The organism is Arthrobacter rhizosphaerae (genome assembly GCF_023062595.1).
GTDB classification, from domain to species: domain Bacteria; phylum Actinomycetota; class Actinomycetes; order Actinomycetales; family Micrococcaceae; genus Arthrobacter; species Arthrobacter rhizosphaerae.
This window is the reverse complement of sequence record NZ_JALLAN010000016.1, coordinates 57,672-113,795: the sequence shown is the minus strand read 5'-3', so window position 1 is coordinate 113,795 and position 56,124 is coordinate 57,672. Positions and strand designations below refer to the sequence as shown.

Below are 56,124 nucleotides of genomic sequence, written 5' to 3'. Positions count from 1 at the left end.
TGCGCGTCGGGGAAGAGCGCATCGAGGGACGCCTTGGTAAAGCGCTTCTCCGCGACGCCGTCAATGGCATCCATGTCGAGGGGTTTGCTGTCGATCAGGTAAAACCGGCCAACGCTGGACTCGGTTCCGTTTTTTGGCAGATCAAAGAGGGCCGAGATGGTTACCCGGCTGCCTGCGGCGTTATCGAACGTCAAAGCGACAGCGGACCACATGGCACCCGGGCGCTGGAAGGCACTGGCGGAGCCCTCCCCCACGGCCTTGTCGCCAACTTTCCCACGCATGTACGTGAAGGTGGTCCGCTTGTCTTCCACAGCTCCGCCGACGCGTTGGGCCGCAGCCTCATTGGAACGGGGACGGGCGTCGAAGACCCTGGACATTGCATCGAACAACGTGGACTTGCCCACTCCCGAGTTCCCGGTGAGCAGGGTGCCGTTGCGGTCCACATGGATGGAGTGGGCCCCGTGGAATGTACCCCAGTTGACCACCTGCACGAGGGCCAGGCGCATCTGGCCCGGATTCGTCAGCTCGCCCATCGGGAGCATGGTTGCGATGCTCACTTGGCTTCCTCCGCTTCGTCCGTGTGGTCGCCTATCGCATCGCCAGCGGAAGTATCGTCGAGCTCTAGGAACGGTTCGGTTCCTGCGGGGTCTGCCGCTACCGCTACCAGGGCCTCTATCTGGGCCGGGATGTCGCCTATGTTTTCGAAGGGCAGGGCCAGCGGCAGGGCGTTGGAGATGGTGTAGACATCGTCCAGGCCGGTGGGGAGGAGGAGCTGGCGGGCCAGGAGTTTGCTGACAGCCCTGTTGACGACGTCGGAGTCCCGCAGAGCGTCCTGCTGGCCGGATGGCTGGTAATGCGCCACCAGCTCGGCAATTTCCTCCCGTGTGATGGTGGGGTCCGTCTGGGCCGTGATGTGGCGGTCGAGCAGGAGGCGCAGGCGTAGCAACACAATGGTTTCCACCCGGCTAAGGGCACGCTGCTGGCGGAGGATGCTGGACCGCGAACTGCCTCCGATGGCCTCCGGGTCAACGGGACGGACCACGGCGATTTTTCGCTCATGGTCAAGCTGCAGGGTCAGGAACAGCTCGGACAGCCGGCTGCGCAGGATGAGCTGGTTATCCAGGAGGGTGGTCCAGAGCTTCTCGTCGCGTCCGCCGTCGATATACGGGCCTTTCAACAACTTGACCAGTGCCTGCCGGAGCTTCATGGGGAGGACGCCTGTATCACCCGGAAACAGCGCGGCACCGTCGATGAAGGTGTCCCGGGGAGTCAGCGTGAAGGCATCGGCATGGACGTGCTGTGGTTCGCCCGTTGTCTCCGGCCCGCTCTCCGCCCCGGAAGATGTGTCTGGGGAAGAGGTGTCCGCCGATGAGGTCTCTGGTGAGGATGTGCTTTCGGAAAGTTCGGTCATCTTCAGTCCTTCTTGAGCGTGACCGCGGGCAGGTACGCCGTTCGCGTGGTTCCGTCTATCTGGTCAAATTCGATGGTGACCCAGGCTTCGCGGTCGAATGCTGCGCCGTCCTGGAGCGCATGGGAGAGCAAGGCCCGGATGGAGTTGATGTGACGTTCCTCGGCCGGCAGCTGGTTCCAGGCTTCGGAGAGCGTGTAAGCGCCGGCCAGGGCGGCCCGAATGGCCTCCGGTTTGGCCTTGCCTGTACGCGGTGAGCGCACCCTGTCAATGTCGCTGAACGCGATGGGGTCTGCGAGCTTGGCCGGAACCGCGAATTCGTCCGGGTCGAACAGTTTGACCATGGCCAGGGATTCGAAGCCTGCGTTGAACAATGCAGGGCCCGGGATCAGTCCGGGACGGTCACGCTCATAGGGAAGGGAGCGGATGGCCTGTTCAGCCTCCCGCAGCACCTTCCGAAGCCGCACCGACTGGCGGTAATCGTCGCTTTGCACATAGGTGTTCAGGCTCTCACTGAGCTTGCCGTAGATGCGCTGGATCTGGCTGTGCTGCGTCCGGAGTTCGGCTACCAGGTTTTTCAGGGTCTCCCTGTCCTCGTGGCTGAGGTCGTCTGCGAACTGGCGGCTGAGCACTTCACCGATTGCGGAGCGGAACCGCAACTGCTGCTGCGGGTCCTCCAGGAAGGCTGCGAAGGAACGGAAGGTGCGGCCTTCCGGGCTTTGCCGAAGCCGCTTGTCCGCTTCCAGCACCTGGGCCATGGTGGCGCCCTTGCTCAGAGATTCCTCGATGATCTGGTTCCGGAGCTCACCCACCAGCTCTTCGATCCGGTCTCGCATCTTCTTGTAGTCGGCGGGCAGGGAGGCTGCGAGATCCAGGATGTTTCCGGCGGCCTCGACTGCGTCGTCGTCATCCAGCAGGCCGTCGAATTCTCCGGAACTGATGTCCTGGATGAGCTGTTGCCTTTCCTGGATCTCGTCTTCAAGGGATTCCAGCCGGGCGCTTTGGTCGGGGTTGGTCTCGTTGGCCAGTTTTTCGACGTCGCCCAAGAGGGTACCCAGCCGTGAGCCGTTCAAAGTGGAACGCTCACTGGACAGGCTGTCGAGGAAGGCGAGGACACGTGCCGCCGACTCGGTGACTTCGTAGACGATCTGCCCCGACTGGTTCCTGCGTGTCAGGAAATTTTTCCGCGTCCATTCATCGGCATACTTCTTTCCGGAAAGTGCCCCGGCGGCGGGGGCACCCGGCGGCTCACCCCCACCGGGATTCTGGCGACGAAGCTGCTCAAGGAAGGCGTCGACGTCGGCGTGGAACTCTTCCAGCGGAAGCTGCGGGCGGGTGCGGGTGAAGGAGGCTTGGAGCACAGCGATCACCCACGGCGCAGAACGCGTCAATGCCCAGGCCGGCCCCTTGGTGAGGAGTTCCAAGTCTGCCAGCCGGGTACTGATCGCTTCAGCCGAGGACAGAGCGGAACGGGGCACGCGTTTCTCCTTCAGCTGTGGGGGTTATGGCAGCGCAAACCGGAAAACTGCCAAGTACAAGGTTAACGCAGGCCTTCGGAGCGGACGGCCAGAACCAGGCGAGCGGAGAGCCTGCCTCCGGACGGGTAAGCCCCTGTTACCGGTGTTGCTGGTGGGGTTTCCGAAACCCGTTCGTGATCTACGAGCCAGTAGGGTTTCAATCCCGTATCAACAGCCGCGGCACGGCGTTCAGACTCTGGCAGGCATGCATTGTATGGCTTTACGCTCATGCCACAAACATGAGCCAAAGCAATGATGCAGGGGGAAGCATGCAGTTTGATCTCAGTTCGGTGGAGACGGCGACAATGGTGTTCGTCGGAACTTTGGTATTTGCCTTGGTGATTGTGCTGTTCATCGCAGCCGCGGCTTTCGTGGCCTTGGTTCTGCTGGGCGTGGGCAGGCTGGCCTGGTTCATAGTCGCAGGAACTCTGCTCGCATTGGTCCACGGAATCAATCACGCTTGGGACCGCGTCCTCCACCACACGGCAGCCTCGGAGTTGCCGGCTGATCTCACCGGCCAGCCGTCCCCTAGCACCGGAAGCTACCCGCGGGTAGCATTGAGGGACAGCTGAAGGGTTCTCCACCCACGGCGGACCCAGGGCTCGACCCGGTCACCCCGGTTAGAGGAGATGCCCCATGAGCTCCGCCACTGACAGCCCGGCCACGGATGTCCCGGTAGCACCTGACAAGATGGGCTCTGAGGCCACGGCAGCGGACGCTCGTGCCATCACCGAGGCCGCCCGCGAGACCCAATGGGACAGGCCCAGCTTCGCAAAAGGACTGTATCTGGGCAGCTTTGATCTCAACCTGGTCCATCCCTGGCCTGAGGCAAAGCCCGACGACGTCGAACGCGGCGAGGCGTTTATGGCCCGGCTGACCGAGTACTGCAAAACAATGTCCGGCCGCGTCATTGAGCGGGACGCAAAAATACCCGACGAGTACATCGCAGGCCTGTCCGAACTCGGTGTCTTCGGTATGAAAATTCCAAGGGAGTACGGCGGGCTCGGATTGTCCCTTGTCTACTATGGACGTGCTCTCGCATTGATGGGTTCGGTCCATCCCAGCCTCGGGGCGTTGCTTTCCGCCCACCAGTCCATCGGCGTGCCCGAGCCGGTGAAGGTCTTCGGCACTCCAGAGCAAAAGCGCGAGTACCTGCCGCGATGCGCCGCGGGGGCCATCACAGCTTTTCTCCTGACAGAACCCGACGTCGGTAGCGACCCCGCCCGGATGGGCAGCACAGCCGTTCCCTCAGACGACGGCGAGTCCTACATTCTGGACGGCGTGAAGCTCTGGACCACCAACGGGGTCATTGCCGAGCTGGTAGTTGTGATGGCAGTTGTTCCTGCCCACACCGATGCCGACGGCACCAGTCACAAGGGCGGCATCAGCGCGTTCGTTGTGGAGATGGATGCCCCAGGCATCACCGTGGAAAACCGGAACGCCTTCATGGGACTGCGTGGAATCGAAAACGGCGTTACCCGGTTCCACCAGGTCCGCGTACCGGCGGCCAACCGATTGGGCCGTGAGGGGCAGGGCCTGAAGATCGCACTGACCACACTGAATACCGGGCGTCTGTCCATTCCGGCGCTGTGTGTCGCGTCGGGGCGGTGGAGCCTGAAGATCGCCAGGGAATGGTCCAATGCCCGGACCCAGTGGGGCCGCCCGGTGGGAAAGCACGAGGCAGTTGGCAAGAAGATCGCCTTCATTGCAGCGTCCGCCTTTGCCCTGGATGCCGTGTTTGAGCTGTCCGCCGAGCTGGCTGACTCAGGGCAGAAAGATGTCAGGATTGAAGCGGCCCTGGCAAAACTCTGGTCCACGGAAATAAGCTGCCGGATCGCCGATGAACTGGTTCAGATCAGGGGCGGGCGTGGCTTCGAGACAGCCGATTCACTCCGGGCGCGTGGTGAGCGTGCAGTTGCGGCGGAACAGCAGCTGCGAGACCTCCGTATTAACAGGATCTTTGAAGGGTCCTCCGAAATCATGCGGCTTCTGATCGCGCGCGAGGCAGTGGATGCCCACCTGGCAGCTGCCGGCGACCTCGCGTCCGCTGAAGCGAGCCTGTCAGATAAGGCAAGGGCCGCCGTCGGAGCTTCAGGTTTCTACGCGAAATGGCTGCCAAAGCTAGTAGCCGGGGCGGGCATGGATCCGCGGTCATACGGGGAGTTTGGCAGGCTGGCAAAGCAGCTGAGATTTGTGGAAAGGTCCTCCCGCAGGCTGGCTCGGCAGACGTTCTACGGCATGGGACGCTGGCAGGCCAAGCTGGAGCACAAGCAGGCCTTCCTCGGCCGGATCGTGGACATCGGAGCCGAGTTGTTCGCCATGGCCGCAAGCTGTTCCCGTGCCGAAATGATTCTCAGGACGACGCCCGAACGGGGCGGCTCTGCGTACGAGTTGGCGGAGGCTTTTTGTGAGCAGGCCAGGGTCCGGGTAGACGAATATTTTGACCAGTTATGGCGGAACACGGACGACGGCGACCACGAAGTTTCGCGTCGCGTCCTCGCCGGTGACTATGAATGGCTTGAAGCAGGAGTGCTGGACCAGTCAGAAGGGACCGGACCGTGGATCGCCGACGCAACACCGGGTGCCTCCGAGCGCGAGAATCTGCACCGTAAGTACCGCTGACGGTCCAATTTTGGGACGACGCAGAAAATAGTAAGCATCCTTGCTACTTTATCCACAGCGTGGTTAGGTGGAAGTGAGACCTATGGTCTCTGCATTGCAGTGGCCTGCCCAAAAAATGGTCAGGTTGGACCAATGAAAGCGAGGATGTCCGATGAGCAGCATAATCGGCCCCGACGGCAAGCAGTCCAGGCATGACCGCGATAGAGACGGCATTCCCAACGCGGTGGATCCCAGGGACGACGCCGGACGCGACTATAGCGACACACCCGTGCACGACACCACCCGCCGCGACTATGCTCCAGGCGGAGACTACGGCTACACCGGTGCCACCTCCACCGGAGACGAATACGACGCGACCAGAAGTTACCAGACCGTTCCCGCCACCGATCCAGGCCTGGCGACCCGGGAAACTGTGGTGGCCCGTGAGAAGGAAGCATTCGGCGGAATCAAAATCGGCTCCGCCTTCTTCGGATGGCTGACGGCAACAGGAATGGCTGTCCTGCTCACTGCCTTGGTCGCCGCTGCAGGGACCGCCGTGGGATTGGCCACCAACACGGACGTCAACGAGGCCGTCAACCAGGCAGCCTCGGACCAGACGGTGGGAGTCGTGGGAATCATCGTGCTCTTGGTGGTGCTCTTCCTCTCCTACTACTCCGGCGGGTATGTGGCAGGACGGATGGCCAGGTTCAACGGCGCTAAGCAGGGCCTGATGGTCTGGTTCTGGGCTGTCATCGTGGCGGTACTGGTGGCACTGCTGGGCATGATTGCCGGCGAGCAGTTCAACATTCTGGCGAACCTGAACAGCTTCCCCCGCATCCCGGTGAATGAGGGCCAACTGACCACCACGGGCATTATTGCTGCCGTGATTGTGGCAGCGGTTGCGCTGGTTGCGGCGGTTCTGGGCGGCATGGCGGGAATGCGCTTCCACCGCAAGGTGGACAGGGCAGGGTTTACTCCAGCTGATGAGGCGCACGAGGACCGCTAGGTAATCGCCGGGCGGCGGGCAACGATGCCCGGCGTCCGGTGCATCGCCTGGCCCCTATCCGGGCACCTGTCCATCGAGGTAGTACCAGCGCTTGTCCTCCCGGAGGAAACGGCTCGTCTCGTGATGGACTCCGCGTTCGCCGTCGTGCCGGAAGTGGGCTGCGAATTCCACTGTCCCCTCCGCGTCGAGTGGGCCACCGAGCCGGGTGGACAGGATATCCAGCCGGCGCCATTGCATCTCAGGATCCAGTTCCAGAGATGATGGCCGCGTCCGGGGATGCCACGTTTGAAGGAGGTACTTCTTGTCGAGCACTACAAAAGCGCTGTACCGCGAGCGCATCAACTGCTCCGCGGTGGGGGCATATGCCTCTCCTGTGTGGAAGCGGCCGCAGCACTCGTTGTACTGGTTGCCGGAGAGGCAGGGACACCGTCCGGTGTACGTCAATTTTTTCCTTCGGGAGTTGGTCTGATGGGCGAATCAACCGCAAGCAGTGAACAAACGGTAACGGCTGCGACACGAAGTCCGCCACCGGCCGCCTGCCGGGAGCAAGCCGGCCGAATTGTACGTAAGGTGGATAGGGGCAGTTGCCCAAGCGACTGATTCAGGCAACTACCTCACTGCAGGCTGGATAGGAGAGGTAAGTGGAAGATCCGACGACCATCGCCCTGAACCTGACCTTTTTTGGCACCCTCGGAGTGGCTTTCGTAATGTTCCTGGGCCTGTTCCTGGTGTTCATTGCAACTCTCGTCATTGCCGGCGTGGGACGGTTGGCTGCGGTGCTGGTCATGGCCATGTTTGGACGGCTGCCCGGCGAGGACACGGTTGATGTTGTGCGCCTGCCCGCTGCCCTGGCCCCCCAACCCGCCAGCAAGCCGGAGGCCAGCAAGCCAGAGAGCGAGGCTACCGGGAAAAACGCCGAACCGGCTTCGGTCACTGCACCCCGCGCCCCTTCCGAGCCACTAAACCCGAAGCGGATTTCCAGGTTCCTGCAGACTGCCAAGGGTCAACTGCCTTTGATCGGCAAAACACATCGCCCACCGGCCGAAATGGCTGCTGACTGGGCCGAGGCAGTTGCCCGCGCCGATGCCCGCGCCGTGGCAAGGGCGAGGGCGGACAAGCCGGCCATCAACGTGGCCGCCCCTGACGTCCCGCCGCGGGGAGTACTTCCCGAACAGGTGACCCGGGTTGCCCCGTTAGTGGAATCCGCGTTGGACCACCGCCCTGTGGAAAGAAGCGGAGCTGTTCCGATTCCCCGCTCATTCAAGAAGCCCGCGCCGGGCGCGGAGGACCTGCTTGACACCGGCTCCCTCGTTTCCCTTTCTGCCCGGTCGAAATCCGAGAGCGTCAGATAGGGTCCGTGCCCGGCCTTCAGTAGTCCACAATTCCGCCGCTGGAGATGTTAATGGTGGCATCAGTGATGGCACGCGCTTTATCCGAGGCGATGAAGGCCGCCACACTCCCCACATCCTCCAGCGTCGCAGTCCTGTTAAGGTGCGCAGTCCGGTTGATCTCCTGCACGATCTCGTCACGACCCTCTACCTGCCACGGAATGGTTTCAATGATCCCGCCCGTAACCATCGTGACCACCCGGATACCCCGTTTCCCGAGTTCTAGTGCCCACTGCCTTCGCAGGCCTTCCAGGGCGTCAAGGGCGACCTTAAGCCCGCCGAGGCCCGGCAAGGTCTGAGGACCGGAACCGCCGAACAGGAGTATGACGCCGGACCGCTGCCTGACCATATGCCTCGCCGCCGCCCGCGTTGTGAGGAAGTGGGTGCGAGTTGCGTTGGTGATGGGCCGGGTGAAGTCCTCGGCCGAGATCTCCATGAGGGGCTGCTGGACATCGCCATAGGAAATGAGGTTGAACGAGACGTCGATTCGTTGAGTTTGTTTTGCCACCTGGTCAACGAAGTTTTCGACCTCAGTCTCGTTGAGGGCGTCGACGACGGCGGTGTCTGCCTCGCCGCCGAACTCGCGGATCCCGTTGGCCACCTTGTCGAGCTTGGATTGTGTTCGGCCGGCCAGGAATACGTGCGCGCCTTCAGCCGCCAGCCCCCTCGCCGCCGCTCCCCCAATCGGCCCCCCGGCACCGTAGATGAGTGCAGTTCTGTCCTGAAGGAGACCATTTCCGGGAAGGCCGCCTACCAGCAAACCACTTTCGTACAGCATGGCCGTCCTAACGCCAGAGCAGTGAATTTCTCCACTATGTTCCCGTGGATGGCTGCTGGCAATACCCGGCGGCAGTGGGCACGCCGGTGTTCACGCGGTTTCTTTGGTGTCCTGCCCGGTCGTGGGGTCCAGGACCCTGATTCGGCACGGCTCCTTGTTGTCGTCGGCCCCAATCACGCGCAGCAACCGGTCCGGGTCGTGCAGTTCCAGGATCGCTTCGACTGCTGCCCGGGCATGCGTGAGGTCAAGGATAATTTCCCGGCCAGGGAGCATGACACTGGTTCTCCGGGCGACAACGTACAGGGCGCGCAGGTTCTCCCGGGTGACACTTCCCCGCACTTCGATGCGTGCAGTTTGCAGATTCTCTTGGATGCGAACCGTAACTTTTAGCCGTGAATCGCTGCGCTGCTGAACCATGCCCTAGACCACGCCTTCGGCCAGAAGAGCAACAGCACTGAACGCAGCGCGAATGCATAGGTGCTGAAAATCGGTCATTGTCCCCAAGGTCTCCTGAATATCGCTGCGTACCGAACTGCAAGGAGTTCAATCGCGCTCCCCGCAGCGTCACGAGACCATGGTGTTAACGAGCCGTTCCTCCCCCCAATTGCGTGCAGGAACCGCTCGCCCTTAAGAGTGCCGGACACAGCACTGCTGCCGTAAGGGACTAAAGTCCCTGGTGGCCGGCTTCTGTTCCGGGACGACGAGGTCCCGCTGGTGTTTTTGCCCGGCAGCTACTGATGCACCTGGAACTTTTCCAGTACGATCACATCCGATGCCATCCTCCAATCGCCCGAATTCCCTAAGTTCCCGCTATTCATTTCCCATTGTCGTCTCGCGACTCCGCGCAGCAGGTTGTGTTTACGCCGAGGATGAGGCGCAGCTGTTGCTGTCACACGACGGGCCAGAGGATGCGCTGGAAACGATGCTTGCAAAACGGGAAGCAGGGTTTCCACTCGAGCACATTCTCGGATGGGTGGACTTTTGCGGCATGCGGATAGGGGTTGCTCCGGATGTCTTCGTCCCCCGCCAGCGAACGGAATTCCTGGTAAACCAAGCCGAAAGAGTGACCCTCCCGGGGTCTGTCATCCTGGACCTGTGCTGTGGCAGCGGAGCCCTCGGCCTGGTTCTTGCCGCCCGGACCGGCGGCGTTGAACTTCACGCGGTCGACATTGAACCGAGAGCCGTCGAATGTGCCCGGGAAAACCTTGAGGCCTTGGGCGGTTCTGTCTACGAGGGTGATCTTTTCGACCCGCTGCCAAGCGGCTTGACGGGCAGAGTTGATGTCCTCGTGGCGAACGTCCCCTACGTGCCAACGGACGCTATCGGGCTGATGCCGGCCGAGGCCCGCGACCATGAGCCACGAGTGACGCTGGATGGGGGCGACGACGGGCTGGAAGTCCTGCGGCGGCTCGCGGACGGGGTGTTGCCCTGGTTGGCGCCGGGCGGCCACGTCTTCATCGAGACGGATGCCGGCCAGGCCGCGGCGGCTGTCAGGATTCTGACAACCGCCGGCCTGCTTGCCCGCTCGGTCTACTCGGAGGAGCTCTGCTCCACTGTGGTTATTGGAGCCAAACCGGACACCGGGGGTAAGAGCGGCGCCACCTGAAGTCTCACGAGAGAGTGATGACCAACTTGCCCTGCGCCTCCCCGGAATGCAGCTGGCGTATCGCTTCGGGAACCTCGATCAGTGAGAACGTCTTGCCGATGGCCGGTGTGAACTTCCCTGCCTCGATGAACTCCCGCAGGTCCTGCAGGTCTTTGACACTCTCTCCAGATACGAGGGCGCGGATCTTTTGGCCGATGAAGACGGACAACAGGAGCCCCCCGAGCTGCCGGCCGACGCCGCCAAAGATCTCGCCACCGCCTTCACCGCCCGCGAGGACCAGGGTTCCCTTGGGGGCCAAGGCCTTCCGGAGGCGGGACAGCGGTGTGTTGTTTCCCGCTATCTCCAGGATGAGGTCGTAGCGGCGTCCTCCGTCGGCAAAGTCCTCCTTGGTGTAATCAATGACATGGTCAGCGCCGAGTGAACGCACCAGCTCGACCTTGCTGGTACTGCAGACCCCGGTAACGTTCGCTCCATACGCCTTCGCCAACTGCACTGCGTACGAACCGAAACCGCCACCTGCTCCAATGATGAGAACCTCCTGCCCTTCCTCGATACGGCCGGCGTCGCGGAGGCCGTGAAGGGCCGCAGCGGCTGAGACGGGGACGGCGGCGGCTTCTTCAAAGGTGAGGTTCGCCGGTTTCAGCTCCAGTCGGCCCTCCCCGGTGACTGCATATTCTGCGTAAGTCCCGCTCAAGGACGTCCCGAACACCTCATCCCCTGGCTGGAACCGGGTGACGTTCTTTCCGACAGCGCTTACGGTCCCCGCGAGATCCCGCCCGCGGACCCGCAGCTTCGGCTTGCGCACGCCGAAGCCGAACAGACGCAGGAGGTAGGGCTTGCCGGTCATGAGGTGCCAGACGCCGGAATCTACTCCCGCGGCATGAACACGGACCAACACATCCTTATCTCCGACGGCCGGTGTATCGATGTCCTCGAGCCGCAACACATCGGGTGAGCCATATACATCCTGGACGATAGCCTTCATGGTGTTTCTCTCTCTTGTGCCGGGTATTGGAATACTTCATCCAGCGTTACCCCGAAAACCCGGGCTATCTGGAAGGCCATTTCGAGGGACGGCGAATAGCGGCCCTGCTCAATGGCGATGATGGTCTGGCGGGTCACTCCTGTGCGGTCAGCCAATTCCGCTTGTGTCATCTCGTTGTGGGCGAACCGCAGTCGCCGAATGTCATTGGTTACCCTGGTTGGCTTCACCATGCCGGGAGGCCCCGCCTGTACGCGACGATCTTGGCAACGGACGCCAGTGCCGCTGAAAGGAAAAATGCGAGATAGACGGCGTTGGCGATCCAGAAGTAGGGGAGCTCGGCCATTGACATCAGAAGTGCAGCGACACCGCCGATCACGAGAAAAGACTGACCGATGGATTCGCCGAACCGGTAGATTTCCCGGTCCCTTTGATCCTTTTTACCGGCTCCTTCGCGCATGACCATCGAGCCGATGATGTTGAGCAGAATCGAGCCAACGATGGCTGCCCCGGTGGTCCATAACATCGCGGCGACGTAGGGGGCCTCCTCGAGCGGAGCCTTTCCGGCCTGCCCCACGACTATTGCTACGTAGATTGCGTAGGCGGTAAGGCTTACCACCAGCATGATCCACGCGCTTCTTTCTTCGGAACCCATGTTCACTCCTCTTCAAGGGACCCCCACTCGGAGGATGTATATAAAACTTTACACCATGTTAGGAAAAGGTGACTTTAATAGGCCCCGCAAAAGGCAACAGGGCCAAGCGGTCAGGTTGGGTCTGATTCCGAAAGTGAATGCAACCACTCGATGGCACCGTCTGTCATCGGGTGCGCGACACCCAGAGATTCAAGGAACGAACACGCCTCGCGCATCTCGGTCTCACGCCGGACGGAGTGTGCCGGCATTCCCTCCAGTATTCGCGCCACGAGTCCAGGGCCATCAGGGCCAAGCTCTGAAGCAATCTGATCAACGACCCACTCCTCGGCGCCCACAGCCCGGGCAGCCGTGACGGATTCGAGGACTGTAGCGGCAAGTCCCTTCATGAAGACGCTGCGGAGCATCTTCAATTCCGCCGCAACCCCCGCCCGATCCCCCGCACTGGTGGCCGCTATCCCCAGCTGGGAGAGGATGCGCAGTAAGCCCACTGCGCCGGTACCGCTCAGGACCAAGGGCGTCTTTATACGCGCGCGCGGAACCGGGGCGAGGATGGCCACGTCGGCGAAAAGGATCCCCTTCCCGTCCGCCTGCTTCGCGAGCTCCTGCTTTTGAGAAGGGCCACTGGTATTCATGTCGGCGAAGATGCCCGTTCGCTCCATCGCAGGCAGGGCCTCCTCAAGGGCGGCTCCCGACGCCCGGCCTCCGACCAGGCTTAACACCAGGCCGGCCCTACGGACCGCTTCAGGGATATCCGCGGCAGGGTCCACACCCGGCGGCACTGCAGTAGCCGCGACGTCGAAGGCAGTAACGCTCACTCCCTGCCGAGCGAGATCGGCGGCGTAAATACTTCCGGCTTCTCCGAGGCCCAAAACGGCAATGCGCAGGGGAACAGCTGCCTCCATTGGTCCTAAGATTGTAGACAAAATGGTGTCTCGCATTCGGGGCCCTTCGGTATCGGCTGATTTGGGAGTTTGAGTCCACATGTCGTCAGCGCTTGAAAGTGCTTCACCGGTGGCCGACGACGCTGCCGTCGATCAGAGGGTCACTGACCTCATCCGTGATGGGATCATCCGGGGCGAGTATGTCCCGAACCAACGGCTCGTCGAGGCAGACCTTGGCGTGGAATTCTCGGCCAGCCGGGCGACAGTTCGTAGTGCGCTGCTTCAGCTCGCATCCGAAGGCCTGGTGGAACGCCTGCCCCACCGCGGATCCCGGGTACGCGCTATCTCCGTCGAGGAGGCCATCGAGATCCTTGAGGTGCGGATTGGCGTCGAAGGCCTGTGCGCGGCGAAGACAGCGGCCACGATTGCGGACGAAGACGTTGCGGCCTTCATGCGCCTTCGTGACCAGTTGATCGAATCGGTTGCCGAAGGCGATCTTGTTGAATATGCGCGGCTGCACCGTTACCTCGATGTCCGCATCCGCGAACTCAGCCATCATGTCACTGCCTCTGACGTTTTGGCGCGGTTGCACGCACAGAGCGTCCGGCACCAGTTCAAACTGTCGTCGCGGCCCCAGCGGGCCAAGGTCTCCGTTCTGGAGCACGTCGCGATCATCGACGCAGTAATTTCCCGCAATCCGGACGCTGCGGAGCGAGCCGTACGGATCCACCTGCTGAGCGTGATCGACGCACTGCGGGAGTTGTCCTCTGAGTCGGGGCCGACAGCCGGCACCTGAGTCACAGACTCGTGCCGGAGCCGCCGTTCCCGGTGACAGCGGCGGGGTTTCCGGCGGCAGTGGCTGCAGCGGTCCGCCAGCCGCCGTGGTATTCAGTGCGTGCGGTGACGGCATACGGAGCGGGGCTCACAACTGCGCGCACACTGAACTGATCGTGTGGTTCCACGGTGGTCTTTTTCGATCCGCCATCGGGCTCGCCCCAGATCACACGGAGCTCCGTGCCGATCTCGACGTCGGGATCAACAGTGGCGAGCGACAGCCCGCGGCGCTCGTTGGCGGTGACGCCGGTGAAGAGTGAGAGGCCCACCCCGGTGCCGTCGGCGTCCACCACAGTGTCATAGTTCGAGGATCCGTAGTTGGCGTTCGGCACGTCGAAGAACTGGTAGCCCGGGCTGTTGCGGTCCAGGAACGAGGCCCAGATTTTCGCAAGGTCCTCGTCGTTCCAGGCCAAGGTGACCTTCTTACGCTGCCGGGCAGGATCGATCTGCTCCAGCGCCTCGCGCCCGATGAAGTCATGGTCGAACTTCACAAACGAACCGTAGCCGAGCTCCCACGGTGTCAGATAATAGTCCTCGATGTCCTGCGAGACGAAGGATCCGGCGAGCGCATTGATCGCTTCATAGCTGGTTGCAGGCAGCCATTCACGGTAGCCACGTTCGGCTTCGCTGCTGTAAATCGCCGGCAGCGGCGAGGGGATCCAGCCCGACTCGAGGGTGTTTGACGAGTACGCCCTTGAACCGCACGGTTCGAGGCCGAACTCTGCACCAGCCTCGAGTACGGCGTCACGGATCTTTCCGTGCTGCTCATAGGGCCCCCAGATTTCCAGTCCCGGCGCTCCGGCCATGCCGTGGCGCAGCGTACGCACTTGCTCCCCGGCGATGCCCAGTTGCCCCATGTGGAAGAACTTCACTTGTTCGAGCGTTCCGTTGTTGAGCTTTTCGATGATCTGCCAGGCGTTCGGGCCCTGGATCTGGAAGCGGTAGAACTCGCGGTGGACCGCCTGACCGTAGGGACGCGACGGCGACCGGTCATCATAGGTGCATTCGACGTCGTACCCTCCGGTCTCCGCGTGAAACTGCAGCCAGTTGGCAGCGGGAGCGCGCCCGACAAAGACGAAGTGGTCCTCGTCCAGGTGGAAAAGGATACCGTCCCCGATTACCCCGCCGTTGGACGCCGTCGGCACAAACTGCTTGGCCGTGTTTACGGGAAAGTTGGCGAAGCTGTTGATGCCGGTGTCGGAAAGGAGCCTGAGGGCGCCCGGGCCCTTCATAAAGAAATTCACCATGTGGTGGGACTGGTCATACAGCACTGCTGTTTCCCGCCACGCCCGCTGCTCGCGCCGCCAGTTGGTGAACTCAGCCGGGACCACCGGATAGATGTAGGTGCCCAGTTGGGAGTTGCGCAGGAGTTCGACGGTGTTTCCTGCCTCGTCGAGAACGTCCTGCAGAGTCTTCTGCGCCATCAGGTTTTCCTCCGAATCGATCGCCTCGGGCAGCAACAAACATCGGGACCAAGATTGGTAACAAAATTGTAGCCGATCCCTTGACCGGAGTACCAGAGAGTGGTTGTCTGGCAAGAGAATGCGGAGATGGGACAGCGATTCGGGAGGGACCCATCATGGCCAATGCAGGCACCGTGCTGGTCGTGAGCGCGCACGCCGGCGACTTCGTCTGGCGGGCCGGCGGCGCCATTGCTGCCGCTACTGCCCGCGGTGATCGCGCCGTCGTCGTCTGCCTCTCGTACGGCGAGCGCGGCGAATCCGCAAGCCAGTGGCTGGCAGGAAAATCACTGGATGAAATCAAGGCGATCCGGCGAGAAGAAGCCCAGGCCGCCGCCGCTGCCCTTGGCGCTGAAATCGAATTCCTCGACGCAGGCGACTACCCCCTTCTGCCGAGCCGGGAGCTGCTGGATGAGCTGGTGCGGATCTACCGCCGGGTCCAGCCCACAGTCGTGCTGACCCATCCGCTGCTGGACCCATACAACGGAGATCACCCCGCAGCCGGCAGGCTTGCAATCGAGGCCAGAATCCTGGCCCAGGCGATCGGTTACGAGGCTCCGGGCGAAGTGCTTGGTGCGCCGCCGGTGTTCTTCTTCGAGCCACATCAGCCCGAACAATGCGACTTCAAACCCGATGTCCTGCTGGACATCACCTCCGCCTTCCCCACCAAGGAACAGGCGATGAAGTGCCTTCCGGCGCAGCAGCACATGTGGGACTACTACACGTCGCTGGCCGTGCGCCGCGGCGTGCAGGTCAAGCGCAACGCGGGCCCCAACCTCGGCCTTCCGGTTGACACCAAGGGAGAGGCGTACATGCGCTACTACCCCCAGGTCACCGAGGTACTTGAATGAAAAGCGTTGTGGTCACTGATATCCCGAGGGCCGATGCTTCCACCATTCATGCACTCGGATCACAGGGCGTTGCGACGGTACACGAAGCAATGGGGCGCACAGGGTTGGTGGGGCCCTCAATCCGCCCCATCCAGGAAGGAACCCGAATTGCAGGTTCGGCCGTCACCGTCCTTTGTTGGCCGGGCGACAACCTGATGATCCATGCTGCAGTGGAACAATGCCGCCAGGGTGATGTGCTTGTGGTGACCACGGCCTCCCCCTCGCTTGACGGATCATTCGGCGAACTGTTCGCCACGGCATTGCAGCATCGTGGGGTGCGGGGGCTTGTGACAACGGGCGGGGTTCGGGATGTCGCCGACCTGCGGGCCATGGGCTTTCCTGTCTGGTGTGGGGCAGTCAACGCCCAGGGTACGGTCAAGGCGACCGCCGGCTCCGTGAACGTGCCGATCACGGTTGGCGGCACGTTGGTAAAGCCGGGCGACGTTATTGTGGCTGACGATGACGGCGTACTGTGCGTGCCGCGCCATTCCGCCCGGAGCGTCTGCGAAGCAGCCGATGCGAGGGTGGTGAAGGAAGCGGTCTCGCGCGCTGCCTACCTCGCCGGTGAGTTGAGCCTGGATCGGAACAAGCTTCGCGGCCTGTTGGATGACTTGGGCGTACGCTACGTCACCGCTTCCGAGTACAGCGCCGCTGACGAGGCGGATCACATCGGAGCGGATCATGGCCGCGGTTGAGGGGATCCCTTGCCTGTATATGCGCGCAGGCACTTCGAAGGGTGCGTTCTTCCTCGCATCCGACCTCCCCGCAGACCCCGAGGAACGTGACAACCTGCTGCTGCGAATCATGGGCACGCCCGACCCCCGGCAGATCGATGGGCTTGGTGGCGCGGATCCCCTTACGAGCAAGGTCGCTGTCATCGCACCGTCCCCTGATAACGGTGCCGATGTCAACTATCTCTTCCTGCAGGTGGGCGTCGACAGCGCGTTTGTGACCGACCGCCAGAACTGCGGCAACATTCTGGCCGGAGTTGGCCCCTTTGCGGTCGAGCGCGGCCTCATTCAGGCCGGCAACGAGCAGACTGAAGTGCGCATCCGAATGGTCAACACGGACAGCAACGCCACTGCCCGGTTCGCCACCCCCGACGGCGTGGTGGACTACAACGGCGGCCTGGCGATCGACGGCGTTCCCGGTACGGCCGGTGCAATCCAGCTCGACTTCGAGGGAACAGCCGGCTCGTCAACGGGAGCACTCTTCCCGTCCGGAAACGTGCTGGACCGGGTGGACGGTGTGGACGTAACGTGCGTGGACAACGGCATGCCGACAGTACTGATACGTGCCGCAGACCTCGGGCTCAGAGGCGACGAGTCGCCTGCCGATCTGGAGTCCGACGGCGGTCTGGGAGACCGCTTGAGAGGGGTCCGCGTTGAGGCGGCCAAGATGATGGGCCTGGGAGATGTCACCGATACAACGGTGCCGAAGCTTGTGCTTCTGTCCCCGCCGCGCGCTGGCGGCGCCATCGCCACCCGCAGTTTCCTGCCGGTGCGGGTACATACGTCGATCGGCGTACTGGGTGCCCTCACCGTCGGCGCCGGATTGCTTGCCGAAGGGTCAATCGGTTATGGACTCGCGGTGCTGCCGTCGCCCGGCTCCCCGCTTGGCATCGAACACCCCACCGGCCACTTCGACGTCGACGTGGCGGTCGATTCAAGCCCGGACGGGTTCATTGTCACCCGCTCGGCAGCCCTCCGCACGGCGCGGAAGATCTTCGACGGGCGCGTCTTCCCGAGACCGCGCCTGTGAATTGAACCGTGGAGAGGACAAGCCATGACCGAGTACACCTCGTTCGACGTCGCCCACCTCGGGAACGTGGAGCTGCTGACGCCGACCTTTGACGAGAGCCTGTGGTTCTTCCGCGATCTGCTCGCCATGCGCGTAGTCGCGGAGACCGGCGAGCCCGGCGATGCCGGAATCGGCTCCAGCAACGGCAAAAAATCGGTGTACCTGCGCACGTGGGACGAATATCAGCTGTACACGCTGAAGCTCACGGCATCCGCTGACGCGGGCGTGGGCCGAACGACGTTCAGGACAACCAGTCCGGAGGCGCTTGAGCGGCGGGTCGCGGCGATCGAAGCCACCGGCCTGGGCATCGGCTGGGTGGACGGCGAAGTGGGCACGGGCCCCGCCTACGCCTTCCATGACCCCGACGGACACGACATGGCGATCTACTACGAAACCAAGCGGTACGTGGCCACGGACGACAAGCCTGCACTGAAGAACCAGGCCTCGGCGTTTCCTGGCCGTGGCGTTAATGCAAGGCGGCTGGATCACATTAACTTCCTCGCCAAGGACGTGGTGGCCAACGGAGAGTTCGTGGCGACGGCCCTGCGGGGACGCGAAAGTGAACGAATCAAGCTGGACGACGGCGGTTACGCCGCCTGGTGGTTCCACTTCAACAACAAGTCCTACGACATCGTCTATTCGGACGACTGGCTCAAGCACGGCAACAGGCTGCACCACCTCGCTTTCGCCCCCGATACCCGCGAGGACATCCTCAAGGCAGCCGACATCTTCCTTGAAAACGGCATCCACATCGAGTCCGGCCCCCACAAGCATGCGATCAACCAGACCTTCTTCCTTTATGTCTGGGAGCCGGGGGGCAACCGCATTGAACTCGCGAACGCCGGCGCCCGACTCCTGCTGGACCCCGACTCCCCGGTAGTGGAGTGGACCCAGGAGGAGCGCAAAAAAGGGCAGGCCTGGGGAATGAAGACCATCGAAACGTTCCACACCCACGGAACTCCCAACGTCGTCAGTGACGAAACAAAAGAATCCGTCAGCACAGCCCAGAAAGGTGCGAAATCATGACCAACACAGTTAATACGTCGGCGCCAGTGACCACTGGCCTGTACATCGGAGGCGCCGAGCGTCAGGCTGCCGCCACCTTGGAGGTGGCCGATCCGGGCAAACCGGGGGTGATCGTCGGGTACGCGGCAGCGGCGGATCCCGGTGACGTCGACGACGCGATTGCCGCCGCCAAAGCGGCTTACCCCGGATGGGCTGCACTGAGCGCACGGGAACGCGCCGACCGGATGCGGGCTGCACTTGAGGGGATCGCAGACTTCCGGGATGAAGATGCCGCCATCCTGTCACAGGAAAACGGAAAAATTCGGATGGAGGCGTGGGTCGATTCGCTGGTGTTCGAGCTTCGGTGGAACCTCGCACTGGAACTCGCCGATGAAGTGGACGCCACCAAGGTGCTCCCGCCGGCGCCGGGCATTCCCGTGTCCACTACCGTCGCGTACCAGCCACTCGGTGTTGTGACGGTCATCGTGCCGTTCAACTGGCCCATCGCGATCCTCGCCGCTTCACTGCCACACGCGCTTCTTGCCGGCAACACTGCGATTGTGAAGCCTCCGCCCACCACTCCGCTCGCAACTACCCGGGTGGTGCAGAGAGTTGCGGAGAAGCTTCCGCCCGGCGTGCTGAACGTTGTGACCGGCAAGGATGCGGACATGTCCGCCCTGATCACAAGCCCCGACGTCGCAAAGGTCTGCTTTACCGGCAGCGTTTCGGGTGGTAAGCGCATCATGGAGATGGCCTCGAAGTCCCTGACCCGGGTAACGCTGGAACTGGGTGGAAACGATGCCGCCGTCGTGCTGGGAGATGCCGTTCTTGACGATGCCCACCTCGACCGCCTCTACGCCTCGATCTTCGACACCACAGGCCAGATCTGCATGGCAGCGAAACGGATTTACGTCCACCGTTCGCGTCTGGACGAGCTGGTGGCAGGACTGTCCGCCCGGCTGGAAAATGCCGTGATCGGCTACGGACTGGACGAGGGAACCACGATGGGACCCCTGCACCAATCGGCGCAAAAGGCCTTCGTCTCGGAGATCATCGAGGAAGCAAAGGAGGCGGGCGCCGATGTCAGGGAGTTCGGGACCCTGCCGGAAGATCCGGATCTGCGGAGCGGGAACTTTCTGCGTCCCGCGCTGGTGATCAACCCCGACCCATCCCTCCGCGTAGTCACCCAGGAGCAGTTTGGCCCGGTGATTCCGCTCATTCCGTTCGATAACGAGGATGAAGCCGTCCGCGCCGCGAACGAATCCTGGTCAGGGCTTTGCGGCTCCGTGTGGACAGCCGATCCCGAGTCCGCCAACAGGGTGGGCGGACGGCTGGTCTGCGGCTACGTCTGGGTCAACGACCATGGGGCCACGCGGCTGGACCTTCGTGCTCCGTTCGGGGGCATGAAGCAGTCCGGCATGGGCCGGGAGCAGGGGATCGAGGGCGTTCGGGCCTTCCAGGACACCCGCTCAGTGGCGCATCTCGATCCCGAAGCCCTGTCCGCCGGGTGACGCACATAGCTAAAATTGAGGGATTCACCAGGGCCCGCCGAAAGGACGTGGGCTTGTGACTAAAAGTACACAGACGATCAATCGGGCAGCCTCGCTTGATCTCATGAAGGACTTCTCGCTGGAGATGACGGGGAAGGATGTCCCCGCTCTCGTGCAGGCGCGAACACTCATCCCGGCTGGCACGAGAATCAACGTGACGTTCCTCGGCAACGAAGACCTTGAGATGCGTGTGGCTGCGGCTAGGTCGGCACGGGAAATGGGCTTCGTTCCGGTACCTCACATCTCGGCCCGACGGTTGAAGTCCAAGCAGGTCCTTCAGGAGTTCCTCGGGCGCTTGCAGGAGTTCGCCGCCGTGGAGCACGTTCTTGCCGTCGGCGGTGATCCCGCCCACCCCGAAGGTCCGTACAACGACTCACTAGCGCTGATACGCAGCGGTCTTCTGCAGGAGTTCGGAGTACGTGAAGTCGGAATCGGAGGGTACCCCGAAGGGCACCCGGACATCCCGGATGAGACCTTGTGGCGAGCGCTTGAAGAGAAGTACGCAGCGCTCAGGGAACAGGGCCTGGACACTGTCATTTTCACTCAGTTCGCGTTCGATACCGATCCCGTTGCGGAGTGGATCGAGGCTGTTCGCGCCAAGGGCATCAGCGCGCCTATCCGCGTCGGAACTCCGGGACCGGCGGGGATAAAGCGGCTCCTGGGCTTTGCACGCCGCTTCGGCGTCGGCGCAAATGCCATGATCGTGAAGAAGTACGGCTTTTCACTCACCAACCTCGTGGGCACCGCCGGGCCGGACAACTTTGTCAACGATCTTGCCGCGGTACTTGCCGATCATTCCACGGGTCAGGGACCAGGCCTTCGGGGACAGGTCGGGCTTCATTTCTACACCTTCGGCGGCCTGACCGAGACTGCCGACTGGGCTCGGCGCTTTATGGCCGGGCAGGAGTAAGGAGGCATCGCCGTCGTGAACGGACAGCGAGAACAACAAACCGATACAGAAAAAGAGGTTGATCATGGCACCCAGGAATCTGCAGGAAGTCCTTGATTCGTCCCGCGGCGCAGTGGACCTGCTCCGCAATTCGCAGATCGGGTCGTATATCTATCCGGTGGTCCCGGCCGATTTCCAGAACTGGATCAAGGAGCAGACGGCGTGGCGCGAGACGGCCGTGCTCTTCGACCAGTCCCATCACATGGACAATCTGTTTATGAAGGGCCCCGATGCGATCAAGCTGATTTCAGCCACGGCCATCAACTCCACCGAGGTGTTCCCGGTCAACAGGGCGAAGCAGTACGTGCCCACCACGGAGTCCGGACACGTCATCGGCGACGGCATCCTCTTCCGCCTGGCAGAGGAGGAGTATGTGTACGTTGGACGCTCACCGGCAGCTAACTGGCTCCTCTACCAAGGCCAGACGGGAGGCTACCCCAACCTGGAGATGACCGTGGACCGGCGCTCGCCGTCCCGGCCATACGGTCAACCGGTCACCCGTCAGTACTACCGTTTCCAGATCCAAGGACCGAACGCCTGGCAGGTGATCGAAAAACTCAACCGCGGCCCTGTTGAACAGCTGAAGTTCTTCAACATGTCAACAATGAGCATTGACGGTACAAACGTCCGTACCCTTCGCCATGGCATGGCAGGTGCTCCGGGTCTTGAAATCTTCGGGCCGTATTCCGACCATGGGCGCATCCGGGACGCGGTCATCGAGGCCGGCGCCGAATTCGGGCTGGTGCCTGTTGGTTCCCGCGCCTATCCATCCAACACCCTTGAATCCGGCTGGATCCCATCGCCATTGCCGGCCATCTATTCAGGGGAAGCCGAGCGCGGATACCGTGAGTGGCTTCCCGCCGACGGATACGAGGCAACCGGAACCCTCGCCGGATCGTTCGTATCCGAGAATATCGAGGACTATTACCTCACCCCGTGGGAGTTGGGCTACGGCACCTTCGTGAAGTTCGATCATGACTTCATAGGACGCGACGCTCTGGAGCGGATCGACCAGGCTTCGCAGCGCAAGAAGGTCACCCTCGCCTGGGACGGCGACGACGTCACGTCCATCTTCGCGTCGCTGTTCAAGCCTGAAGGACCCAGCTACAAGTTCTTTGACCTGCCGCTCGCCAACTACGGTTCGGCAAACTACGACTCCGTGATCGACGCGGACGGCGTCGTGGTGGGGTACTCCATGTTCACCGGTTACAGCGCAAACGAGCGGCAGGCACTGTCGCTGGCCACCATCGACCATGACGTTCCCGAAGGCACAGAATTGAAGGTTGTGTGGGGAGAACCCGACGGCGGTACCGCCAAGGCCGCCGTCGAGCCGCACGTCCAGACCGAGGTGCGGGCGGTGGTAAGCCCGGTGCCCTACTCCGCTGTCGCACGCGCCTCGTACCGTGGCGGGTGGCGGACCAACTACAAATCGGCTTAGTCGGATGCCGTGGCTGAGGGGCGCCGTGGCGCCCCTCAGGACCAGCGTGTGGATTCTGCCTGACTACCCGAACTTCTCAGCAGTGGTGTAGCCCCTCCCGTCGTACTTCTGGACAAGAACCGAAGATACCGCCGGCTGGCCGTCGGTAGTGGTGTCCACGGCGGTGCCTTCCAGCATCAGGGGAGCCTGCAGTCCCTTGATGTCCCGCAATGCCGTCATGAAGCTGTCGCGGTTGGGCTCGGTCATTTTCTTGAACGCTTCCTCAAGCGTCGCTCCCACCATGTAGCTCCACATGCAGTGCGGGAACGCCGGCATGTCCGGGTAGTTGCCGTACTGCTTGAGATCCGCCAGGAACTTGACCACGTCGGCGTCCTTGGCGAAGGCCGGGCTCTGCGGTGCCTTGGAGAAGGAAACCGAGTAGATGCCCGGGTATGCCGTCGCACCACCCGGCTGGAGGATCGCCGTCGGGCTTGACGTATTGGACGGGAGGAACCAGCTGGGCTTCCAGCCGATCTGCTGCGCCTTCTGGAGCGAGGAGATCACCAGCGGAGTGATAGACATGGCGTTGAAGAAGACGTCAGCGCCCGAGGCAGCGAGTTGGGTGAGCTGGGCGTCCACAGATGTGTCGGTAGCCTCATACGTCAGTTCTCCGACCACCGAGACATTGGCTGCGCCGCCGATGGCTTCCTTGAAGCCCGAAACGTAGCCCTTGCCGTAGTCATCGTTCTGCGACAGGATCGCGACCTTGTGCTGAGCGCCGGACTCTGCCAGCAGCTTGCCGAAGGCAGCTCCTTCATTCTGGTAAATCGGCACGAACCCAAGCTGCCAGGGGCTCTCCTCCCGATCGCTGAACAGCGGGTCACCGGTCATCACCAGCACCTGGGGTACCTCTTGGCTGATAGCTGCATCACGGAAGGCGCGGTTGGTGGGGGTACCGAGGCCGGACGTCACGGCAAACACGTTATCGGCCACCATCTGTTGGAAGTTAGACAGCGATTTCTGCGGATCGTAGGCGTCGTCATAGGACTTTACGTCCACAGTGCGCTTCTTGCCATCGCCGAATTGCACCCCACCGGCGGCGTTCACAGCTCCGAAGTAGGCTGCAAGACCCGCAACGGTGCAGGTTCCGGGCCCCGCAGTCGGGCCGCTGAGCGGAGTCGTGACGCCGAGCGTGATGGACGTGTCGGTGATGCCTGGGCTCGTAGAAGAGCCGCCACCACCCTGGCCGGCCCCGTCCCGGACGCAGCCTGAAAGGGAGAGCGCGACGATCGACGCCGCCGCGACGATACCGAGCACCCCGCCCGGCTTGTTTCTAATCTTCATGATCGATCTTGCCTCTCTGTGTTTCGAGTCCCTCCCGCACGGCGGCTTCAGTAGTCGGATGATGCACAGGAGAGTTCTGCGGGGGTTTCCCCGATGGTGTGGAGGGAGCGGTCCGCCGTCGCGCCAGCCGACGGATCACTCTTGGAAGGCTGACCAGCCCCTGGGGCAACAGGAAGAGCACCGCGAGGAGAATAGCGCCCTGGCTGATGGCGGTCAGGTTGGGATCGATGGCGTTAGTCAGCTGAGGTACGAAAACGTAGTAAGCACCGCCGATCAGTGCCCCTGTGATGCTTCCCGCGCCGCCGATGACCATCGCGGCCACGAGGCTGATGGAATGGCCGAAGCTGAGGGTCTCGGGCGAGGTGTACTGTACGGCGGCGAGGTAAAGGAAGCCGCTTGCCCCTCCGAATATCGACGCCACCGTGAACGCGAGCACCTTGGTGCGGTATGGCGAGATGCCCATGGACGCCGCTACTGCTTCATTCTCCCGAACAACACCGAAAGACCGTCCGTATCTGCCTCGGACGAGGTTGCGGGCCAGCAGGAATGCGGCGGCGGTCACCAGCAGCACTATGTAGAACTGCCACTGGTCGTTGTACAGCCCGGACCAGTCAGGCGCGTCCGTAAAACGGGCTGAGGTGCCTTGGGACCCGCCCGTGAACTCATCAAGGCGCTTAGCCAGTGGGACGCCTACGATCGGCAAGGCGATGGTGACCATGGCGATCGCAAGGCCACCGAGCCGCGCTGCCGCCAAGGCCACAAACAGCCCAACAATGCCCGGAATCACGCAGGCCGCAACGAATACCAGGAGGATGTTCCAGTCGTGATTGACTCCGTAAGCGGCCACATACGCCCCGAGCCCGACGAAGAAGATCTGCCCAAGGTTCACTTGCCCCGTGTACCCCATCACGATGTTCAGGCCCAATATTGCAACGGCATACACGCCAATGCGCACGAGTGTCTGGTTCGTAAACGCCGGGAGGATGAGCGGTGCAACGATCAGCGCGATGGCCACCACTGCTATGAGGCTGGCGCGCACAGACCTGTTCGCAAGAACGGCGGATATCGTTCGCATCAGACCCTCACCACGACCTTTCGTCCGAACAAACCTTGAGGACGGATGACGAGAATGACGAAGATCAGCACAAACGGCACTGCGATCTTGAGGTCATGGCCTACGAGCGGCACATAAACGGCCGCAAGGTTTTCGAGGACGCCGATAGCTGAAGCGGCCACCACGCACCCGATCGGGCTGCTCAGTCCGCCCAGGATCACCGCTGCGAGCGCATATACGAGCGCCGTATCGAGCATGCCCGGAGTAAGGGTCAGCTGCGGTGCAACAAGCACGCCGGCGATCGCTCCCAGAGACGCTGCAAACCCCCAGCCGACCATCAGCAGCCGGCCGACAGGCAGGCCTGACAGAGCGGCCGAAGACGGATTGTCGGCGACAGCCCGGAGGGCGAGCCCGAGCTTGGTACGAAGGAAGAGCACTTGCAGGGCCACCATGATCGCCACAATCGTCACGGTTGTGGCGAGCGACCGCACGCTCACCACCGCGCCCAGAATCTCCACACTTGTCAGCGGAAATAGCGAAGGGAACGCCAGGTTGTTGTACCCCCAGCGCACGGCGCAGATGCCGGTGACCAGGGCGAGCAGCCCGATGGTGACCACAACGGCGGTGTCGGGGTCGCCCCCCTCGAACCTGCGGATGAGAAACCGTTCAATCACCGCGCCGATAAGGAAGGAAACCACCACAGCAATGAGGATGGCGAGAATCAGCGGCAGACCGAGCCGTGTGAAGGCGTAGGCAATATAAGCAGACAACACGGCCATGCCACCCTGGGCGAAGTTGATCAAACCGGTGGCCTGGTTCACGAGCACGATCGCGAGGGCCAAAGCCGCGTAAATTGAGCCGGTCGCGAGCCCGTCCACCACGAGTTGGATGAAGGTGCCCATGTGGTTCAGCCCCCCAGGTAGGCACGGCGGATCTCGTCCATGCCCTTAAGTTCGGCCGCGGATCCGGTCAGCACGTTGCGTCCTGTTTCAAGCACCGTGGCGCTATCCACCAACGAGAACGCGAGGTTTGCGTTCTGCTCCACCACCACCATTGCGATGCCTGACTCGACCCGCAACCGCCTGATCGCTTCATACACCGCCTTGGATGTGCTGGGTGCAAGTCCGAGCGATGCTTCATCGAGCAACAAAAGTTTGGGTTTGGCCATAAAGGCCCGGGCTACCGCGAGCATCTGCTGCTCACCGCCTGAAAGCGAAGCAGCCCGCGACCCGATGCGGTCCTGCAACTGTGGGAACAGGTCAAGGCAATAGTCAATATCGCCGGAGATTGCTGCCCTGTCCTTGCGGAGGTAGGCGCCCACGAGGAGGTTCTCCCGCACGCTCAACTGTCCGAGGGTGCCCCGGCCTTCCGGAACATGGGCCACCCCCCGCACTGCCACTTGGTCAGGGCGCAGGCCGCGGACGTCGTGTCCATCGAAGCTGATCCTTCCACCCGTCCGCACTGTTCCGCTGATCGCCCGCAACGTGGTGGTCTTGCCGGCCCCGTTCGCACCGAGGATGCCCACCGAGCCGCCTTCCGGCACACTGAGTCCCACCCCGTGCAGCACCTGTACAGGGCCGTAGTACGCGGTCACGCCGGCAAGTTCAAGCAGCGTCATCCGCCGCGTCCTTCCCTATGTAGGCCTCGATCACCCGCGGATCGGACTGGGCCTCGGCGGCTGTGCCCTCCATCAGCTTGCGCCCGTGGTCCAGCACCACAACCCTGTCGGTGAGGGCCGAGATAAGCCCCATGTGGTGCTCGACGATGATGATCGTAATGTCCTGCTCGGCGCGGATCCGCCTCACGGTCTGGATGAACTGCTCCACCTCACCGTGTGACAGCCCGGCGGCGGGCTCATCCAGCAGCAGAAGCGCCGGCTTGGACAGAAGCGCGCGCCAGAGCTCTACGCCTTTGTGCAGTCCATGCGAGAGTTCCCCCGCCGGCAGGTTCGCCGCCCAGCCGAGACCTGCCCGGTTGAGAAGCTCAAGCGCTTCTGCGCGGATACCGCGCTCGGCACGCGCTGTGTAGGGCAGTCGCAGCGCCCACGAAACAGGCCCACCGGGCAACCTGATGTGCCCTCCGAGGAGCACATTCTCCAGCACGCTGGCGTGCAACAGCAGTGCGGGTTGCTGGAAAGTGCGTGCCAGCCCGAGGCGGGCAAGGCTGTACGGTGCACTCCCCGACACTTCGGTGCCACTAATGGTGATGGATCCGGAGTTGGGCTTGTAGTGGCCGCTGATGCAGTTGAAAAGCGAGGTCTTGCCGGCACCGTTGGGGCCCACCAGGCCGAAGATAGCACCCGGCTCGACGTGGAAGCTCACTTCCTGAAGAACCTTGACGCCACCGAAGTGAAGGTTCACGCCTTTGAGGCTCAGGCTTGCCGCCACCCTGTACCTTCCTGTCGCATCAATGCTCGGGATGGGAGCGATCATTCACGTCCACTCGAAACCGACGCTACGGATTGGAAACGAAATTGTCAACGATTTTGAATGAGGCTTGATCTGACCGTTACGGGGCCCGGTAGCCGGCCCGCGCGTACTCCGTGAAGGGGGCGGGAGCGACCGTCGCACGCATCTCAACCTGGCGGTGTTGCTCCACCTGACCCTTACCGGAGTTAGGTTCTTCTCCCCAGAGGACCACGACCTCCGTTCCGATCTGCGCATGCGCGACGTCGATCGTCGCCAGGGACAGGAATGCCCTCTCGTTGGCGAGGTAGCCGACGTCGAACGACACCCCCACCGTCTCCCCATCCGTCAGGACCCGGTCGGTTTGATAGAGGGCATAGCGCGACTTGGGGAGCTCAATGTACTTGGCGGGAAGGTCATCTCCAAGAATCGATCCAAGCGCATTAGTCACATCATCGTCGTTCCAAACGAGCGTGACTTTGGTGCGCCGCTGGTCTTCGGAGTGCCGCCGCAGTGCTTCCTTGCCGAGGAACTCGTGATCGAACGACACCGATCGCCCTAGCCCGATGTCGTAGGGAGTGACGTAATAGTCAGTGATATCAGTCGAGTAGAAGCTGCCTCCCAAAGAACCCGCTTTCGACAGGTCCAGCCATTCGCGATATGCCTTGAGCTCGGGCTGGAAGATCGCAGGTGGAGGGGACGGCACCCACCCCGAGCCGAGGTTCGCCGACGAATACGCCTTCGCCCCCACCTGAGTGATGCCAAACTCCTCGCCGTCAGCAAGCAGTTTTGCATGTACCGAGGCAGCGTCAGCCCATGGACCCCATAGCTCGAAACCGGGCTGCCCCGCCATGCCGTGGCGCAGTGTGCCCACGCGGTGTCCGCCGATCTCGATCCCTCCCATGTGGAAGAACTTCAGCTCGGGCGCCGGCTTGCCAGTGATCTTCTCAACGATCGCGAGCGCGTTGGGCCCCTGCAGCTCGTACCGGAAGAGCTTCGGATCGCCCTTGCGGATCAGCGAGTGGTCATCGCGCTCAAGCGTGACGTCCCAGTCGCCGGCGGAGATGTTGTATTCGACCCAGTCGGTCAGCATGGGAAGGCCCACCAGGTCGAACGAATTCTCGTCGAGGTGGAACAGAATACCGTCACCGATGAGGTATCCGTCGTGGTTCACGGCGACAAGCTGCTTCGCCCGCCCCACTTGGTAGCCGGCTGCGGAATTTGTGCCGATCCAGGTGAATAATTTCTCCGCATCGGGCCCACTGACGAAGAGGTCTGCCATGTGGTGAGACTGGTCAAGCAAGGCGCAGGAATCCCGCCAGGAGGCCTGCTCGCTGCGCCAATTGGTGAACTCGGGCGTCACTGGAAAGGTGAACGGCCGGGACTTCGCATTCCGCAACACGTCCACGGCGTTGCCCTGCATATCGATCGCAGACTGAAGGCTCTGGCTGGTCACGGCGATCCCTCCTCAGGACGGCGACACCGCACTCTGCAATGAACGGCATCGTTCTTGCTATGACTCACGATACGCCGGAGATAGTTTCTCTAACACTCAGCTCCTGCTCGAAAATCCTGGGCGTCCAGGCGTAGGGTACGGTCATGGACATCATCCTGGTTCCCGGTTTTTGGTTGGATGCTTCATCGTGGTCAGACGTCACCCCACCGCTGGTTGCAGCGGGCCATCGGGTGCATCCGCTGACGCTGCCCGGGCTTGAGTCAAAGGATGCGCCAAGAGCCGGCATCGGCCTCCGCGACCATATTGACGCCGTCGTCGCTGCCGTAGACGCCCTTGAGGAGCCTGTGGTCCTGGTGGGCCATTCCGGCGGAGGCGCCATTATCCATGGGGCTGTAGATGCCCGGCCTGACCGGGTTGCTCGGGCTGTATATGTCGACAGCGGCCCGCTGGGCGAGGGAGGTGTCATCAACGATGAGCTCCCCGCCGAAGGGGATGAGGTCCCGCTGCCCCCATGGGAGGGTTTTGAGGATGCCGATCTCACGGACCTGAATGACGAACTGCGGGCGGCATTCCGGGAACGGGCCATCCCTGAGCCACGCCTTGTCACCAGCGACCGGCAGCAGCTGCATGACGAGCGCCGCTACAACGTCCCTGCCACCGTTATTGCCTGCGAGTTCCCGTCTTCCCTGCTCATTGAATGGATGGAATCAGGCCATCCGTTCGTGGCAGAGCTCGCACGCATACACGACGTCGATTACGTGGACCTGCCCACCGGGCACTGGCCGCAGTTCACCAGGCCTGCGGAACTCGGCGTGGCGATTCTCGCTGCCGTTGACCGCGCGTCAAAGAATGGCCAAAACTAGCCGATTCACGCGAGCGAGACCTGGTCACCCCACGCTTCGGTTTCATGCTGAATGCGCTGTGTGAGCAATTCGACGTCCTGGGACATCTGTAACCCGACAGGAAGGCGGTCTCCCGGCCACGTGGACGCCTCGTGGGAGTCGGCCAATGCTTGGGCCAGCGCTTTGGAGAGTTTGCGAATCTTCCACGAATGCTGCAAATGGCGTTTGACCCGTTTGTGATGCTCGAGCGTTTGCCCCAGCAGCTTACGGATTGCCGACGGAACAGCCAACAGCTTTGGTCCGCCTTGAATTCTCCCCATGTGATCCGCCGTCCTCCAGCAGGTTGATTCCATGCCTGGATTCCAGTGTTGCGAAGGTTACTTAAGGTCCCGGCAATGCCAACCAAGGATCCGGTCAAGATCGGGCGGGGCCCTCCTGACCCTCTTTGGTGGAATACGACGGCGACACTCCCGGCTTATCTGAGTGTCGCGGCCTTCTCTGCACCAAAGAGGGTCAGATCTGCACGGTTCGAAGGCGCGCGACCGATCAGGAATGGAGAAGCGCCGGGCGCCGAAGCGGACCTAGTATGACTGCACGAAGCTGGTTAAGATCAAGCCAAATGCCGCCAACGGAAACCGCGTAGGCGACCCCCGCGTAACAGATGGAGACACCATGACCACGGCCACGAGCACGGACATGCGGTCCGCAGAGCAGCACCCCGCCGACCGCCACGATCTGATCCGTGTGCAGGGTGCACGGGAGAACAACCTCAAGGACGTCACCATCGAGATCCCGAAACGGCGACTCACGGTGTTCACCGGCGTCTCCGGTTCGGGCAAGAGCTCGCTGGTGTTCGCCACCATCGCCGCAGAGTCGCAGCGGATGATCAATGAAACCTACAGTGCCTTCGTACAGGGATTCATGCCGTCGCTTGCGCGGCCGGACGTCGACGTGCTCGAGGGGCTCACGACGGCGATCATCGTTGACCAGGAGCGGATGGGAGCGAATCCCCGCTCCACGGTAGGCACTGCCACCGATGCGAACGCCATGCTCCGGATCCTCTTCAGCCGGCTGGGCAAGCCGTACGTCGGGCCGCCCACGGCATTCTCCTTCAATGTCCCGACGCGGAAGGCCAGCGGTGTGATGAGCACCGAGAAGAGCGGCCATGTGGAGAAGGCCGTGGTGCAGAACGCGGTCTACCTGGGCGGAATGTGCCCGCGGTGTGAAGGAATGGGTTCGGTCTCCGACTTTGACCTCACTGCCCTCTACGATGACAGCAAATCGCTCGGCGAAGGTGCCCTGACTGTCCCTGGCTACAGCATGGACGGCTGGTATGGCCGGATTTTCAGCGGCGCCGGCTTCGACATGGACAAGCCGATCGCCAAGTTCACCAAGAAGGAAATGAACGACCTCCTCTACAAGCAACCGACCAAGATCAAGGTGGAGGGAATCAACCTCACCTATGAGGGGTTGATCCCGAAGATCCAGAAGTCGATGCTCTCTAAGGATGTTGAGGCCATGCAGCCTCATATCCGCGCTTTCGTTGAGCGCGCGATTACCTTTCAGTCCTGCCCCGAATGTGAGGGCACGCGGCTCAGCCCGGAGGCCCGGTCCGCGAAAATCCGAGGCAAGAACATCGCCGAACTGTGCGAGATGCAGATCAGCGATCTGGCCGGGTGGGTCGGCGAACTCAACGAGCCGTCGGTTGCACCGCTCCTGAAGGGACTCCGGCATCTGCTCGACTCGTTCGCGGAAATCGGCCTGGGCTACCTCTCGCTGGCCCGGCCGGCCGGAACACTGTCCGGCGGCGAGGCTCAACGCACCAAGATGATCCGGCATCTCGGGTCCTCCCTCACCGACGTCACCTACGTTTTCGACGAGCCCACCATCGGCCTGCACCCGCACGATATCGAGCGGATGAACCAGCTCCTGCTGCAATTGCGGGACAAGGGCAACACGGTGCTCGTCGTCGAGCACAAGCCCGAAACCATCGCCATTGCTGACCACGTCGTCGACCTCGGTCCCGGCGCCGGCACCGCCGGTGGCGAGGTGGTCTTCGAGGGCAGCCTTGAGGGATTGCGGAAGAGCGACACCACCACCGGGCGGCACCTCGATGACCGGGCTGCCCTCAAAAAGACGGTGCGCGCCGCGAAGGGTGCACTTGAAGTCCGCGGAGCGAGCACACACAACCTTCAAAACGTCGACGTCGACATTCCGCTCGGCGCTCTTGTGGTCGTCACGGGAGTTGCCGGCTCAGGAAAGAGCTCATTGATCAATGGTTCCGTGGCCGATCGCGACGGTGTGGTGGTGGTCGACCAGGGGTCCATCAAAGGCTCGCGCCGCAGCAACCCCGCCACGTACACAGGTCTGCTCGAGCCGATCCGCAAGGCATTCGCGAAGGCCAATTCTGTGAAACCGGCGCTTTTCAGCTCCAACTCCGAGGGCGCTTGCCCCACCTGCAACGGCGCCGGCGTCATCTTCACGGAACTGGGCGTTATGGCCACAGTTGAGTCCACATGTGAGGACTGTGAGGGCAAGCGGTTCCAGGCGTCGGTCCTTGAATACGCGCTCGGCGGACGGAACATCGCCGAGGTGTTGGCCATGTCGATGGCTGAAGCGAACGTATTCTTCAGCGATGGGGAAGCCCGCACACCTGCCGCCCACAAGATCCTCGACCGGATCGTGGACGTCGGACTCGGCTACCTCACCCTCGGCCAGCCACTCACCACGCTGTCCGGCGGCGAGCGCCAGCGCATCAAGCTGGCTACCCAGATGGCGGAAAAAGGCGATGTCTACATTCTCGACGAACCCACCACGGGTCTCCACCTCGCCGACGTCGAGAACCTGCTGGGCCTGCTCGACCGTCTGGTGGAGTCGGGCAAGTCGGTCATCGTCATCGAGCACCACCAGGCGGTGATGGCTCACGCCGACTGGATCATCGACCTCGGTCCCGGCGCCGGGCACGACGGCGGCCGGATCGTCTTCCAGGGCACCCCCGCCGACCTTGTCGCAGCACGCTCCACGCTTACAGGCGAGCACCTGGCAGCCTACGTGGGGGTCTGACCCAGAAGTCAGCCCTGCCGCCGGCGGAAGCCTCGGCGCCGGAGCGTGTTCAGGGCGTCATTTCCCCGCCGTCAAACCGTACAGAGACAGGCGCATGCCGAGGTAGGTAGTGGTCGCGTCTGCACCGTCGTCGGGGGCAGACTCCGTACCCGTCGGCGTGCCCAGCAAAGGATCCAGCAAGCCGGTGATTGGTGTCGGCGCCGGAGCCGGTGCATTCGTGACCGGAGCCGGAGCGGTTGTCGCAGGAGCCGGTGCTGGAGCAGGAGCCGACGAGGCGGGAGCAGGCGGGTTCGAGGACGGAGCCGGGGGTTGGTCGTTCAAGGAAGTGGCGGATGACGGCGGCGCTGCAGCCGTCGTAGCGGCCGCTATCCCGGACAGGGTGGGAGCGTCGAGGGGAATGGGGAGGCCGCCGATACCAGGCAAACCACTGGCTTGCAGACTCACAGCCGCGGGAGCACCTGCGTCCTCTGGCGTTTCGGCAGGGGTTCCGTTGATTGTCCCCGGGAACGTGACCGAGATTGTTGGCTGGGGAGCGGCGGTTCTGGCGGTCGGCCGGGTTTCCGATGTCGCCCGAGTCACCTTTGTTGGGCCGGTGGCCTCCTGCGCGGAACTTTCCTTGCCAAAGAAGGGCAGCTCTGTGGCCTGGCTGGCTGCGCCGACGCCAAGCAGCACGACAAACGCGCCGGCAACCATTGCCACTCTTCGACCCACAATGCGAACCGAAGCGGCTTTTTTTAGGACCTCATCAGGCTGGGAACTGAATATGGCTGCTATCTGAGGGCTGAGTACGCTCATCGGTTCAGTGTTTGTGGCGGCAGCCGGCGTGCGCTCGACCGGCTTTTCAACTGCCTCGCGCCGGGTCCTGCTCCGTCGCATCGCTGCGGGCGTGGGAGCTACTTCGGCTTTGGGTGCGGTTTCCGGAGCGAGGCTCGCGGGTGCGGTTTCCGGAGCGGCTGCGATTATGGGCGCAGTTTGGGGGGCAGCAGGTACTTCGAAGGCGGGGCGCCTGTCCCTGCTTCGCCGCGGCGCAGAGGGAACCACCGGGGCTGTGGGAACCGTCGTTGAAACGGGTTCCGTAGAGGCCGTTCCGGCCGGCGGCATTTCGGCATCGGGGCTCGTTGGGGTGAGGGGTTTAGTGACGGTTGGCGCGGCTTCTGCACGATGCCGCCCGGCCCGTAAAGGGCGCGACTGATCCAAAGAACGGGACATGATGGTTGCCTCTCAACGCCTGCGAGGTTAGCTGTCGGGTTCGGAAGAGGTCAACCGGCCGGCACGTTAGACGTGACGGCTTCACCCCACGGGCCGCTGGGTAGCGGCCCGAAGACTCTGGGTCCCCCGTCTCTGCCTTAATGTTGGGAGTCCGGGATGTGGCAGAGCTCGGCGTCAGCCCGGACGCGGCCCGATCCAGATGGGCCACCCCCAAACCGTACAGGAAACCCTCCCTTAAAGTCACGTTTAGGTAACAGGCCTCCTTCTCAGCCGAGCTGCTCCCATGGGTTATTGTCCCCATTGCGTGGCACCCCTGCTCTAAAGCAGGATGGTTGAGAATCTTTAGGGGGAAGAATGGCTTTCTATGGCTCTGACGTCCAACAGCTCAAGAAGCTCTCGCAGTCCTTGAGCGCAGGGGCCTCACAACTTTCGGGAAAAACCCGGGAACTGGACTCACTTATTGATCAAAGCCAGTCCACTTGGCTGGGCCAGGACGCCAAACAATTCGCTGCCGAGTGGCGTGGACAGCTCCGCTCCCTGATCGTGAATGCTTCCCGTGACCTCGAGGAGGCCTCGAGGAAGGCCCTCCAGAATGCCGACGAACAGTCTTCAGCCTCCGCAGCAGGGACCGCCGGTAGCAGTGGCGCGGGAATTGGGATCCAGACCATCGCGGCCAAGGAGACCGACCCGGCCGGACCAGGCAGACCAACACCGGAAGAAATTCTGGAACAGTATCAGGTGAGCGACGCGGAGACCACGGAGTGGCCTTCCGACTGGGACCCGCTGCGGCTGGTAGTTGATCAGAAAACGGTCACTGAAAAGGAAGCCGAACTGCTCAACGGCCTGGGGCCATTGGAATTGGATGCCTTCAAGGACATTCATGACGACGCCTTCGAGCAAGCTGACGCCCGTTTCGAAAGCGCGGATCGGAACGACGACCAGAACGATGCTTTCCGTCACGCCTACTGGAACGCCCTCATGGTCAAGGAGTACGGGGCCGAGTGGGCCGAGGATTACGCCACCGCTCATGAACAGTTGCCGGGAAACCCTGGCCCTCGCGAAGCCATGGACCTTTACAACAACGAGGTGGGCAGGGACATTGCCGTCGCCAATCCCGATGCCAGCGCAGAGGAACTTGCCGATCTGATTGAGGCGGCCGTGAAGAACGGAGACACTGTTGTGGTTGGCCAGGACCTGCTCCCACACCCCTCCAACGAGATTCCTGCGGAGCAGACGGGCGATGCCGGCGATGCTCCAGCCGCCCCGGGGCAGGACCCGGAGTTCAATGACGAATCCAGGACCACATCATGACGAAAACTTTGCCATGGCTGACGGTCCGCTGGTACTCGTTGACCGTACTTTGCCTTGTCTTTGCCTGCGCCCTGGCCGGGTGCTCAATTGGAGGAAACGCCATGCCCGAAGGAAACGACAAGCTGGACAGCCGCGTCCTGGACGCAGCCACTACCGGCACGGAACTCAGGCTCGCAGATGCTACCGATTTCGACTGGGACCAGGCAGGATTCGCCACTGAAGGGACCCTGGCATCGGAGATCGAGGCGGCCTTCGGCGACCCCGTCAGCAAGGAGAAGCGATATACGGCGTCACCGGCCTTGTTCATCTTCCTCAAGGACGGCAAGGTGACGAAGGCAGTCCGTGTCACGCCCGACGCCTTCCATGGCAAGGATTCATTGAAGAAGTATGGACGTGATGTGGTGCTCGCCCCTGCCGAAGGCCGAAAGGGCTTTCTGAACTGGCGCGAATAGAGGGACTTCGTCCAGCCGGAAAGGCCTTTTTGTCCAATCTCGCAGTACACTGAATTATCGAACATATATTCGAATAAAGGTGTGTTGTGGGCATTATTGTGGGTCCTCGTGTGATAGCTGCCGGAAGCTCGCTGCTCACTGTGCTCATCTCCCCTGTGGCGGTGGCTGCCGGCTACCCCTCGCCCGCGCAGGACTACTTTGACGGCCGGATTGACCTCAACGAACACCTCATCAAGGACATCACCAGCACGTACGTGGTGAGGGTCGCGGGGAATTCCATGGAAGGTGCGGGCATCAGCGACGGAGACGAACTAATCGTTGATCGTGCTCTGGAACCCAAGGACGGCTCCGTGGTCGTCGCCGTCCTGGATGGTGAACTGACCATTAAACGCCTGCGCCTCACACCACGCGGCGTCCTGCTCCAGGCGGAAAATGCCAACTATCCGGACATCCGCGTAGCAGCATTGTCCGACCTCGTCATCTGGGGCGTAGCCACGAGGTGCCTTCATCATGTCTAAGCCTGCAATGATGCACCGGATGCAGCAGATCGCCCACGTGGACGTGAACTGTTTTTATGCCTCGGCTGAGCGTGCGTTTGATCCATCCCTGGAAGGCCTGCCACTGGTTGTGCTGTCCAATAACGACGGGTGTGCCGTTACCCGGTCACCCGAGGCCAAGGCACTCGGCATCCCCGTGGGCGAACCGTGGTTCAAGATCGCACCCCGCGTCAAGGAGTGGGGCCTGGTGGCCAGGTCCAGTAACTATGAACTGTATGGCGACATCAGTGCGCGCGTAATGGAACTCCTCAGCAGGTTTTCGGCCTGGCTGGAGGTCTACAGCATTGACGAGGCCTTCCTAGGCGTCAAGGGAACCCCTGACGAACTCCTCCGGCTCGGGTTGGAGATGAAGGCCGCCGTGCGCCGCAATGTGGGTGTTCCGGTGTGCGTCGGAATCGCCGGCACCAAGACCTTGGCCAAACTGGCTAACAAGTGGGCCAAGAACAATCCAGGATTCAACGGTGTTTGCCTCTGGGATTCCCTCCCCCTCGCCCAGCGGGAAGCGCTGATGGCCCGGCTGTCCGTGATCGAGATCTGGGGCATTGCCTCCCGTCTGACCAAACGACTGAACGCCATGGGAATCCAGTCGATCCTTGACCTCTCCAGAGCCGACCCCGTGATGATCCGGGACCGCTTCTCCGTGGTGGTGATGCGCACCGTCCTTGAGCTTCAAGGCACACCGTGCATTCCCATGGAGGAGGAACGGATCGGCCGGGATCAGCTGATTTTCAGCAGATCCTTCTCCACGCCCATCACTACCGTCCATGAACTGCGACAGGTCCTGAGCATCTACGGCCAGCAGGCGAGCGCCAGGCTCGCCAAGCACGGATTGCAGGCCAGGGTCCTCACTGCGTACGCCGCCACGTCCTACTACAACCCGAAGGACACTTCCTACCCGTCGGCCTGCATCAGGCTCCCCATGCCCACCGCAGACCCCGTGCTCCTGACCCGGGCCGCGCATGCTCTCCTCCCGCAAATCCAGGAGGGAATCAAGTATGCGAAAGCGGGAATTATGGTGACCGATCTGCGCCCTTCGGGGAACCAACCGCCGCTGTCTCCCTTCGAGAACCAGCACGAGGAACGCGGCATTGGCCCCCTCCTGGAGGAGGTAGCCCGCCGCTACGGCCGGGGCTCCATCGGCCTGGGCCATGCCGGGATCAGGGGTGGGCCGGACTGGACCATGAAACGCGACATGATGTCCCCCCGCTACACCACGCACTGGGATGAGCTCCTGCTCGTCAAGGCTGCCTAGATCCCGTGTCTGATGACGCCCCGCACCTGGGTGCACTTTGTTGCTTGCCCCACCACGCTTAGCCTGTTGCTATGGTTCACCCCTCCGCCGCCCCGCCCGAAGTAGTTCTTGCCTCCATCCGGCAACCCGGCGATGCCGGGCCCTCTGACATTCACATCGTTGATGGGGTGGTTTCACGTATTTCGCCAGTGGGAGACCGTCCGGCCGGCTCCACGGTTTTGGACTTCGACGGCGGCAACGCCATCCCCGGGCTTTGGGACGAACATGTCCATATGACTCAGTGGGCGCTTGCGGCCCAGCGTCTGGACCTTTCCCCAGCAGAGTCGGCGAGGGACGCCGTCGAGCTCCTCCGCCCTCACCTCGCCGGCGCGGAGCACAGCACAACCTTTGTTGGGGTGGGTTTCCGGGACGCCGTGTGGAGCGACGCCCCAACACTCGAGATGCTCGACGCCGTCACCCATCGCCAGCCGACGGCGCTCCTCAGCCACGACCTCCATTGTGTGTGGCTGAACAGTGCGGCCGCAGAACGCTATGGGGTTCAACTGGATGCTGACGGCCTGCTGCGGGAAGACGCAGCATTCGCGGTTACCCGCCAGCTGGACCACCTGCCCGACCATCTGGTGGACGCCTGGGTGGCCGATGCCGCAGGAAATGCTGCGGCCCGCGGGATAGTCGGCATCGTGGACTTCGAAATGGCCTGGAACCGGGACTCCTGGCTCAGGCGCGAGGCCTCCGGATTCGACTCCTTGAGAGTCGACGTCGGCGTCTATGCCGAGCATCTTGAGCGGGCCGCCGGCATGGGGCTCCGAACCGGACAAAGCTTTCCCGGAAGCAGCCTTTTGCGCGTCGGACCGATGAAGGTCCTCATCGACGGCTCCCTCAACACGCGCACCGCCTTCTGCATGGATCCCTACCCCCATGGCGGGAACGGAGTCCTCACCGTGAGCGAAGCAGAACTGCTCGGGCTGTTGGAGAAGGCGGGCGAGGCAGGGTTTGTACCGGCAGTCCACGCCATCGGCGACGCCGCCAATAAAGTCGCGCTCGATGCCTTTGGCCGGGCCGGCATTTCCGGACGGATCGAACATGCCCAGTTTGTCCGGGAGCAGGACTTCGCCCGGTTCGCCGAACTGAATGTTATTGCCAGCGTCCAGCCGCTGCACGCCTTGGATGACCGGGATGCGGCCGAGGCCAACTGGGCCGGTCACACTGACCGTGCCTTCCCGTTGCGCTCGCTGCTGGAAGCGGGAGCCACGCTGGCACTGGGATCTGACGCTCCGGTGGCGCCCTTGGATCCATGGTCGGCGATGTCGGCTGCCACCACCCGGTCCAGGCGGGACGGACGGGAGCCTTGGCACCCCGAGCAGTCCATTACACGCAAAGAGGCGCTGGCTGCGTCGGCCAGAGGACGCAAACGGATACAGGTGGGAGACCCGGCGGATATCGCAATACTCGACGGCGACCCGTTGGCTGTTCCAGACGATGTTTTCGCGAGTATGCCCGTGGCAGCAACCCTTGTGCGTGGGAGGATCACCTATAACGGTTGAGGAATATTCAGTTCTTCACGCGTGCCTGGACAAGGTTGGCGAAGGGAAGCTTGCCGTGAAGAGCATAAAAGGTTGCGTGGCACTCCGCCTCCGCCCGGTTCACTTGATCCGGGGGCAATTCTTTCCAAGCGACAAGCAGGGACTTGGCGTCGGCCAACTGCCAGAGCAACCTTCCATCCCAGTGACCCGGCGGCTTCCCTTGCCCAAAATCCACCAGTTCCTGGATCTGCCTCCGCAGGCCACGGTTGCCCTTACTGCCGATGCCGGCCTTCCCCACATAAAGTATGTCGGCGCCATCTACCCACTCGGTGGCCAGCTCAGCAGGCTTCAATGAAGGGTCCTTTTTCTTGAACCGGCCAGCCGTGCTCTTTGCCAGAAACACCGGCTCGAACCCTGCCGGGATCAGCACAGCAAAGATGCCCGGGCCTTGCGGAATCCTGTTGATATCCAGATTCGAAAACGCCCGGAATCCGGTGAATCCATCGTCGATGAGCTTCTGTCTATCCATCTGACTGCTGTTCCTTCCACCCCTGAAGAGGCGTCTCTATCGACTGCCAACCGTACGCGCTTCCCGCTGAAAGAACGGCTGACACATTATTGCCATCACGGCTGCGCCAGAAAGTTTCCCACCCACCAACCCCGCGCCAGCGCGTAGAGTGGACCCAGACGCCTGATTCTGGACGCCGTGTGCTGAGGGAGAGATCGTGACGATTGACTGGGACGAAAAAAAGGCCCTGCTGCAGGAACCGAATATCGCGGCTGTAACGCAGCTTTGCGACGAACTCATGGCTAAGAGGCCAGGATCGGTTGTTCCGTACATCGACCCCGTCCACGACGAAGACGAATGCCGCATAGTCAGCCTCCAGACCAGCCCCGGACGGGGAACCGAGTCAGGCTTTGTCTCCCATTTCAACGACGATGAAGCCGCCCGTCGGGCCACGTCCATCTACGAACTGGCAGAACTGGATCCCCGGTATGTCATGCCTTGGAATGCATATCCCTGGGTCCGGGACCCGGAGATGCCTTCGGCACTCAACGTCCAGGAAAAGACGGACGGGCTCAGGCCCTTCCGCCAGTTCCTCAAGATCAACAAGCGGGTATCAGCGATCATCGCCCACGGAGCTGACGCCAACACCTTCCTGACCCTCTTCGAGAAGACCTACCACTCGTCCCTGAAGAACCACGGCATCAAGATCTACAAGGCGACGGCACTGGGCGGCCGGGCGTTCGCGGTCTCCGAGACCAAACAAGAGGAACTCCTCACCAAGAGCGTGGACATCTATAAAGACGCCATGCAGCGCGCAGGTATCCAGCACCTCTAGCGAGGCGGCCGCGAAGCAGCCCTCTTCGAGGCCGGTACGGTAGGGCCATGAACCTTTCAGGCGAGCTCGCGTCAGTTAGATCGGCCTACGACACCGTCGCCGAGAGCTACTCCAAAGTGCTTCCTGACGCAAGTTTCGAAACCCCGCTCGACCGGGCGATGATCAACGCCTTCGTTGAGTACGTCCATGCAGCAGAACTGAGTTCCGTCCTGGATGCTGGGTGCGGCACCGGCCGGATGACAGGGTTGCTCGCAGCTCAAGGAGCCCTGGTTTCCGGAGTCGACCTGTCGCCCGGGATGATCGAGATCGCCCAACGCAAACACCCGGATCTCACATTCGACGTAGCCGATCTTTCGGATCTTCCCTCCGAAGACGGTGAGTTCGGAGGGGTCTTCGCCTGGTACTCCATCATCCACACAGCCCCCAACGATCTGTCACGCGTCCTTGCTGAATTCTTCCGTGTCCTGGCTCCAGGTGGCTTTCTGCTGCTCGGCTTCCAGGTTGGTGAGGGGCCGCGCCACATGGCAAACGCTTACGGCCATAAGGTTTCGCTGGATGCATACCTGTTTACACCCGAATACATCACGAGCCTTTTAGGCCAGGCCGCGTTCGATGTCGTCGCACAGATGGAGCGCGCTCCGGGGGAGTTCGAGCGCACGAGACAGGCCGCGCTGCTTGCCCGAAGAGCCAAGTAGCCCGCGTTAGGGCCGGAGCGGTGTGGCGCTGGCAGCGGCGAAGAGGTCTACGTACGCACCTTCAACGAGCGCGGAATCCTCAATTCCGAGAACAGCAAGGAGGCGATTAGCTTCTGAAACCGCGGCGTCGTATTCCAGCGTGTCATCGACATTGACTTCGACTTCCAGGAACTCGCCCAGACCATCGACGCGGTCCAGATGCACCCGCGCCTGACCGATGCGAAACACAGTGCGGTGCTTTCGAACCCGGCCAGCTTTCCCATTGGCGTCAGTCAGGACTGCACGGAGTCGGTCTGGGTCCGCAATTTCTGAATGGACGTAGAACGAAGGCTTCGGACCGGGTTCGTCCGCCCTCCTGTAGAAGATCAGCACGCCCTCGCCTTCGCCAAGAACCCGAAGCTTGAGGCGGCCGTTCGGGCAGGAGAAGAAGGTGTCGTCCTGCACAACGTGTTCGGGTTCCGCGTCTGCCAAAGCAGCGACCGCCGGCAGCAGCTTCGCGAGACTTTCCACACGCGCTTTGATTTCGATGTTCGTCGGCATCATTCCACTAGACCACGCCGGGATGTCTCCAGCATGCAAGACTCTTGGAGTGAACGGTGATGCCAAAGCCACATTGGACCATGTTGAGGCGCCTCCCCCCGCTGGGGTTCAGGCGGATTTCCAGGCGGCCGCAACCGTGTCAAAGCTGCCGGGCGGCAGGGGAACTGCTTGGAAGGCCGGCGACGTAACGCTGAAGCCCCTCGACGTCCTTCCGCAGGAATTGCTCTGGCTGGACGAGGTTGCACGTGTTCACGCCGGGGACAGTCGTTTGCGCCTGAGCCTGCCAATCAGAAGCCAGTCCGGAGAACTGGTTGTGGACGGCTGGACGGCATTCCCTTACCTCGCCGGCGAGCACCAGGCTGGCCGATGGCTGGAGATCGCGAGGATTGCCCGTGAGTTCGCCGCGGTTTTCTCTGATGTGCGACGCCCGGCCTTCGTCGATATGCGGACCCACGCCTGGGCAAGGGCTGACCGCTTCGCTTGGAACGAAGACCATGAGGATTCGCCCGTCGATGCTCCCTACGTAGCGGACCTCGTGAACGCACGGCGGCCCGTGTCCGATCCCCCCGCCCTCATCCATGGCGACCTGACCGGCAACGTCTTGTTCGATTCAATCCTTCCACCGGCGGTTATCGACCTGACCCTATACTGGCGACCGGTCGAGTATTCAGTCGCAGTCATAGCGATAGACGCGGTGTGCTTCGAGGGGGCCCCGCTGTCGCTCCTGGAAACGATCAGCCCGAACCCGGCCTTTCCGCAACACCTCATTCGTGCTGCACTGTTTCGCATCGCCACCGACCACCTCAATGGCCGGCGCACCTCCGACTACTACCCCTACTGTGCCGCGGTGGACCGGATTCTTCAGCTCACGGATGGCCCACGACAGGGCTGAGGGCCCTGCTTAACACTTTTCACCATCTTGCTTCCGGCATTGACAGCAAGCTGTGACCCGTGCCATATTTCTTGTGTGAACCTGTCAGACAGCCGGACAGCAGGACAGCCTGCCTCCGAACGAAGCGCCACAGAACCGAGCCGCCCCTTGGCGCGCCTCGGGGCTGCCGAAGCTGTCTTCAACGTTCTCCGTGGGGAAATCGAATCCGGCAAGCTCGAGGTCGGCGCCAAACTAAGTTCTGAAGCTGCGCTTGCCCAGGAGTACGGCGTGAGCCGTTCCGTAGTTCGCGAAGCACTTCGCTCCTGCACAGCTCTTGGGCTCACCATGACGCGCACGGGCAAGGGAACATTCGTGATCGCCAACAGGGTGGCCGCGGATTTGGTGCTCGGCCAGTATTCAGCCCGGGATCTGACAGAAGCCCGGCCCCACATTGAAGTTCCTGCTGCTGGGCTTGCCGCCCAGCGGCGTACCGAGGAAGAACTCGAAAGCCTGCGCGGCATCGTGGATGCCATGTCGTCCGAGGACGATCCCGAAGTGTGGGTCACCCTGGACTCCAGCTTTCATGCGGCGATCGCACGCGCCAGCGGCAACAGGGTGTTTGAACGAGTCGTCGCGGACATCCGTGAGGCCCTGGCCAACCAGTCCGAAACCCTGAATATGGTGGCCGACCGCAAGATCGCCTCCGATCGGGAACACGAATCCATTCTCCACGCCATCGAAGTGGGCAGCAGCGAGGACGCACAGGCCGCAATGGAGGCGCACCTCCACGCCGTCGGCGTCGCGCTCAACTCCATCCTGAACAAGTAACCCCTAAGACTCAAGGACTCCATGCTCTCCCCCGCCTTAGCCCAGCACGCCTCCGACCCGGCGCAGTTCCTGCTGCCGCGGCACACTCCGCTCGCGGTCCTCACGCGCGACGGCCTGGTTGAAGGCGTTCACTATGGTTCCCTCATCGCAACGGCTCCCAACGCTGGAACGCTGCTGGAGGCAGGCGATCCCCTGAAACCCTTCTACCCGCGTTCCTCCTTGAAGCCATTGCAGGCGGTTGCCCTGGTCCGCGGCGGACTTAACATCTCCCCGGAGCTGCTGGCCTTGACGGCGGCGAGCCACTCCGGTGCCCCAATTCACCGGAATGGTGCCCTGAGAATCCTCGAGCTCCACGGGCTCACCCCTGACGCCCTGGAAAACACCACAGACCTCCCCTACGGCCTGCCTGAGCGCGAGGAATGGCTTCGAAAGGGCGGGGAGCCGAGCCAGTTGGCCCAGAACTGCTCCGGAAAACACGCTGCCATGGCCGCCACGTGCGTGATTAATGGCTGGCCGGTCCGCGGCTACCTTGATCCGAGTCACCCTCTCCAGCAACTTGTGGCCGATACCATCGGAGACCTCACTGGCGAGGCACCGGCAGGGATCAGCACCGACGGCTGCGGGACTCCCCTTTACGCCCTGACCCTGCTCGGAATGGCCCGCGCATTCGGCCGACTCGCTGCGGCAGCAACCGCCGTAGATCCTGAAGCGCGTCGGAAAGCCGAGATAGCGGACGGAAGCCCGGAAGCCGCCGTCGCCCTTGCAATGGCCCGCCATCCGGAGATGGTGGCCGGCGAGGGCCGCGACGTCACCGAACTCATGCGGCTGGTCCCGGGGCTGGTGGCAAAGGACGGCTTTGAAGGCGTGCAGCTGGTGGGCCTCCCCGATGGCCGTGGCGTTGCCGTGAAAATTTCCGACGGCGGAGACCGCGCGCGTATGCCTGTCACCGTTCGCGTCCTGGACGCCCTCGACGTCGACACCTCACAGCTCGCGGGCATCGCCACCGCCCCCGTTCTGGGAGGCGGCCATCAGGTCGGCCTGCTGCAGGCTGCAGACTTCCTCTTCCCGGACGCGGCAACACCGCCTACACCCAAAACCTCCGATTGACCGTGGAACCGTCAACCGGCCTGGCCGCCGAGCTCAACCCGTACCCGGGCTACGCAGCGGCGGCCACAGCAATCGCTCAGGAAGCCCTCGCCACCGGCAAGGGCGCGGCGGGACTGGTCCTTGAACACGGGCTGCTCACCGAAGCGCAGCGCGAAGAACCGCTCAGCCCCAACCTGGCAAAACGACAGTAACCGCTCCACCCAGATAGTCCCTCCAAGAAAAAGGACTCCACCATGACACAGCCTCCAGTGGCCGCCGAGCAACAAGCGGCCATCACGGACCACACCGTCCCGGCCCAGGCGCACGCCAGCGAAAGCCTTCTCCATGCCGAGGACAAGGGCTACCACAAGAGCCTGAAGCCGCGGCAGATCCAGATGATTGCGATCGGCGGCGCCATCGGCACCGGCCTGTTCCTCGGTGCGGGTGGCCGGCTCAATGCCGCAGGCCCCTCCCTGGTCATCGCTTACGCCGTCTGTGGCTTCTTCGCCTTCCTGATCCTCCGGGCCCTGGGCGAACTCATCCTGCACAGGCCTTCCTCGGGCTCCTTCGTCTCCTACGCCCGCGAATTCTTCGGCGAAAAAGCCGCGTTCGTCGCCGGCTGGTTCTACTGGATCAACTGGGCCACCACCACCATCGTGGACATCACCGCCGCGGCCCTCTACATGAACTTCTTTGGCCACTACGTGCCCTGGATGGCCGACGTCCCGCAGTGGGCCTGGGCCCTGATCGCCCTCGTTGTTGTACTGGGCCTGAACCTCGTCTCCGTGAAGGTCTTCGGCGAAATGGAATTCTGGTTCGCCATCATCAAGGTCGCCGCCCTGGTCGCGTTCCTGGTCATCGGCAGCTACTTCGTCATCTTCGGCACCCCCGTTGACGGCCAGCAAGTGGGCTTCAGCCTCATCTCCGATAACGGCGGAATCTTCCCGAACGGCATCCTGCCCATGATCATCCTGATGCAGGGTGTGCTGTTCGCCTACGCCTCGATCGAGCTCGTCGGTACTGCGGCAGGCGAGACCGAGAACCCTGAGAAGATCATGCCCAAGGCCATCAACTCCGTTGTCTTCCGCATCGCCGTCTTCTACGTCGGCTCCGTCATCCTGCTCGCGCTGCTGCTGCCGTTCACCGCCTACGAAAAGGGTGTCAGCCCCTTCGTGACCTTCTTCGGCTCCATTGGCATCCAGGGCGTGGACGTCATCATGAACCTCGTGGTCCTCACCGCCGCGCTGTCCTCCCTGAACGCCGGGCTCTACTCCACCGGGCGGATCCTGCGCTCCATGTCCGTCGCTGGCTCGGCCCCGAAGTTCGCCCAGCGCATGAACAAGGCAGGCGTCCCATACGGCGGCATCGCCATCACCGCCGGCGTCTCTCTCCTGGGTGTTCCGCTGAACTACCTCGTCCCCTCCGATGCCTTCGAAATTGTCCTCAACGTCGCCTCCGTCGGCATCATCGTTACCTGGGCCACCATCGTGCTGTGCCAGATGCAGCTGAAGCGCTGGGCGGACAAGGGCTGGCTCAAGCGCCCCTCCTTCCGGATGTTCGGCGCTCCGTACACCGGCTACCTCTCGCTGCTGTTCCTCGTCAGTGTCCTGGTCATGGTCTTCATCGACTCACCCCTGACCCTCCTGGTGACGCTCATCGCCTGCGCCTTGATGGTGGTCGGCTGGTACTTGTGCCGGAAGCAGATCCATGAGATCGCCGAAGCCCGTGACGGTTACACCGGCATGTCACCGGTGGTGGCCAACCTCCCGGCTCCCGGCAAGGCTGACCGTATCTAGTCCCTTCCGGTTAAGTCCGACGGCGGCACCTCAGGTTTTTGTTCCACGGAACCTGGAGTGCCGCCGTCGTCGTCTGCGGGCCATAGTATTGGCGGGTGACTCTGCCCCCTGAACTCCTGGCCACCATTGCGGATTATCACTCCCGCGGTTATGGCTGCTCCGAGCCTGAGGCAGAGCCGGAGAGCCAGGAATACTGCGCCTACAAGTTTTCCCTCAACACTCAGTCCGTGGTTTTCCGGATCGCCAAGACCACCCCGACAAAGATCGGCCAGTTCGTGACGCTTTGGCAGCGATCACCAGGGCCCGGACAACCCATCCGGCCGTTTGATGTAGGCGACGCCGTGGACCTGTTTGTTGTCAGCGTTGGGGATTCGGTGAATTCCGGACAGTTCGTCTTCCCGCAGGAAGCCCTGATCCGGCGCGGCGTGGTTTCGCAAGGCGGGCTCGGCGGCAAGCGCGCGTTTCGCATATACCCGCCCTGGACGGCGCCAACCAGCCGGCAAGCACAGGCCACCCAGCGCTGGCAGTCGGAGTTCTTTGAGTCACCGGCTACCGCAACCGGGGAACCACGGTCAGGGAATGGATTTGAGGAAGGGCAGCCCTGAGATCCCGCTCGAGTTTTGCCGTGTGGAGGCTGAACTCATGCAAGCTGGTGGCCGCGGCAGCGGGAACAGTGACTTCGGCGTTCAGGTAATGGCCCGACCAGCGCAGCCGGGCAGTTCCTGAAGGGTCATGCTGCCGCACAACCGTAGCTACCTTGTCGGTCAGCGCGGGGTCCACTCCGTCCATCAGCCGACGGCCGACGTCGCGGACGGTGCCCCACAACAGCACTGCGATGGCCGCGGAAATCAGCAGCCCGACAATGGGGTCCGCAAGGGGGAAACCGAGCATGATGCCGATCGCGCCGGCCACGACGGCGAGGGACGTAAAACCGTCCGTGCGGGCATGCACACCGTCGGCCACCAGGGCTGCGGAACCTATCCGTCGGCCAACCCGGATCCTGTAAAGCGCCACCAGCTCGTTGCCTGCAAAGCCCACCAGGCCGGCTGCCAGGACCCAGCCAAGGTTTTGAACCGGCTGGGGTTCGAAGAAGCGGCGGATGGATTCGACGGCGGCCACCACGGCGGAAAGGGCGATCATGGCAACAATGAAGAGCCCCGCGAGGTCCTCGGCACGACCGAAGCCGTAGGTATATGTCTTGGTTGGTTTGCGGCGGCCAAGCAGGAAAGCGATCCATAAGGGCACAGCGGTCAGCGCGTCGGAAAAATTGTGGACTGTATCCGCAAGGAGCGCCACCGATCCGCTCACCAGCACAATAACCAGCTGGAACAGTGAGGTTGCTCCGAGGCCCAGCAGGGAGATCTTGACGGCACGGATGCCTTGCGCGCTCGATTCCAGGGCATTGTCAATGGAGTCGGCGGCGTCGTGCGAGTGAGGGACGAACACTTCCCTCAGCCATCCCTTCAGGCCCTGGCCGTGCCTGTGGTCGTGCGCGTGTTCGTGGCCGTGCGCGTGTTCGTGGCCGTGGCCGTGTTCGTGCGCGCCCAAGGTCTGGTCCGAGCCGCTCATGCGCCGTGGTGGGGGGCTGTGCCGAGTGAATGCTGCGCCTGATGGACCGCGTCCACCACGAGTTGCCGCGCATGGCCGTTCTGCATCCGGTAGTAGACCTTTGTGCCCTCTTGGCGCGTCGTAACCATCCCCACCAGACGCATCTTCGCCAGGTGCTGGGAAACGGCTGCAGCGGGTTTACCGACTTTTTCCGCCAGGGCATTCACCGGCATTTCGCCTTCCCTGAGCGCGAGAATGAGCCGCACCCTCGTGGCGTCTGCAAGCATGGAAAACACTTCCACCGCCAACTCGACATAGGGGCTGTCGACGTCGAAAGTACAAGGCTGCTTATCTGCATTCATATGCAGATACTGTCACAGACCCTCACCACAGGCAAAGGGAACAAAATTCCACACCGCAAACATCGGATGAATCCCCGCTAAGATGTTCCCATGGCTGTGACAGACGAAGCGATCGACAAAATCAAGGAAATGCTTCTCCGGGGCGAGCTCAAAGCCGGCGACCGCCTGCCGCCCGAAAAAGAGCTCAGTGACCGTCTCGGCTTGTCGCGGAGTTCTTTGCGCGAAGCCGTCAAGGCCTTGGAGCTTATCCGGGTTCTGGATGTGCGGCGCGGCGATGGCACCTACGTAACCAGCCTGGACGCGAAGCTGCTGAACGAGGCCGTAGCCTTCGTCGTGGAACTCCATCAAGACAAATCAATCCTTGAACTCTTCGAGGTCCGACGTATCCTGGAGCCAGCCACGGCGTTCATCGCAGCAAGCAAAATCAGCAGTGCCGAACTCCAGGAGCTCGGTGCCGCAATGGACGGGATCGACGAGCACACAGACGTTGAGGAACTGGTGGCCCACGACCTCGAGTTTCACCGCATCATCAGCAGGGCAGCGGGCAACGCGTACCTGGAAAGCCTTCTGGATGCGTTGTCCGGCAGCACGGTGCGGGCGCGAATCTGGCGCGGATTGACTCAGGACCGGGCCGTTGCGCACACCCTGGCAGAGCACAAGGCCATTGCCGACGCTTTGGCGCGTGGTGACGCCGAACTGGTAAAGGCCCTTGTCACCGTCCACATCAGTGGTGTCGAGAGCTGGCTGAGGCAGGCTCTGTAACCAACTCCGCCGCTTGGAATTAAGCCTTCGCGCCATCGGCAAAAACGCATAAACACTGCCTACTCACCATAATTTGCCGACTTTTTGGCCAACATTTGTTGTAGAACTAACGTGGATTTGCTGACCAAGAGCGGTAGGCACAACCTCATGTCTCGTTTTTGTTCCCGCTTCACCACAAGCGCCCGTTCGTCTCGACTGGCTCAATGCGGCCTGTCCTGCCAAGGTTTCCAGCCACACGTGGTTGAACAGGATCCCGAACGAAAACCAATTATCAAAGGCCAAATTAGTAAGTGAACTGCCCATAATTTCTCGGCCAAGTTCCCTATAAGCAAACTGAGAATTCTCCCTGAGAGCAGATTCTTGTCGAATTATTGATCAATTCTTTGACATTAATGAATTGCTCAATAGTATTTAGCTTTGGGGGAAGCACTCACTCGCTTAAAGCGCTGTCGACTGCAACTCGGGATCTATGGGGGGTCAAGGTCTGACCCTGTTCACCTATCAGGGGGTATCGCACTTTGAGACAGCAAGGTAAGAATCCGGGCTCAATGAGCCGTTGGATGTCGCAGCGAAGCGGGGGGAAGCCGGTCACAGCCATTGTTGCTGTTGCAGCGCTCCTCGCTTTTTCTTTTGCGGGCACGGCGAGTGTCGTCCAGGCAGCAACCGTTCCGGGTAGCCCCGGCACACCACAGGCGTCAACGGTTCTCTATTCCGAGGACTTCCAGAACGCGCCTCTGACAGGCGCGACCAACATCACGGCGTACACCAGCACCACCGGCGCGGCGTACACGACGGACCCGGTATACCAGAACGCACAGAGGTGCAACGGTGTGATCTTCGGCCATCAGGCCACCGACGCCGATCTTGGCGCCTCCGGGTTCTGTTTCAGCATCCCTAGTTGGTGGACCACCGCCAGAACTGTTCCGGCGGCGATCGGCCAGTACGCAGGCATGGCTGATCCCAACACAAACCTTGCCGTGGCCGAGCAGACGCTCGGCGGCTTCAACGATTACGCCGGGGTGATGCTGGAGGGCTCGGGCATCAACGTTGGCGGCACGAACCGGTTCGTTACTTTCTCCATGGACGTCGGAAACCTGTGCAACATCGGGATCCAGGCCTTGGATCGGTTCTACCTGATGGACGGCTCAACGCCGATTGCATTGAACGCCACCGACTACAACATCTGTGCCGACCCTAACCGACAGACATTCACCGTCGATGGAAACGTCGTCAGTGTCGGGACCTTCACCGGAGACCAGGCAGCATTGGTTACCAACTCGACAGTAGGCTTCCGGGTCGCCAATCAGCAGCCAAACGGCAGCGGTAATGACCAAGCATTCGACAACTTCAAGATCCTCGATGTCACTCCGCAGCTGGATAAGTCATTCAGTCCTGCATCCGTGCCCGTTGGTGCAGTCTCCGCGCTGACCCTCACGGTCACGAACACCGATGAACTGGCCGCCAAGAACGGCTGGTCCTTTACCGATACGCTTCCGGCCGGTTTGACCGTCGCCGACGGAGCTGCCACCACCACATGCCCGGCGGGTGTCGTCACGGCTGCAGCCGGCGCCACTTCAGTGGCTGTGACCGGAAACCTTGCTGCCGGCATGACCGCTTGTACTGTCACCGTCAATGTCGCGGCTGCGGCAGCAGGCTCGTTTACCAACGGCCCGTCAAACATCACCGGCATCGGGATCAATCCTCCCGGGGAATCCACTGTCGAGTTCGTTGAGCAGCCTTGGGCCTGCGACGCTTCCGGCTACCTCTTCCAGAGCCCGGCCGGCCTTGGTGGTCCCCACCTTGTCCAGCAGGTCGACCTGGTATCGGGCGCATACTCAACAGCGTTCAATCTGCCCCGGGGCGTGAACGGCGTTGGCTACAACACCCTGGATGATTACTTCTACGGGATCGCCAGCGACAACGGCCACTTGGTCAAGATCGGCGCCAACGGATCGCTGACCGATCTCGGCGTTCCCGCCGGCACAGCGGGCGTCGCTTTCAACGTCGGGGACTTCGACGCTGCCGGCCACTACTGGGTTACCACCAGCGCCAGCCCTTCTGACTACTTTGAGATTGACCTCGCCCCGGGTTCTCCCACCTACGGGACCGTAGTCAGTTCAGGAAGCAAGGGACTGGTCGGTGGCCTGTTCCCCGGTGCTGACTGGGGATTCACCAACGGCGCCTTCTACAGCGTCGGGACAGACGCCGATGAAAACAGCATCCTGGTCAAGTTCGACCCGGCAACCGGGACCCAGACCAACGATGGTGTGCTGACCAATTCTGCCGGCGCACCGGTAAGCGGTCTTCTTGTGGGCGCCGTCTACGTCGACGCCGCCGGATACCTTTACGCATCCGACAACCCCACCGGAAACATCTCGCGAATCAACGTCACAACCGCTCAGCTGGTGCCGGTTTCCACGGGTCCTGCATCCGGCGGCAATGACGGTGCTCGCTGTGCCCTGGCGCCGATCCCCACCCTCACGGTTACCAAGACCGTCGAAGGCCGTCAGGCTCCTGCGGACCAGTTCACAGTTGGCCTGCAGAACGCCGGCGGCACTGTCCTCACCTCAGCCACGACTACGGGAACGGCCACTACGGTCAGCACCACCGACCAGCCGGTATCCCAAGGCGCAACCTACACAATCACCGACACCATGGCGGCAGGCTCGGCCGGCGCTATCAACGCGTACAACGCCGCTGTGACGTGCACGAACACAGGAACCGGTGACGCCGTCCCAACCGAGGGCACCGGCCCATGGACGTTCACGGTTCCGGATGCAGCAGCGTTTACGTGTGCAGTCACCAACGCACCCGTAGCCGTCAGCATCGGTCTGGAAAAAACAGCTGACGCAGCTGCCATGGAGAACATCGAACCTGGCCAAATCATCACCTACTCGTTCGCGTTCACCAACACCGGCGCTGTGCCGCTCACCGATATCCGTATCGATGAAACTGAATTCACCGGAACGGGCAACGCCCCCGTCGCGGTCTGCCCGGCCGGCCCTGTCGCCCCGGCAGCAACCGTAACCTGCACCGCCACCTACACGGCCACCCAGGCCGACGTCGATGCCGGTTCGATCTCCAACACCGCTACCGGTACCGGAACCCCGCCCGAAGGATTCCCGGTTCCGCCGGTTTCGCCGCCGTCGGAAATCACTGTTCCGGCACCGCCGGCACCGGCCATCACAGTAGTGAAAACCGCCGATGAAGCCGCCCAGGCCGATCTCGTCGTCGGCCAGAACATCACATACTCGTTCCTTGTCACAAACACCGGTAACGTGACCCTGCGGGACGTCACTGTCAACGAAGGCAACTTCTCCGGCGCCGGCGAACTCAGCGGTGTTGTCTGCCCGGCTGAAGCTGCGCGGCTGGCACCGGCCGCCGTCATCACCTGCACCGCCACCTACACGGTTGTCCAGGCAGACGTCGATGCCGGCTCCATCACGAACACGGCCACAGCCACAGGCGTTCCGCCGGGAACCACTCCCCCGCCGGTCTCACCGCCGTCGGGCATAACCGTACCGACCCCGAACGCGCCTGCCATGACGCTGCTCAAGACGGTCGGCGCGGAAAAGGCAACAACGGTTGGCCAGGTGCTCACGTACTCGTTCTTCCTCACCAACACGGGCAACGTAACCCTGACCAATGTCACTGCAGTGGAAGGCGAATTCACCGGAACCGGCGATCTTTCCGCCGTTAGCTGCACGGCAGAAGCCGCATCACTCGCTCCGGCGATGAGCGTCACCTGCACGGCAACGTACACGGTCACCCTTGCAGACCTCACCGGAGGCACCATCACGAACACCGCAACGGGTTCCGGCGCTACACCCGGAGGACCAGCCGTCAGCTCGGCTTCCTCCACGGCGAAGCTGTCCACTCAGGCACCCATCTCGGCAGTGAGCGTTGCAGGCAACCTGGCTAACACCGGGCTCGACGCCGGACCGCTCGCCTTGGGCGCGCTCCTGCTGGTTCTTCTTGGTGGAGGGGCCATGACGGTCAGCAAGGTCCGTCGCCGGTCAATTCAATAACCGGCCAATTCAATAAGAGGTACAGCTCTCTCTGAGACCGAGAACTGAGACCAGGAAGCGGCGCCCGGGATAACCCTGCCGGGCGCCGCTTTCGGCTGTCCCCGTCGCTCACCGGATCCGCCCAAGGCTGGTCCGGGTTGACCGTGCCGGACCGATAGCAGCCACAAACGCCAACGGCCGCCCATCCAACGATGGGGGGCCGCAGCAGATGTAAGAGGAAGAGAACCGCTACTGGTAGAGGTTCGGCTTGATCTCGTCTGAATCGATGTTCTTGGCGTCGTACCAGTAGAAGCCGGTGTCGATGATCTTCTCCAGTTTTTCGCCCTTGATGGCGGCCACGGCAGCCTTCACAGTTTCGTAGCCGATTCCTACCGGGTTCTGCGTGACGGCACCGGCCATGAGGCCTGACCGGATGGCGTCGATCTGGGCCTTGCCCGAATCGAAGCCGACGATGGTCAGCTTGCCCTTGAGGCCAAGTTCTTCAACCGCCTTGACGACGCCGATAGCCGAACCCTCATTGGTGCCGTACATGCCCTTGAGGTTGGGGTTGGCCGTGACAATCGCCTTGGCTGCGTCAGCTGAAAGGAGCTGATCGCCGCCGGCGTACTGGATGGCCACGATCTTGATGTTCGGGTGGTTCTTTTCGATGTATTCCTTGAAGCCGTCGCGGCGGTCAGTTCCGGACTTCGAGGTCTGGTCATGGCCGATGATGGCAATGTCGCCGCTTCCGCCGATGAGCTCGGCGAGGTGCTTGGCGGCCTCGGCCGCAGCAGCCTTGTTGTCCGTGGAAGCCGTGGTCACCGGAATGTCGGAATCAACGCCGGAGTCGAAAGCGATCACGGGGATGTTCTTGCTCTTGGCCTGCTCCAGCAAGGGGGTGGCGGCCTGGGAGTCCAGGGCGGCGAAGCCAACAGCTGCGGGTGACTTGCCCAGTGCCGTAGTCAGCATTTGGACCTGCTGATCCACGTCCTTTTCGGTGTTGGGACCCTCAAAGGTGATTTCGACGTCGAACTCTGCTGCTGCCTTGTCAGCGCCCTGCTTCACGGCCTGCCAGAACTGGTGCTGGAAGCCTTTGGAGACGATGGCGATGTAGGGCTTTGCTCCGTCGGCGGGAGAAGCGCCGGGGGTGCCGGCGGGGGCCTCGCAGCCTGCGATGGCTACGACGCCGAGGGCCAGGCCGGACAGGGTGAGGAAACTGCGCCGGTCAAAAGTTGACTTGTTCATGGATGAAAACTCCGTTGTTTTTCTCATTGGGAAAGGGAGAGAGGGTGGGAACGAGGGGGGATGGTGCTGGAGGGGAAGTCCGGACCGGACCGGCTGAAGACCCTACTTGGCTGCCTCCTTCCGGCGAAGCATGTCCAGGTAGACAGCCACCAGGATCACAACGCCGATGGCCACGTTCTGCCACTCCTGCGGCACCGAGATGACGCGCAGGCCGTTGGTAAGGACGGACATAATGAGGGCACCAATCACCGTGCCGACGATGGAGCCTTTGCCTCCGGCCAGGGACGTTCCACCGATGACGACGGCCGCAATTGCCTGGAGTTCATATCCCATTCCTTGGCCTGGCTGCGCAGAGTTCAACCGTGCGGCGATGATCACGCCGGCCAGCCCGGTGAAGGCCCCGGCGGCGGTGTAGATCCAGAGCTTCCAGCTGCGGACGTTGATGCCGGAGAGCGCCGTCGCCTCCTCGTTGGAGCCGATGGAGAAGGTGTAGCGGCCCAAAAGGGTCTTGCTCATGACCACACCGGCCAGTGCTGCCGCTCCGAAGAAAATGAAGACAGCGTTGGGAATGACCAGCCCGGCAATGGGTTTGCCAAGGGCAAGGTTGGCGAAACCTTCGGTACCTGTGAAATAGATGGGCTTGGTTCCGGAAACCACCAGCGCCATGCCCTGGCAAACGAGCATGGTCGCCAAGGTGGCGATGAATGGTGGGATTTTCAGGAAGGAAATGAGGAAGCCGTTTACGGCCCCGATCACTGCTCCCATCAGGATGCCACCGGCAATACCGGCCCATATCGGCAGGCCCAGATAAGTCAGCACGACGCCAACCATCACAGAACACAGGCTCATGCCGGTGCCCACGGAGAGATCGATGCCGCCGGTGACGATGACGAACGTCGCTCCGAGGGCAAGGAGCCCGATAACCACCGTGGACAGCAGGATGTCCGAGAGGTTGCCCGGCAGCAGGAACCGGGCGTTCATGACGCCGAAGAAGACCACCAGGACAATCAGCGAGCCGAAGGCCAGGAGCTGCTGCAGGGACGAGCGGAGCCGCAGGGAGAGGCCCTGGCCACGCGGCGGTGAAGACGGCGCCGTCAGCACCTCGGATTCTTTCGGTGCGGGGGTTTCTACAATGCTCATGAGGTTGGTGCTCCTGTGGTGATGGAGACGCGCCGGGTGGCAAGTTCCATAATGTTTTCCTGGGTGGCTTCGGCATTGGTGAGGAAGCCGGTAATTCGCCCTTCGCACATGACGGCGATCCGGTGGGACAGGCGGAGGACTTCGGGCAGTTCCGAGGAGATCATGATGATCGCCTTGCCGGCGGCTGCGAGTTCATTGAGGAGCTTATAGATCTCGTCTTTGGCTCCGACGTCGATCCCGCGGGTGGGCTCGTCAAAGATGAGGATGTCGCAGTCCTTGACCAGCCATTTTGCGATGACTACCTTCTGCTGGTTGCCGCCCGAGAGATTCCGGGCAAGCTGCCTGATGGACGGCGTCTTGATCCGGAGTTTGCGGGCGTATTCGTCGGCGGTGCGGCGCAAAGCAGCATCCTTGATAAAGCCGCCTGCCGAGTTCTCCACGAGCGAGGAAAGCATGATGTTTTCCTTCACGTCGCGCTCCAGCATGAGCCCAAGATGCTTTCGGTCCTCCGAGAGATAGCCGATGCCCAGCTTCGCCGCTACGGCCGGGTTGGGAATCTGGGCGTCGGTCCCGTTCACTTTAAGGTGTTCGAAGCTGGCCTTGTCCGCGCCCACCAGGGCCCTGGCAACTTCGGTGCGTCCGGCGCCCATGAGTCCGGCAAACCCCAGGATCTCGCCCCTGCGCAGCGCGAAGCTGACACTCTTCA

The 56,124-nt window shown here is 62.3% G+C and carries 56 protein-coding genes, 1 pseudogene and 1 riboswitch (2 of these 58 running past the window's edge); of the genes and pseudogenes, 32 read left to right on the top strand and 25 right to left on the bottom strand.

Translation table 11 applies throughout. The features are described from left to right. The 3 genes in view from MU551_RS19115 to MU551_RS19105 are tightly spaced (at most 2 nt apart) and all read right to left on the bottom strand, a layout consistent with a single transcriptional unit that may run on beyond the window. On the bottom strand, positions 1–557 hold the beginning of the coding sequence (locus MU551_RS19115) for an ATP-binding protein (RefSeq protein ID WP_247048122.1). It extends 2,953 nt beyond the left edge of the window; 557 of the gene's 3,510 nt are visible here — the first part of the coding sequence; it begins with the start codon at positions 555–557; its stop codon lies beyond the left edge, outside the window. Then, positions 554–1,411 carry a DUF4194 domain-containing protein gene (locus MU551_RS19110; protein WP_247048119.1) on the bottom strand — a complete coding sequence of 286 codons (858 nt, stop codon included), beginning with the start codon at positions 1,409–1,411 and terminating at the stop codon, positions 554–556. Before MU551_RS19110 ends, MU551_RS19115 begins: the two co-directional genes overlap by 4 nt. A gap of 2 nt (positions 1,412–1,413) precedes the next feature. After that, positions 1,414–2,886 carry a DUF3375 family protein gene (locus MU551_RS19105; protein ID WP_247048111.1) on the bottom strand — a complete coding sequence of 491 codons (1,473 nt, stop codon included), beginning with the start codon at positions 2,884–2,886 and terminating at the stop codon, positions 1,414–1,416. 308 nt (positions 2,887–3,194) lie between these two features. Between MU551_RS19105 and MU551_RS19100 the strand changes: the two genes are divergently transcribed. From MU551_RS19100 to MU551_RS19090, 3 genes are all read left to right on the top strand, one after another. Beyond that, on the top strand, positions 3,195–3,497 hold the full coding sequence (locus tag MU551_RS19100; RefSeq protein WP_247048104.1) for a hypothetical protein: 303 nt from the start codon (positions 3,195–3,197) through the stop codon (positions 3,495–3,497). 64 nt (positions 3,498–3,561) lie between these two features. Beyond that, the gene (locus MU551_RS19095; protein WP_247048101.1) at positions 3,562–5,547 is read left to right on the top strand and encodes an acyl-CoA dehydrogenase family protein; all 1,986 of its coding nucleotides are present in this window, start codon (positions 3,562–3,564) and stop codon (positions 5,545–5,547) included. Between the two features lie 151 nt (positions 5,548–5,698). After that, positions 5,699–6,532 carry a hypothetical protein gene (locus MU551_RS19090; protein ID WP_247048088.1) on the top strand — a complete coding sequence of 278 codons (834 nt, stop codon included), beginning with the start codon at positions 5,699–5,701 and terminating at the stop codon, positions 6,530–6,532. 54 nt (positions 6,533–6,586) lie between these two features. On the opposite strand, the gene MU551_RS19085 is transcribed toward MU551_RS19090, so the two are convergent. Further along, complete coding sequence (locus tag MU551_RS19085; protein ID WP_247048086.1) at positions 6,587–6,976, bottom strand: YchJ family protein; 390 nt, start codon at positions 6,974–6,976, stop codon at positions 6,587–6,589. A gap of 197 nt (positions 6,977–7,173) precedes the next feature. Here MU551_RS19085 and MU551_RS19080 point away from each other — a divergent pair, with 197 nt between their 5' ends. Then, positions 7,174–7,884, top strand: coding sequence for a flagellar biosynthesis protein FlhF (locus tag MU551_RS19080; RefSeq protein ID WP_247048084.1), 711 nt, complete (start codon positions 7,174–7,176; stop codon positions 7,882–7,884). A gap of 16 nt (positions 7,885–7,900) precedes the next feature. Here MU551_RS19080 and MU551_RS19075 read toward each other — a convergent pair whose 3' ends face one another. Then, positions 7,901–8,698, bottom strand: coding sequence for an SDR family NAD(P)-dependent oxidoreductase (locus MU551_RS19075; protein WP_247048082.1), 798 nt, complete (start codon positions 8,696–8,698; stop codon positions 7,901–7,903). 90 nt (positions 8,699–8,788) lie between these two features. Continuing rightward, positions 8,789–9,115 (bottom strand): hypothetical protein, encoded by a 327-nt coding sequence (locus tag MU551_RS19070; RefSeq protein ID WP_247048080.1) that lies wholly within the window; start codon positions 9,113–9,115, stop codon positions 8,789–8,791. A 355-nt stretch (positions 9,116–9,470) separates the two neighbouring features. Between MU551_RS19070 and MU551_RS19065 the strand changes: the two genes are divergently transcribed. Beyond that, positions 9,471–10,304 (top strand): putative protein N(5)-glutamine methyltransferase, encoded by an 834-nt coding sequence (locus MU551_RS19065; protein WP_247048078.1) that lies wholly within the window; start codon positions 9,471–9,473, stop codon positions 10,302–10,304. 4 nt (positions 10,305–10,308) lie between these two features. On the opposite strand, the gene MU551_RS19060 is transcribed toward MU551_RS19065, so the two are convergent. From MU551_RS19060 to MU551_RS19045, 4 genes are all read right to left on the bottom strand, one after another. Further along, positions 10,309–11,289 carry an NAD(P)-dependent alcohol dehydrogenase gene (locus MU551_RS19060; RefSeq protein ID WP_247048071.1) on the bottom strand — a complete coding sequence of 327 codons (981 nt, stop codon included), beginning with the start codon at positions 11,287–11,289 and terminating at the stop codon, positions 10,309–10,311. Beyond that, the gene (locus MU551_RS19055) at positions 11,286–11,519 is read right to left on the bottom strand and encodes a helix-turn-helix transcriptional regulator (protein WP_247048069.1); all 234 of its coding nucleotides are present in this window, start codon (positions 11,517–11,519) and stop codon (positions 11,286–11,288) included. The genes MU551_RS19060 and MU551_RS19055 overlap by 4 nt, the downstream gene beginning before the upstream one ends. After that, entirely contained in the window at positions 11,513–11,941 is a 429-nt protein-coding gene (locus MU551_RS19050) for a hypothetical protein (protein ID WP_247048067.1), read from the bottom strand. The genes MU551_RS19055 and MU551_RS19050 overlap by 7 nt, the downstream gene beginning before the upstream one ends. Positions 11,942–12,051: 110 nt before the next feature. Further along, the gene (locus tag MU551_RS19045; protein ID WP_247048065.1) at positions 12,052–12,843 is read right to left on the bottom strand and encodes an NAD(P)-binding domain-containing protein; all 792 of its coding nucleotides are present in this window, start codon (positions 12,841–12,843) and stop codon (positions 12,052–12,054) included. A gap of 79 nt (positions 12,844–12,922) precedes the next feature. Between MU551_RS19045 and MU551_RS19040 the strand changes: the two genes are divergently transcribed. Further along, the gene (locus MU551_RS19040; RefSeq protein WP_247048063.1) at positions 12,923–13,618 is read left to right on the top strand and encodes a GntR family transcriptional regulator; all 696 of its coding nucleotides are present in this window, start codon (positions 12,923–12,925) and stop codon (positions 13,616–13,618) included. A 1-nt stretch (position 13,619) separates the two neighbouring features. Here MU551_RS19040 and ligM (MU551_RS19035) read toward each other — a convergent pair whose 3' ends face one another. After that, entirely contained in the window at positions 13,620–15,080 is a 1,461-nt protein-coding gene (gene ligM / locus MU551_RS19035) for a vanillate/3-O-methylgallate O-demethylase (RefSeq protein ID WP_247048055.1), read from the bottom strand. Positions 15,081–15,235: 155 nt separating this feature from the next. Between ligM (MU551_RS19035) and MU551_RS19030 the strand changes: the two genes are divergently transcribed. From MU551_RS19030 to ligM (MU551_RS19000), 7 genes are all read left to right on the top strand, one after another. Next, a complete protein-coding gene (locus tag MU551_RS19030; protein ID WP_247048053.1) occupies positions 15,236–15,967 on the top strand; it encodes a PIG-L deacetylase family protein in 732 nt (243 codons plus the stop codon). Then, the gene (locus MU551_RS19025; RefSeq protein ID WP_247048051.1) at positions 15,964–16,701 is read left to right on the top strand and encodes a 4-carboxy-4-hydroxy-2-oxoadipate aldolase/oxaloacetate decarboxylase; all 738 of its coding nucleotides are present in this window, start codon (positions 15,964–15,966) and stop codon (positions 16,699–16,701) included. Before MU551_RS19030 ends, MU551_RS19025 begins: the two co-directional genes overlap by 4 nt. Beyond that, positions 16,688–17,767, top strand: coding sequence for a 4-oxalomesaconate tautomerase (locus tag MU551_RS19020; protein ID WP_247048048.1), 1,080 nt, complete (start codon positions 16,688–16,690; stop codon positions 17,765–17,767). Before MU551_RS19025 ends, MU551_RS19020 begins: the two co-directional genes overlap by 14 nt. Positions 17,768–17,791: 24 nt before the next feature. Then, positions 17,792–18,832 (top strand): VOC family protein, encoded by a 1,041-nt coding sequence (locus MU551_RS19015; protein ID WP_247048041.1) that lies wholly within the window; start codon positions 17,792–17,794, stop codon positions 18,830–18,832. Next, the gene (locus tag MU551_RS19010) at positions 18,829–20,322 is read left to right on the top strand and encodes an aldehyde dehydrogenase family protein (protein ID WP_247048009.1); all 1,494 of its coding nucleotides are present in this window, start codon (positions 18,829–18,831) and stop codon (positions 20,320–20,322) included. The genes MU551_RS19015 and MU551_RS19010 overlap by 4 nt, the downstream gene beginning before the upstream one ends. A 55-nt stretch (positions 20,323–20,377) precedes the next feature. Further along, positions 20,378–21,271: a methylenetetrahydrofolate reductase gene (locus MU551_RS19005; RefSeq protein ID WP_308198324.1), complete on the top strand. Its 894-nt coding sequence runs from the start codon at positions 20,378–20,380 to the stop codon at positions 21,269–21,271. 64 nt (positions 21,272–21,335) lie between these two features. Continuing rightward, on the top strand, positions 21,336–22,748 hold the full coding sequence (gene ligM, locus MU551_RS19000) for a vanillate/3-O-methylgallate O-demethylase (RefSeq protein WP_247048007.1): 1,413 nt from the start codon (positions 21,336–21,338) through the stop codon (positions 22,746–22,748). 63 nt (positions 22,749–22,811) lie between these two features. Here ligM (MU551_RS19000) and MU551_RS18995 read toward each other — a convergent pair whose 3' ends face one another. The 6 genes from MU551_RS18995 to MU551_RS18970 form a co-directional block, all read right to left on the bottom strand. After that, positions 22,812–24,071 (bottom strand): ABC transporter substrate-binding protein, encoded by a 1,260-nt coding sequence (locus MU551_RS18995; RefSeq protein ID WP_247047993.1) that lies wholly within the window; start codon positions 24,069–24,071, stop codon positions 22,812–22,814. After that, positions 24,061–25,146, bottom strand: a complete 1,086-nt coding sequence (locus tag MU551_RS18990; protein WP_247047991.1) for a branched-chain amino acid ABC transporter permease — start codon at positions 25,144–25,146, stop codon at positions 24,061–24,063. Before MU551_RS18990 ends, MU551_RS18995 begins: the two co-directional genes overlap by 11 nt. Continuing rightward, the gene (locus tag MU551_RS18985; protein ID WP_247047989.1) at positions 25,146–26,027 is read right to left on the bottom strand and encodes a branched-chain amino acid ABC transporter permease; all 882 of its coding nucleotides are present in this window, start codon (positions 26,025–26,027) and stop codon (positions 25,146–25,148) included. The genes MU551_RS18990 and MU551_RS18985 overlap by 1 nt, the downstream gene beginning before the upstream one ends. Positions 26,028–26,032: 5 nt before the next feature. Next, complete coding sequence (locus tag MU551_RS18980; RefSeq protein ID WP_247047972.1) at positions 26,033–26,743, bottom strand: ABC transporter ATP-binding protein; 711 nt, start codon at positions 26,741–26,743, stop codon at positions 26,033–26,035. Then, positions 26,730–27,557 (bottom strand): ABC transporter ATP-binding protein, encoded by an 828-nt coding sequence (locus MU551_RS18975; RefSeq protein WP_247047964.1) that lies wholly within the window; start codon positions 27,555–27,557, stop codon positions 26,730–26,732. Before MU551_RS18975 ends, MU551_RS18980 begins: the two co-directional genes overlap by 14 nt. A 76-nt stretch (positions 27,558–27,633) precedes the next feature. After that, complete coding sequence (locus MU551_RS18970; protein ID WP_247047956.1) at positions 27,634–28,986, bottom strand: aminomethyl transferase family protein; 1,353 nt, start codon at positions 28,984–28,986, stop codon at positions 27,634–27,636. A gap of 143 nt (positions 28,987–29,129) precedes the next feature. Between MU551_RS18970 and MU551_RS18965 the strand changes: the two genes are divergently transcribed. After that, positions 29,130–29,849 carry an alpha/beta fold hydrolase gene (locus MU551_RS18965; protein WP_247047949.1) on the top strand — a complete coding sequence of 240 codons (720 nt, stop codon included), beginning with the start codon at positions 29,130–29,132 and terminating at the stop codon, positions 29,847–29,849. A gap of 5 nt (positions 29,850–29,854) precedes the next feature. Here the strand turns inward: MU551_RS18965 and MU551_RS18960 are convergent, their stop codons facing one another. Continuing rightward, entirely contained in the window at positions 29,855–30,148 is a 294-nt protein-coding gene (locus MU551_RS18960; protein WP_247047946.1) for a hypothetical protein, read from the bottom strand. 352 nt (positions 30,149–30,500) lie between these two features. Here MU551_RS18960 and MU551_RS18955 point away from each other — a divergent pair, with 352 nt between their 5' ends. From MU551_RS18955 to MU551_RS18920, 8 genes are all read left to right on the top strand, one after another. Further along, positions 30,501–32,891, top strand: a complete 2,391-nt coding sequence (locus MU551_RS18955; protein ID WP_247047944.1) for an ATP-binding cassette domain-containing protein — start codon at positions 30,501–30,503, stop codon at positions 32,889–32,891. Positions 32,892–33,000: 109 nt separating this feature from the next. Continuing rightward, a complete protein-coding gene (locus MU551_RS18950; RefSeq protein WP_247047934.1) occupies positions 33,001–33,669 on the top strand; it encodes a hypothetical protein in 669 nt (222 codons plus the stop codon). Positions 33,670–33,693: 24 nt separating this feature from the next. Continuing rightward, positions 33,694–34,083 carry a hypothetical protein gene (locus tag MU551_RS18945; RefSeq protein ID WP_247047927.1) on the top strand — a complete coding sequence of 130 codons (390 nt, stop codon included), beginning with the start codon at positions 33,694–33,696 and terminating at the stop codon, positions 34,081–34,083. A gap of 19 nt (positions 34,084–34,102) precedes the next feature. Further along, positions 34,103–34,267, bottom strand: a riboswitch (cyclic di-AMP (ydaO/yuaA leader). A 187-nt stretch (positions 34,268–34,454) separates the two neighbouring features. Next, the gene (locus MU551_RS18940; RefSeq protein ID WP_247047913.1) at positions 34,455–35,411 is read left to right on the top strand and encodes a DUF6973 domain-containing protein; all 957 of its coding nucleotides are present in this window, start codon (positions 34,455–34,457) and stop codon (positions 35,409–35,411) included. Further along, positions 35,408–35,863 carry a hypothetical protein gene (locus MU551_RS18935; RefSeq protein ID WP_247047910.1) on the top strand — a complete coding sequence of 152 codons (456 nt, stop codon included), beginning with the start codon at positions 35,408–35,410 and terminating at the stop codon, positions 35,861–35,863. Before MU551_RS18940 ends, MU551_RS18935 begins: the two co-directional genes overlap by 4 nt. Before the next feature lie 86 nt (positions 35,864–35,949). Continuing rightward, positions 35,950–36,381: a LexA family protein gene (locus MU551_RS18930; RefSeq protein ID WP_247047902.1), complete on the top strand. Its 432-nt coding sequence runs from the start codon at positions 35,950–35,952 to the stop codon at positions 36,379–36,381. Continuing rightward, on the top strand, positions 36,374–37,672 hold the full coding sequence (locus MU551_RS18925; protein ID WP_247047891.1) for a Y-family DNA polymerase: 1,299 nt from the start codon (positions 36,374–36,376) through the stop codon (positions 37,670–37,672). The genes MU551_RS18930 and MU551_RS18925 overlap by 8 nt, the downstream gene beginning before the upstream one ends. A gap of 71 nt (positions 37,673–37,743) precedes the next feature. Beyond that, positions 37,744–39,216: an amidohydrolase gene (locus MU551_RS18920; RefSeq protein WP_247047883.1), complete on the top strand. Its 1,473-nt coding sequence runs from the start codon at positions 37,744–37,746 to the stop codon at positions 39,214–39,216. A 7-nt stretch (positions 39,217–39,223) separates the two neighbouring features. Here MU551_RS18920 and MU551_RS18915 read toward each other — a convergent pair whose 3' ends face one another. Beyond that, entirely contained in the window at positions 39,224–39,724 is a 501-nt protein-coding gene (locus MU551_RS18915) for a hypothetical protein (RefSeq protein WP_247047875.1), read from the bottom strand. A gap of 196 nt (positions 39,725–39,920) precedes the next feature. On the opposite strand from MU551_RS18915, the gene MU551_RS18910 reads away from it, so the two are divergent. Continuing rightward, on the top strand, positions 39,921–40,538 hold the full coding sequence (locus MU551_RS18910; RefSeq protein WP_247047872.1) for a uracil-DNA glycosylase family protein: 618 nt from the start codon (positions 39,921–39,923) through the stop codon (positions 40,536–40,538). A 47-nt stretch (positions 40,539–40,585) separates the two neighbouring features. Next, positions 40,586–41,233: a class I SAM-dependent DNA methyltransferase gene (locus tag MU551_RS18905; protein WP_247047869.1), complete on the top strand. Its 648-nt coding sequence runs from the start codon at positions 40,586–40,588 to the stop codon at positions 41,231–41,233. A 6-nt stretch (positions 41,234–41,239) separates the two neighbouring features. Here MU551_RS18905 and MU551_RS18900 read toward each other — a convergent pair whose 3' ends face one another. Continuing rightward, on the bottom strand, positions 41,240–41,776 hold the full coding sequence (locus tag MU551_RS18900; protein WP_247047865.1) for a class IV adenylate cyclase: 537 nt from the start codon (positions 41,774–41,776) through the stop codon (positions 41,240–41,242). A 46-nt stretch (positions 41,777–41,822) separates the two neighbouring features. Between MU551_RS18900 and MU551_RS18895 the strand changes: the two genes are divergently transcribed. The 6 genes and pseudogenes from MU551_RS18895 to MU551_RS18870 all read left to right on the top strand — a co-directional run bounded on the left by MU551_RS18895 (position 41,823) and on the right by MU551_RS18870 (position 46,959). Beyond that, positions 41,823–42,665: a phosphotransferase gene (locus MU551_RS18895; protein ID WP_247047863.1), complete on the top strand. Its 843-nt coding sequence runs from the start codon at positions 41,823–41,825 to the stop codon at positions 42,663–42,665. 75 nt (positions 42,666–42,740) lie between these two features. Continuing rightward, complete coding sequence (locus tag MU551_RS18890; protein ID WP_247047855.1) at positions 42,741–43,472, top strand: FadR/GntR family transcriptional regulator; 732 nt, start codon at positions 42,741–42,743, stop codon at positions 43,470–43,472. A gap of 21 nt (positions 43,473–43,493) precedes the next feature. Further along, a complete protein-coding gene (locus MU551_RS18885) occupies positions 43,494–44,579 on the top strand; it encodes an asparaginase (RefSeq protein WP_247047847.1) in 1,086 nt (361 codons plus the stop codon). Beyond that, positions 44,543–44,770, top strand: a pseudogene (gene aspA / locus MU551_RS18880) (aspartate ammonia-lyase); the annotation flags it as partial. The gene MU551_RS18885 and the pseudogene aspA, both read left to right, overlap by 37 nt. A 42-nt stretch (positions 44,771–44,812) precedes the next feature. After that, positions 44,813–46,354, top strand: a complete 1,542-nt coding sequence (locus MU551_RS18875; RefSeq protein ID WP_247047845.1) for an amino acid permease — start codon at positions 44,813–44,815, stop codon at positions 46,352–46,354. A 95-nt stretch (positions 46,355–46,449) separates the two neighbouring features. Beyond that, complete coding sequence (locus tag MU551_RS18870; protein WP_247047843.1) at positions 46,450–46,959, top strand: MepB family protein; 510 nt, start codon at positions 46,450–46,452, stop codon at positions 46,957–46,959. On the opposite strand, the gene MU551_RS18865 is transcribed toward MU551_RS18870, so the two are convergent. Both MU551_RS18865 and MU551_RS18860 read right to left on the bottom strand, forming a co-directional pair. After that, complete coding sequence (locus tag MU551_RS18865; RefSeq protein WP_247047840.1) at positions 46,904–47,923, bottom strand: cation diffusion facilitator family transporter; 1,020 nt, start codon at positions 47,921–47,923, stop codon at positions 46,904–46,906. The two genes, MU551_RS18870 and MU551_RS18865, sit on opposite strands and share 56 nt — an antisense overlap. Beyond that, a complete protein-coding gene (locus tag MU551_RS18860) occupies positions 47,920–48,264 on the bottom strand; it encodes an ArsR/SmtB family transcription factor (RefSeq protein ID WP_247047832.1) in 345 nt (114 codons plus the stop codon). Before MU551_RS18860 ends, MU551_RS18865 begins: the two co-directional genes overlap by 4 nt. A 90-nt stretch (positions 48,265–48,354) precedes the next feature. On the opposite strand from MU551_RS18860, the gene MU551_RS18855 reads away from it, so the two are divergent. Beyond that, positions 48,355–49,026, top strand: a complete 672-nt coding sequence (locus MU551_RS18855) for a FadR/GntR family transcriptional regulator (protein WP_247047822.1) — start codon at positions 48,355–48,357, stop codon at positions 49,024–49,026. 548 nt (positions 49,027–49,574) lie between these two features. Beyond that, positions 49,575–53,054 carry a CLIPPER-2 domain-containing protein gene (locus tag MU551_RS18850; protein ID WP_247047820.1) on the top strand — a complete coding sequence of 1,160 codons (3,480 nt, stop codon included), beginning with the start codon at positions 49,575–49,577 and terminating at the stop codon, positions 53,052–53,054. Between the two features lie 228 nt (positions 53,055–53,282). Here MU551_RS18850 and MU551_RS18845 read toward each other — a convergent pair whose 3' ends face one another. From MU551_RS18845 to MU551_RS18835, 3 genes are all read right to left on the bottom strand, one after another. Continuing rightward, positions 53,283–54,278, bottom strand: coding sequence for an ABC transporter substrate-binding protein (locus tag MU551_RS18845; protein WP_247047812.1), 996 nt, complete (start codon positions 54,276–54,278; stop codon positions 53,283–53,285). A gap of 102 nt (positions 54,279–54,380) precedes the next feature. Then, positions 54,381–55,418: an ABC transporter permease gene (locus tag MU551_RS18840; RefSeq protein ID WP_247047792.1), complete on the bottom strand. Its 1,038-nt coding sequence runs from the start codon at positions 55,416–55,418 to the stop codon at positions 54,381–54,383. Further along, positions 55,415–56,124: the 3' portion of a sugar ABC transporter ATP-binding protein gene (locus tag MU551_RS18835; RefSeq protein WP_247047790.1), read on the bottom strand. Its footprint extends 823 nt past the window's final position; the window shows 710 of its 1,533 coding nt (coding positions 824–1,533); its start codon lies off the right edge, out of view; the stop codon is at positions 55,415–55,417. The genes MU551_RS18840 and MU551_RS18835 overlap by 4 nt, the downstream gene beginning before the upstream one ends.

Excerpts from the sequence above, each read along its gene's own strand:
- MU551_RS19110 (WP_247048119.1), bottom strand. The coding sequence starts at position 1,411 with ATGACCGAACTTTCCGAAAGCACATCCTCACCAGAGACCTCATCGGCG.
- MU551_RS19075 (WP_247048082.1), bottom strand. The coding sequence starts at position 8,698 with ATGCTGTACGAAAGTGGTTTGCTGGTAGGCGGCCTTCCCGGAAATGGT.
- MU551_RS18860 (WP_247047832.1), bottom strand. The coding sequence starts at position 48,264 with ATGAATGCAGATAAGCAGCCTTGTACTTTCGACGTCGACAGCCCCTAT.
- MU551_RS19065 (WP_247048078.1), top strand. The coding sequence starts at position 9,471 with ATGCCATCCTCCAATCGCCCGAATTCCCTAAGTTCCCGCTATTCATTT.
- MU551_RS18850 (WP_247047820.1), top strand. The coding sequence starts at position 49,575 with ATGAGCCGTTGGATGTCGCAGCGAAGCGGGGGGAAGCCGGTCACAGCC.
- MU551_RS18995 (WP_247047993.1), bottom strand. The coding sequence starts at position 24,071 with ATGAAGATTAGAAACAAGCCGGGCGGGGTGCTCGGTATCGTCGCGGCG.
- MU551_RS18885 (WP_247047847.1), top strand. The coding sequence starts at position 43,494 with ATGCTCTCCCCCGCCTTAGCCCAGCACGCCTCCGACCCGGCGCAGTTC.
- MU551_RS19015 (WP_247048041.1), top strand. The coding sequence starts at position 17,792 with ATGACCGAGTACACCTCGTTCGACGTCGCCCACCTCGGGAACGTGGAG.
- MU551_RS19100 (WP_247048104.1), top strand. The coding sequence starts at position 3,195 with ATGCAGTTTGATCTCAGTTCGGTGGAGACGGCGACAATGGTGTTCGTC.
- MU551_RS19040 (WP_247048063.1), top strand. The coding sequence starts at position 12,923 with ATGTCGTCAGCGCTTGAAAGTGCTTCACCGGTGGCCGACGACGCTGCC.
- MU551_RS18875 (WP_247047845.1), top strand. The coding sequence starts at position 44,813 with ATGACACAGCCTCCAGTGGCCGCCGAGCAACAAGCGGCCATCACGGAC.
- MU551_RS18965 (WP_247047949.1), top strand. The coding sequence starts at position 29,130 with ATGGACATCATCCTGGTTCCCGGTTTTTGGTTGGATGCTTCATCGTGG.
- ligM (WP_247048055.1), bottom strand. The coding sequence starts at position 15,080 with ATGGCGCAGAAGACTCTGCAGGACGTTCTCGACGAGGCAGGAAACACC.
- MU551_RS19045 (WP_247048065.1), bottom strand. The coding sequence starts at position 12,843 with ATGGAGGCAGCTGTTCCCCTGCGCATTGCCGTTTTGGGCCTCGGAGAA.
- MU551_RS18935 (WP_247047910.1), top strand. The coding sequence starts at position 35,408 with ATGACGAAAACTTTGCCATGGCTGACGGTCCGCTGGTACTCGTTGACC.
- MU551_RS18985 (WP_247047989.1), bottom strand. The coding sequence starts at position 26,027 with ATGGGCACCTTCATCCAACTCGTGGTGGACGGGCTCGCGACCGGCTCA.
- MU551_RS18865 (WP_247047840.1), bottom strand. The coding sequence starts at position 47,923 with ATGAGCGGCTCGGACCAGACCTTGGGCGCGCACGAACACGGCCACGGC.
- MU551_RS19025 (WP_247048051.1), top strand. The coding sequence starts at position 15,964 with ATGAAAAGCGTTGTGGTCACTGATATCCCGAGGGCCGATGCTTCCACC.
- ligM (WP_247048007.1), top strand. The coding sequence starts at position 21,336 with ATGGCACCCAGGAATCTGCAGGAAGTCCTTGATTCGTCCCGCGGCGCA.
- MU551_RS18955 (WP_247047944.1), top strand. The coding sequence starts at position 30,501 with ATGACCACGGCCACGAGCACGGACATGCGGTCCGCAGAGCAGCACCCC.
- MU551_RS19060 (WP_247048071.1), bottom strand. The coding sequence starts at position 11,289 with ATGAAGGCTATCGTCCAGGATGTATATGGCTCACCCGATGTGTTGCGG.
- MU551_RS18940 (WP_247047913.1), top strand. The coding sequence starts at position 34,455 with ATGGCTTTCTATGGCTCTGACGTCCAACAGCTCAAGAAGCTCTCGCAG.
- MU551_RS18975 (WP_247047964.1), bottom strand. The coding sequence starts at position 27,557 with ATGATCGCTCCCATCCCGAGCATTGATGCGACAGGAAGGTACAGGGTG.
- MU551_RS19050 (WP_247048067.1), bottom strand. The coding sequence starts at position 11,941 with ATGGGTTCCGAAGAAAGAAGCGCGTGGATCATGCTGGTGGTAAGCCTT.
- MU551_RS19070 (WP_247048080.1), bottom strand. The coding sequence starts at position 9,115 with ATGGTTCAGCAGCGCAGCGATTCACGGCTAAAAGTTACGGTTCGCATC.
- MU551_RS18855 (WP_247047822.1), top strand. The coding sequence starts at position 48,355 with ATGGCTGTGACAGACGAAGCGATCGACAAAATCAAGGAAATGCTTCTC.
- MU551_RS18840 (WP_247047792.1), bottom strand. The coding sequence starts at position 55,418 with ATGAGCATTGTAGAAACCCCCGCACCGAAAGAATCCGAGGTGCTGACG.
- MU551_RS19055 (WP_247048069.1), bottom strand. The coding sequence starts at position 11,519 with ATGGTGAAGCCAACCAGGGTAACCAATGACATTCGGCGACTGCGGTTC.
- MU551_RS18960 (WP_247047946.1), bottom strand. The coding sequence starts at position 30,148 with ATGGGGAGAATTCAAGGCGGACCAAAGCTGTTGGCTGTTCCGTCGGCA.
- MU551_RS19020 (WP_247048048.1), top strand. The coding sequence starts at position 16,688 with ATGGCCGCGGTTGAGGGGATCCCTTGCCTGTATATGCGCGCAGGCACT.
- MU551_RS18905 (WP_247047869.1), top strand. The coding sequence starts at position 40,586 with ATGAACCTTTCAGGCGAGCTCGCGTCAGTTAGATCGGCCTACGACACC.
- MU551_RS19010 (WP_247048009.1), top strand. The coding sequence starts at position 18,829 with ATGACCAACACAGTTAATACGTCGGCGCCAGTGACCACTGGCCTGTAC.
- MU551_RS18925 (WP_247047891.1), top strand. The coding sequence starts at position 36,374 with ATGTCTAAGCCTGCAATGATGCACCGGATGCAGCAGATCGCCCACGTG.
- MU551_RS18980 (WP_247047972.1), bottom strand. The coding sequence starts at position 26,743 with ATGACGCTGCTTGAACTTGCCGGCGTGACCGCGTACTACGGCCCTGTA.
- MU551_RS19095 (WP_247048101.1), top strand. The coding sequence starts at position 3,562 with ATGAGCTCCGCCACTGACAGCCCGGCCACGGATGTCCCGGTAGCACCT.
- MU551_RS18845 (WP_247047812.1), bottom strand. The coding sequence starts at position 54,278 with ATGAACAAGTCAACTTTTGACCGGCGCAGTTTCCTCACCCTGTCCGGC.
- MU551_RS18990 (WP_247047991.1), bottom strand. The coding sequence starts at position 25,146 with ATGCGAACGATATCCGCCGTTCTTGCGAACAGGTCTGTGCGCGCCAGC.
- MU551_RS19030 (WP_247048053.1), top strand. The coding sequence starts at position 15,236 with ATGGCCAATGCAGGCACCGTGCTGGTCGTGAGCGCGCACGCCGGCGAC.
- MU551_RS19090 (WP_247048088.1), top strand. The coding sequence starts at position 5,699 with ATGAGCAGCATAATCGGCCCCGACGGCAAGCAGTCCAGGCATGACCGC.
- MU551_RS18920 (WP_247047883.1), top strand. The coding sequence starts at position 37,744 with ATGGTTCACCCCTCCGCCGCCCCGCCCGAAGTAGTTCTTGCCTCCATC.
- MU551_RS18900 (WP_247047865.1), bottom strand. The coding sequence starts at position 41,776 with ATGATGCCGACGAACATCGAAATCAAAGCGCGTGTGGAAAGTCTCGCG.
- MU551_RS18915 (WP_247047875.1), bottom strand. The coding sequence starts at position 39,724 with ATGGATAGACAGAAGCTCATCGACGATGGATTCACCGGATTCCGGGCG.